At 42.4% G+C, this 57671-nt stretch carries 54 protein-coding genes (1 of these 54 running past the window's edge); 36 read left to right on the top strand and 18 right to left on the bottom strand.

The window, feature by feature from the left end; all coding sequences use genetic code 11:
* A protein-coding gene (locus tag L2W36_RS20990) for a response regulator transcription factor (protein WP_236111496.1) crosses the window boundary here: on the top strand, nucleotides 1-306 show its 3' portion. 297 nt of this gene lie to the left of the window's left edge; the window shows 306 of its 603 coding nt (coding positions 298-603); its start codon lies beyond the left edge, outside the window; the stop codon is at nucleotides 304-306.
* Between the two features lie 19 nt (nucleotides 307-325).
* Here the strand turns inward: L2W36_RS20990 and L2W36_RS20985 are convergent, their stop codons facing one another.
* Nucleotides 326-1213, bottom strand: a complete 888-nt coding sequence (locus tag L2W36_RS20985) for a LysR family transcriptional regulator (protein ID WP_236111495.1) — start codon at nucleotides 1211-1213, stop codon at nucleotides 326-328.
* Nucleotides 1214-1346: 133 nt separating this feature from the next.
* On the opposite strand from L2W36_RS20985, the gene L2W36_RS20980 reads away from it, so the two are divergent.
* Complete coding sequence (locus tag L2W36_RS20980; RefSeq protein ID WP_236111494.1) at nucleotides 1347-2417, top strand: HlyD family secretion protein; 1071 nt, start codon at nucleotides 1347-1349, stop codon at nucleotides 2415-2417.
* Nucleotides 2418-2789: 372 nt separating this feature from the next.
* Complete coding sequence (locus tag L2W36_RS20975; RefSeq protein WP_236111493.1) at nucleotides 2790-3422, top strand: hypothetical protein; 633 nt, start codon at nucleotides 2790-2792, stop codon at nucleotides 3420-3422.
* A gap of 113 nt (nucleotides 3423-3535) precedes the next feature.
* On the opposite strand, the gene L2W36_RS20970 is transcribed toward L2W36_RS20975, so the two are convergent.
* The 6 genes from L2W36_RS20970 to L2W36_RS20945 form a co-directional block, all read right to left on the bottom strand.
* Nucleotides 3536-4438, bottom strand: a complete 903-nt coding sequence (locus L2W36_RS20970; RefSeq protein ID WP_236111492.1) for a LysR family transcriptional regulator — start codon at nucleotides 4436-4438, stop codon at nucleotides 3536-3538.
* Nucleotides 4439-4581: 143 nt separating this feature from the next.
* Nucleotides 4582-4980: a hypothetical protein gene (locus L2W36_RS20965; RefSeq protein WP_088877517.1), complete on the bottom strand. Its 399-nt coding sequence runs from the start codon at nucleotides 4978-4980 to the stop codon at nucleotides 4582-4584.
* A gap of 7 nt (nucleotides 4981-4987) precedes the next feature.
* Nucleotides 4988-5977, bottom strand: coding sequence for a tetratricopeptide repeat protein (locus L2W36_RS20960; protein WP_236111491.1), 990 nt, complete (start codon nucleotides 5975-5977; stop codon nucleotides 4988-4990).
* A gap of 2 nt (nucleotides 5978-5979) precedes the next feature.
* Nucleotides 5980-7308, bottom strand: coding sequence for an anaerobic sulfatase maturase (locus L2W36_RS20955; protein ID WP_236111490.1), 1329 nt, complete (start codon nucleotides 7306-7308; stop codon nucleotides 5980-5982).
* 122 nt (nucleotides 7309-7430) lie between these two features.
* Entirely contained in the window at nucleotides 7431-7787 is a 357-nt protein-coding gene (locus L2W36_RS20950) for a hypothetical protein (RefSeq protein ID WP_236111488.1), read from the bottom strand.
* A 61-nt stretch (nucleotides 7788-7848) separates the two neighbouring features.
* Nucleotides 7849-9495: an arylsulfatase gene (locus L2W36_RS20945; protein WP_236111486.1), complete on the bottom strand. Its 1647-nt coding sequence runs from the start codon at nucleotides 9493-9495 to the stop codon at nucleotides 7849-7851.
* A gap of 279 nt (nucleotides 9496-9774) precedes the next feature.
* Between L2W36_RS20945 and L2W36_RS20940 the strand changes: the two genes are divergently transcribed.
* From L2W36_RS20940 to L2W36_RS20915, 6 genes are read left to right on the top strand one after another with little or no spacing between them, the layout of a single operon-like run.
* Nucleotides 9775-10737, top strand: a complete 963-nt coding sequence (locus tag L2W36_RS20940) for an AAA family ATPase (RefSeq protein ID WP_236111484.1) — start codon at nucleotides 9775-9777, stop codon at nucleotides 10735-10737.
* On the top strand, nucleotides 10737-11663 hold the full coding sequence (locus tag L2W36_RS20935; RefSeq protein WP_236111482.1) for a DUF58 domain-containing protein: 927 nt from the start codon (nucleotides 10737-10739) through the stop codon (nucleotides 11661-11663). The genes L2W36_RS20940 and L2W36_RS20935 overlap by 1 nt, the downstream gene beginning before the upstream one ends.
* Nucleotides 11660-12178 carry a DUF4381 domain-containing protein gene (locus L2W36_RS20930; RefSeq protein ID WP_236111480.1) on the top strand — a complete coding sequence of 173 codons (519 nt, stop codon included), beginning with the start codon at nucleotides 11660-11662 and terminating at the stop codon, nucleotides 12176-12178. Before L2W36_RS20935 ends, L2W36_RS20930 begins: the two co-directional genes overlap by 4 nt.
* Nucleotides 12175-13164, top strand: a complete 990-nt coding sequence (locus tag L2W36_RS20925; RefSeq protein ID WP_236111479.1) for a VWA domain-containing protein — start codon at nucleotides 12175-12177, stop codon at nucleotides 13162-13164. The genes L2W36_RS20930 and L2W36_RS20925 overlap by 4 nt, the downstream gene beginning before the upstream one ends.
* Complete coding sequence (locus tag L2W36_RS20920) at nucleotides 13157-14680, top strand: VWA domain-containing protein (RefSeq protein WP_236111478.1); 1524 nt, start codon at nucleotides 13157-13159, stop codon at nucleotides 14678-14680. Before L2W36_RS20925 ends, L2W36_RS20920 begins: the two co-directional genes overlap by 8 nt.
* On the top strand, nucleotides 14680-15786 hold the full coding sequence (locus tag L2W36_RS20915) for a BatD family protein (RefSeq protein WP_236111477.1): 1107 nt from the start codon (nucleotides 14680-14682) through the stop codon (nucleotides 15784-15786). Before L2W36_RS20920 ends, L2W36_RS20915 begins: the two co-directional genes overlap by 1 nt.
* Before the next feature lie 106 nt (nucleotides 15787-15892).
* Here L2W36_RS20915 and L2W36_RS20910 read toward each other — a convergent pair whose 3' ends face one another.
* Nucleotides 15893-16762 carry an HAD family hydrolase gene (locus tag L2W36_RS20910; RefSeq protein ID WP_236111476.1) on the bottom strand — a complete coding sequence of 290 codons (870 nt, stop codon included), beginning with the start codon at nucleotides 16760-16762 and terminating at the stop codon, nucleotides 15893-15895.
* Between the two features lie 351 nt (nucleotides 16763-17113).
* Between L2W36_RS20910 and L2W36_RS20905 the strand changes: the two genes are divergently transcribed.
* The 9 genes from L2W36_RS20905 to L2W36_RS20865 all read left to right on the top strand — a co-directional run bounded on the left by L2W36_RS20905 (nucleotide 17114) and on the right by L2W36_RS20865 (nucleotide 28942).
* Nucleotides 17114-18691, top strand: a complete 1578-nt coding sequence (locus L2W36_RS20905) for an arylsulfatase (protein ID WP_236111474.1) — start codon at nucleotides 17114-17116, stop codon at nucleotides 18689-18691.
* 61 nt (nucleotides 18692-18752) lie between these two features.
* The gene (locus tag L2W36_RS20900; RefSeq protein ID WP_236111472.1) at nucleotides 18753-19715 is read left to right on the top strand and encodes an AAA family ATPase; all 963 of its coding nucleotides are present in this window, start codon (nucleotides 18753-18755) and stop codon (nucleotides 19713-19715) included.
* A gap of 4 nt (nucleotides 19716-19719) precedes the next feature.
* Nucleotides 19720-20652: a DUF58 domain-containing protein gene (locus L2W36_RS20895; protein WP_236111470.1), complete on the top strand. Its 933-nt coding sequence runs from the start codon at nucleotides 19720-19722 to the stop codon at nucleotides 20650-20652.
* Nucleotides 20652-21173: a DUF4381 domain-containing protein gene (locus L2W36_RS20890; RefSeq protein ID WP_236111469.1), complete on the top strand. Its 522-nt coding sequence runs from the start codon at nucleotides 20652-20654 to the stop codon at nucleotides 21171-21173. The genes L2W36_RS20895 and L2W36_RS20890 overlap by 1 nt, the downstream gene beginning before the upstream one ends.
* Nucleotides 21170-22147: a VWA domain-containing protein gene (locus tag L2W36_RS20885; protein ID WP_236111468.1), complete on the top strand. Its 978-nt coding sequence runs from the start codon at nucleotides 21170-21172 to the stop codon at nucleotides 22145-22147. The genes L2W36_RS20890 and L2W36_RS20885 overlap by 4 nt, the downstream gene beginning before the upstream one ends.
* Nucleotides 22147-23685 carry a vWA domain-containing protein gene (locus L2W36_RS20880; protein WP_236111466.1) on the top strand — a complete coding sequence of 513 codons (1539 nt, stop codon included), beginning with the start codon at nucleotides 22147-22149 and terminating at the stop codon, nucleotides 23683-23685. The genes L2W36_RS20885 and L2W36_RS20880 overlap by 1 nt, the downstream gene beginning before the upstream one ends.
* Nucleotides 23678-24796, top strand: a complete 1119-nt coding sequence (locus L2W36_RS20875; protein ID WP_236111464.1) for a BatD family protein — start codon at nucleotides 23678-23680, stop codon at nucleotides 24794-24796. Before L2W36_RS20880 ends, L2W36_RS20875 begins: the two co-directional genes overlap by 8 nt.
* 41 nt (nucleotides 24797-24837) lie before the next feature.
* Nucleotides 24838-27285, top strand: a complete 2448-nt coding sequence (locus L2W36_RS20870) for a fused MFS/spermidine synthase (protein WP_236111462.1) — start codon at nucleotides 24838-24840, stop codon at nucleotides 27283-27285.
* A gap of 490 nt (nucleotides 27286-27775) precedes the next feature.
* On the top strand, nucleotides 27776-28942 hold the full coding sequence (locus L2W36_RS20865) for a glyceraldehyde-3-phosphate dehydrogenase (RefSeq protein ID WP_236111460.1): 1167 nt from the start codon (nucleotides 27776-27778) through the stop codon (nucleotides 28940-28942).
* 171 nt (nucleotides 28943-29113) lie between these two features.
* Here the strand turns inward: L2W36_RS20865 and L2W36_RS20860 are convergent, their stop codons facing one another.
* The gene (locus L2W36_RS20860) at nucleotides 29114-29440 is read right to left on the bottom strand and encodes a hypothetical protein (protein ID WP_236111458.1); all 327 of its coding nucleotides are present in this window, start codon (nucleotides 29438-29440) and stop codon (nucleotides 29114-29116) included.
* Nucleotides 29441-29860: 420 nt separating this feature from the next.
* Between L2W36_RS20860 and L2W36_RS20855 the strand changes: the two genes are divergently transcribed.
* From L2W36_RS20855 to L2W36_RS20840, 4 genes are read left to right on the top strand one after another with little or no spacing between them, the layout of a single operon-like run.
* Entirely contained in the window at nucleotides 29861-31039 is a 1179-nt protein-coding gene (locus tag L2W36_RS20855) for an OmpP1/FadL family transporter (RefSeq protein WP_236111457.1), read from the top strand.
* Between the two features lie 34 nt (nucleotides 31040-31073).
* Nucleotides 31074-31397 carry a DUF3302 domain-containing protein gene (locus tag L2W36_RS20850; RefSeq protein ID WP_236111534.1) on the top strand — a complete coding sequence of 108 codons (324 nt, stop codon included), beginning with the start codon at nucleotides 31074-31076 and terminating at the stop codon, nucleotides 31395-31397.
* 2 nt (nucleotides 31398-31399) lie between these two features.
* Nucleotides 31400-32518 carry an HlyD family secretion protein gene (locus L2W36_RS20845; RefSeq protein WP_236111455.1) on the top strand — a complete coding sequence of 373 codons (1119 nt, stop codon included), beginning with the start codon at nucleotides 31400-31402 and terminating at the stop codon, nucleotides 32516-32518.
* A gap of 14 nt (nucleotides 32519-32532) precedes the next feature.
* Nucleotides 32533-32832, top strand: coding sequence for a hypothetical protein (locus L2W36_RS20840; protein WP_236111454.1), 300 nt, complete (start codon nucleotides 32533-32535; stop codon nucleotides 32830-32832).
* 410 nt (nucleotides 32833-33242) lie between these two features.
* Here the strand turns inward: L2W36_RS20840 and L2W36_RS20835 are convergent, their stop codons facing one another.
* Both L2W36_RS20835 and L2W36_RS20830 read right to left on the bottom strand, forming a co-directional pair.
* Entirely contained in the window at nucleotides 33243-33518 is a 276-nt protein-coding gene (locus L2W36_RS20835; protein ID WP_063606198.1) for a hypothetical protein, read from the bottom strand.
* 980 nt (nucleotides 33519-34498) lie between these two features.
* On the bottom strand, nucleotides 34499-35407 hold the full coding sequence (locus tag L2W36_RS20830; protein WP_236111453.1) for a LysR family transcriptional regulator: 909 nt from the start codon (nucleotides 35405-35407) through the stop codon (nucleotides 34499-34501).
* Between the two features lie 133 nt (nucleotides 35408-35540).
* Here L2W36_RS20830 and L2W36_RS20825 point away from each other — a divergent pair, with 133 nt between their 5' ends.
* The 3 genes from L2W36_RS20825 to L2W36_RS20815 all read left to right on the top strand — a co-directional run bounded on the left by L2W36_RS20825 (nucleotide 35541) and on the right by L2W36_RS20815 (nucleotide 39491).
* Nucleotides 35541-36818, top strand: a complete 1278-nt coding sequence (locus L2W36_RS20825) for a serine hydrolase domain-containing protein (protein WP_236111452.1) — start codon at nucleotides 35541-35543, stop codon at nucleotides 36816-36818.
* A gap of 970 nt (nucleotides 36819-37788) precedes the next feature.
* The gene (locus tag L2W36_RS20820) at nucleotides 37789-38949 is read left to right on the top strand and encodes a hypothetical protein (protein ID WP_236111451.1); all 1161 of its coding nucleotides are present in this window, start codon (nucleotides 37789-37791) and stop codon (nucleotides 38947-38949) included.
* A 68-nt stretch (nucleotides 38950-39017) separates the two neighbouring features.
* Nucleotides 39018-39491, top strand: a complete 474-nt coding sequence (locus tag L2W36_RS20815) for a hypothetical protein (RefSeq protein WP_236111449.1) — start codon at nucleotides 39018-39020, stop codon at nucleotides 39489-39491.
* 33 nt (nucleotides 39492-39524) lie between these two features.
* On the opposite strand, the gene L2W36_RS20810 is transcribed toward L2W36_RS20815, so the two are convergent.
* Nucleotides 39525-40403: a LysR family transcriptional regulator gene (locus L2W36_RS20810; RefSeq protein ID WP_236111447.1), complete on the bottom strand. Its 879-nt coding sequence runs from the start codon at nucleotides 40401-40403 to the stop codon at nucleotides 39525-39527.
* A 257-nt stretch (nucleotides 40404-40660) separates the two neighbouring features.
* On the opposite strand from L2W36_RS20810, the gene L2W36_RS20805 reads away from it, so the two are divergent.
* On the top strand, nucleotides 40661-41875 hold the full coding sequence (locus L2W36_RS20805; RefSeq protein WP_063605275.1) for a hypothetical protein: 1215 nt from the start codon (nucleotides 40661-40663) through the stop codon (nucleotides 41873-41875).
* A gap of 33 nt (nucleotides 41876-41908) precedes the next feature.
* On the opposite strand, the gene L2W36_RS20800 is transcribed toward L2W36_RS20805, so the two are convergent.
* Nucleotides 41909-42634 carry a LysR family transcriptional regulator gene (locus L2W36_RS20800; RefSeq protein ID WP_236111446.1) on the bottom strand — a complete coding sequence of 242 codons (726 nt, stop codon included), beginning with the start codon at nucleotides 42632-42634 and terminating at the stop codon, nucleotides 41909-41911.
* Entirely contained in the window at nucleotides 42631-42789 is a 159-nt protein-coding gene (locus tag L2W36_RS20795; protein WP_236111439.1) for a helix-turn-helix domain-containing protein, read from the bottom strand. The genes L2W36_RS20800 and L2W36_RS20795 overlap by 4 nt, the downstream gene beginning before the upstream one ends.
* Nucleotides 42790-43644: 855 nt before the next feature.
* Here L2W36_RS20795 and L2W36_RS20790 point away from each other — a divergent pair.
* Together L2W36_RS20790 and L2W36_RS20785 are read left to right on the top strand one after the other, a co-directional pair.
* Nucleotides 43645-44517 carry a LysR family transcriptional regulator gene (locus L2W36_RS20790; RefSeq protein WP_236111437.1) on the top strand — a complete coding sequence of 291 codons (873 nt, stop codon included), beginning with the start codon at nucleotides 43645-43647 and terminating at the stop codon, nucleotides 44515-44517.
* A gap of 11 nt (nucleotides 44518-44528) precedes the next feature.
* Nucleotides 44529-45404: a LysR family transcriptional regulator gene (locus L2W36_RS20785; protein ID WP_236111435.1), complete on the top strand. Its 876-nt coding sequence runs from the start codon at nucleotides 44529-44531 to the stop codon at nucleotides 45402-45404.
* 2 nt (nucleotides 45405-45406) lie between these two features.
* Here the strand turns inward: L2W36_RS20785 and L2W36_RS20780 are convergent, their stop codons facing one another.
* The gene (locus L2W36_RS20780; protein WP_063605280.1) at nucleotides 45407-46282 is read right to left on the bottom strand and encodes a LysR family transcriptional regulator; all 876 of its coding nucleotides are present in this window, start codon (nucleotides 46280-46282) and stop codon (nucleotides 45407-45409) included.
* A gap of 168 nt (nucleotides 46283-46450) precedes the next feature.
* Between L2W36_RS20780 and L2W36_RS20775 the strand changes: the two genes are divergently transcribed.
* The 7 genes from L2W36_RS20775 to L2W36_RS20745 all read left to right on the top strand — a co-directional run bounded on the left by L2W36_RS20775 (nucleotide 46451) and on the right by L2W36_RS20745 (nucleotide 52596).
* Nucleotides 46451-47443 (top strand): DUF1989 domain-containing protein, encoded by a 993-nt coding sequence (locus L2W36_RS20775; RefSeq protein WP_236111433.1) that lies wholly within the window; start codon nucleotides 46451-46453, stop codon nucleotides 47441-47443.
* Nucleotides 47444-47506: 63 nt separating this feature from the next.
* The gene (locus tag L2W36_RS20770; protein ID WP_063605282.1) at nucleotides 47507-47818 is read left to right on the top strand and encodes a hypothetical protein; all 312 of its coding nucleotides are present in this window, start codon (nucleotides 47507-47509) and stop codon (nucleotides 47816-47818) included.
* Between the two features lie 59 nt (nucleotides 47819-47877).
* Nucleotides 47878-48684, top strand: a complete 807-nt coding sequence (locus L2W36_RS20765; protein ID WP_236111431.1) for a hypothetical protein — start codon at nucleotides 47878-47880, stop codon at nucleotides 48682-48684.
* A 12-nt stretch (nucleotides 48685-48696) separates the two neighbouring features.
* Entirely contained in the window at nucleotides 48697-49596 is a 900-nt protein-coding gene (locus L2W36_RS20760; protein ID WP_236111430.1) for a transporter, read from the top strand.
* 887 nt (nucleotides 49597-50483) lie between these two features.
* A complete protein-coding gene (locus tag L2W36_RS20755; protein ID WP_236111429.1) occupies nucleotides 50484-51560 on the top strand; it encodes an integrase domain-containing protein in 1077 nt (358 codons plus the stop codon).
* Nucleotides 51561-51571: 11 nt separating this feature from the next.
* Entirely contained in the window at nucleotides 51572-51859 is a 288-nt protein-coding gene (locus tag L2W36_RS20750) for a hypothetical protein (RefSeq protein ID WP_038225107.1), read from the top strand.
* Nucleotides 51860-52050: 191 nt separating this feature from the next.
* Nucleotides 52051-52596, top strand: coding sequence for a recombinase family protein (locus L2W36_RS20745; protein WP_236111427.1), 546 nt, complete (start codon nucleotides 52051-52053; stop codon nucleotides 52594-52596).
* 465 nt (nucleotides 52597-53061) lie between these two features.
* Here the strand turns inward: L2W36_RS20745 and L2W36_RS20740 are convergent, their stop codons facing one another.
* From L2W36_RS20740 to L2W36_RS20730, 3 genes are all read right to left on the bottom strand, one after another.
* A complete protein-coding gene (locus L2W36_RS20740; protein ID WP_236111425.1) occupies nucleotides 53062-53988 on the bottom strand; it encodes a LysR family transcriptional regulator in 927 nt (308 codons plus the stop codon).
* Nucleotides 53989-54133: 145 nt separating this feature from the next.
* Nucleotides 54134-54910 (bottom strand): hypothetical protein, encoded by a 777-nt coding sequence (locus tag L2W36_RS20735; protein ID WP_236111423.1) that lies wholly within the window; start codon nucleotides 54908-54910, stop codon nucleotides 54134-54136.
* Between the two features lie 10 nt (nucleotides 54911-54920).
* Nucleotides 54921-55679: a hypothetical protein gene (locus L2W36_RS20730; protein WP_236111421.1), complete on the bottom strand. Its 759-nt coding sequence runs from the start codon at nucleotides 55677-55679 to the stop codon at nucleotides 54921-54923.
* A gap of 455 nt (nucleotides 55680-56134) precedes the next feature.
* Here L2W36_RS20730 and L2W36_RS20725 point away from each other — a divergent pair, with 455 nt between their 5' ends.
* The gene (locus L2W36_RS20725; RefSeq protein WP_236111419.1) at nucleotides 56135-57619 is read left to right on the top strand and encodes a DUF1214 domain-containing protein; all 1485 of its coding nucleotides are present in this window, start codon (nucleotides 56135-56137) and stop codon (nucleotides 57617-57619) included.
* Nucleotides 57620-57671: the final 52 nt, after the last annotated feature.

The following is a 57671-nucleotide window of genomic DNA, read 5'->3' as shown; positions in this document are numbered from 1 at the left end:
GCCGTCAACTTCTTCCAAAAGCCAGTGAAAGGTTCAGAGTTAGCTCAAGCGATAGTCCTAGGGTTGGCTCAGTCATCTGCCAACCTAGATACAATGGAAGCAAAAAACGCGTATGCGTCGCTAACACCGCGAGAAAAAGATATTCTGCGCTTGATCATAGCCGGAAAGCGCAATATTCGTATTGCTGATGAATTGTGTATCGCTATGCGGACGGTGGAAGTTCATCGAGCCAGTTTACTGAGAAAATTCAAAGCAAAAACGGTGGCTGAGTTGGCGTTTATTTATGGTTTGACCAAAAACAGCTAGTCGAAGGAATTTTACCTCATTAAAGAAAGTAACTCTTCATGTGAGCTAAGAAGTATTCAACGCGCATTGGCTTTAGTTTTCGCTCTTTGTATACCATGTTAACAGACGATTGCTGATAGATTTCGTTTGGAAGGACAGGCACTAGCGTTTTATCGGTATCGTATTTTTCTACTAGGTTAGGCATGATGAAAGCTAGTCCTAGGCCTGAAGCACAAGCTTTGAAAATGGTATAGCCGCTATTGACTGCCAATGCCACTGGTAGCTGTTTAAGTACTGACTTATCTGACTCTTGATAAATGAATGGATTTTTAGATTTGAGCTGTCTATGAGGCGCTTTTAGGTCAGCAATAGAGCTAATGTCGCCATATTCTGAAAGATATGTCTTTGATGCCATAAGGTATCGTTTATATGATAGTAACTCACTTGAAATCAAGCTCTTATTACTTACTTCTCCAATACAAAACCAAATGTCGATGCCTTCTTCAAGCATATCGACTTGCCGATTAGAAAAATCAAGATCGAGCAAAACTTTAGGGTACTTTCGGGAAAAACTCACGAGGGCGTCTTGAAGTAGGAGGTTACCAAGGTCAACGGGTACGACAACTTTCAAAATGCCTGTGGGCTCCAGTTGGTGGAGCATTATTTCATCTTCTGAACGTCTTAACACATCGTCCACATTTTGACAGTAGCGGTAGAGTGCTTTTCCCTCCTCAGTTAGGTCAAGTGCTCGTGTTGAACGTATGAGGAGTTTAACGCCGTAGTATGCTTCTATTTCTGATATCTTACGGCTTACAGTAGAGGCATTGATTCCTAGCTCTTCAGCGGCTTTAGACAACGAGTTTAGGTCTACTACACGCCGAAAGATGACAAGTGTATTTAAGTCAAAGCGATTATTGTTTCTGTGCAAAACTGTTCCTGATTTCGAGCCATTTAACCATAAGTCTATATGTAGATAATATGAAATCAATACACAGTATCTGATTGTAGTTTGCTCTTTCTAGGTATTGACGTTAATAGTACCGAATGAAGGACATTCTAAGATGAATTTAACTCTCCATAATCTTTCGAAACCTCTAACTTTAGCTGCCATTGTTCTATTGGTAATATCTGCTGTCAGCATGATTCTTAGTGACTTGTATTCTCCATTTACAACGGATAGTTACGTGATAAGTGATATATCGAAAATATCTACTGATATTGACGGTGTGGTAGAGCACATATACGTAAGAAATGGTCAATTTGTTAAAAAAGGTGACCCTCTTTTTAAAATTGAAACTGATGAACTTCAATCTAAGTACGATACCGCTTATGCAAATTTGATTATTCTAGAACAGAACTTTAAGAAGATTGAACTTGAAATGGGTTTGATTGAAAGCGAAATAAAGCAAAAAACAGAAATTGCCAGTAATAAAAAACAGCACTATATGAGGATGAAAACCCTTTTACGTAATAAAGCAATTAACCAGCAACAATATGATGATGCTTACACAGCATACATTGATGAAATAAGAGAAATAGAACAACTTAAAATCAAGTTACAGATTAACCACGTTAAGCTTGGCTCAGAACAAGGTGGAAACGGTGGGCTGATGTTAGGGAAAGCTATATTAGAAAAAGCTAGGAAAAACCTTAATAAAGCTACAGTACATGCTCCATTTGACGGAGTAATTACCAATATGCAGCTCGTAAAAGGTCATTTTGTATCAAAGAACTCACCGCAAATCGTCATAACCTCTCAATCACAGAGACAGCTCGTCGCTGATTTTAACGAAAAAGGTTTAGATCTTTTACCCAATGCGAATTGCTTGGTTGTGTTTGATGCTATACCTGGCAGAATATTCAAGACACAAGTAACTAGCATAGACCAAGCGATAACTGTAACTGGGGTTGGCGATCAAAAGTTAGGAGAGACTGCTACGGTAGCTCAGGGAGATAGATGGGTACGCAAAAGCCAATATGTTCGCTCTACTCTAAATATGCCAGATGTTGATAGCAGTTTAATTTCAGGTTCTCGAGCAACAGTAATGGTAGTTCGTGACGATAGCAAATACTGGAATTCGTTTTCATATATGACGATGCATATTATTGCATTATTTCGTTACCTATACTAATGAAAGATATATCCTATGTTTAACATAAAAGCACCAATGATAAGAAGTGCACTGTTCTTTACTCTATCGATTGTTATCACTGATATGCTGCATTTAGGAATGCCAGTATTTAGTGTTTTTTTAGGTCCAGCTTTGATCTTACGAGATAAGTTTAGCTTGAATAAATCATTAGTGTTCATATCTTTAGTTAGCATCTATTTTATTTCGGGCTCCTTGGCTGCGACAATACTCGACCATAACCAGTGGGCGTTAATAGTAATCTCGGTTTTCGTCATATATAGCTATTTGCGAATTGAAAAACTTGCATCATTTTCAACGGCGCCGCTATTTTTATATTGTTATGGACTTATTAATACAACATATGGAACTTCGATGGAGTTGTATTTTTACCAACTTCTACATGTCGCGTTCATGATGCTACTACTAGCAAAAGCTATTTTTTGGATTTTGCCGACCCCAACTAACCAAATGTCATCCAGACAAAATCAAAAAGTCGCCAAGCGTTCTAAGACTCTGAATGTGATATCCACCATCATCATATCTCTATCCTTGGTTTACTTTCTATCGATTGAAGTTGGCAAGGCCATATTCTGCCTTTCAGTGATCATAAGTATTGTTTGTAGACCAGATTATGCTTCGATAATAAAAGGCCTAAAAAGTATCTTACCGCTGCAGGTATCCGGCTGTTTTATTGCGCTAGTATTACACATGCTTGTGGCCGGTCATGGCCAAAATATACTGATGCTATCGCTAGTGATATTTGGCTTCTCCATTGTTGTATTTTACTTCGCTCATAGTTCGGAGAAAATCTCCAAGAAAATACCAAATTTCGAAATTGGACTCCTAGCAGCTACGCTGACACCGTTTACACTGTACACTCATTCAAGTGGGTTCGATATTGGTCCGTTTATTCGACGAGCTACGAATATGGGTGTTATTTGGGGGTTGGGTACACTCATGATTGTGCTGCTGCCATGGTGTCTATCGTGGTTCAAGCGTATGTAAATTACTCTACGACTAGTTATTTTGTAGAAGGATAAGAGTATCAATATGATGTTTTAAGTAGGTACCAAAAGTGTGCTAGCTCAAACATTCAATGTGAGTACAGTAATAGAGTACTATCCAATGCTCTTAAATATAGTTTTAATCGTTTCACGAAGCCACTCATGACCTTTATCTTTCTTTTGTGATTGATGCCATGTCATGTATATGGGAACTTTCTTTGCAGAAAATGGTAATGGGAGTACATTCAAATCTAATCGTTCCGAAAATTTATTTGCATACCATTCACCACATACACTAAGCCACTCAGTTTCTGAAACCAATTGCATGGCTGTTAGCAGTGAACCTGTAGAATAGGCTACTTTTCTAGTTGGAAGTTGGCCTTCGATAGCAAGAGAGTCTAGTGTATGAGTACTAAGACGTTGGCTGCGCCATGTAACGTGATGCGCTTGCATAAAGTCATCGAAAGATAATGAATCTTGAATAGTAGGATGCGACTTACTCGCTACAACAACTGCTTTTTGTTCCATTATAAGTTCATTGTGGTAGCCGTGTTCAGAGAGGGGAACGGTCGCCAGAATGACATCAACGGTTCTTCGGCGAAGGTCATCTTGTCTATCTGCTTCGTTCAAGTGTTCTACGTCTGCTTGAATCGTAATATGAGGAGCGTATTTCTGCTTATATTTGGTAATCGCAGGTACCATCATCAAATCAAAATCTTTATGGCTTGATATGCGGAAAGTTCTTTGACTCTTAGAAGGAATAAATTCTTGTTTAGAACTGGTGCCATTGAGCAGAAAACTCAAGGGGCCTTGTATTTCACTGTGCAGTTGAAGAGCAAAATTGGTAGGCGTTATCCCTCTGCCTTGTCGAATAAAAAGAGGGTCTTGATACTGATCTCTAAGGCGGTTGAGAGCGTGACTCACAGCCGGAGCAGTAATATTTAAGACCTCGGCCGCCTCGCTAACGCTTTTAGATTTCATTACAACATCAAAGGTTTTTAATAAATTAAGATCCATAACCTACTCTTTAAGCAACATTACAAAATGATAATGCATTCTATATATATATGATAGTCAATTTGTGGCTTAAGCAGTAATGAGAAAGTTACTGCTGGTGGGGTGTACTACGATTAACGAGAAGTTTGTTGAAGTTTACTTATCTATGTTTTGATGTCGTCTATCATACAGATGTTGTAAGGCTTTCCTACCGACTGGCAGTGCTCCACCCATCTAGTTGGCCAAAAGATACGGCTAGACTTTCCTATTTGTATGCACGTCATTTCAACTCCTTGGTAACTAGTCTGTTTTCCCAGAGGTAACGATTTATCTTTAGACAAATAACAGTGTTGTTTCAGTTCGTTTTTTTGGGCTAATTGGTAAACCCAGTTATCCTCGTTACTTTGCTTAAAAGCACTATAATATGACGCGTTTGCATTGGTCACGGCGGAAACTTCTTGCTGTTGAGCTAACAATTGTCCTGCATCGGCTGTGAAGCTAATCGGTGCCACTATCATTGGTAAAAGGGTTAAGCATCGTTTTAACTGCGTAACTTTGTACATATCGTTATCATCTCTTTGTTTTGTGGAGAAGTTCATACTGTAAAGCATCATAATTCGCCTGAGGTACTCTAGGTTTTAGCTCATTTAGGCAAGACTTGGCAGCCGTATTGTTCGACTCTATGTAAACACTACATAGTGTGTACAGTTGCTCGGCAGAGCCTGACAGTTGATACGCATGTTCGAAAAGCGGTACAGATTTTTCGAGGTCAAAACCTTTTTGCGCTACGGCATATAAATACCAATAATAGCTATTCGTTTCAGCTAAAATGGCAGCGGATTTGAAGTCGGAAAGCGCTTCGCGTTTGTTATCATTTCGTACACGAGCAAGTGCTCTGGCGTAATACAGTTGTGAAGCATTGGGATTTAACAGAATACCTTCGTTCAGTACATCTAAAGCTTTGTCAGTATGACTGTCTGCGCGATAGGATTCTGATAATCCAACCCAAAAAGCTTGATTACTTGAGTCTTCTTCAATAAGTGATTTATAGGTCGTTATTGCTTTTTTAGTGTCACCTGATGCTTGATACACTTCAGCCAGTTTAAAGGTTGAAAAGGCGTCATGCTTTGATTTGTAATACTGCTCTAGTCTCGGGATATATAAATCAAGCTTGTGTCTCATAGATGTTGTTAACTTCGGATACATCTTTGCTAAGCTGTATGTTGCCGCATAGCTTAAGGTCGGGCTAGTACCACCTAAAAAAGGTGAAATGAGCTCCCAACGATAGTCGAGTGCTAACCCATCACTACCTACTATTGCAGCATGTTGAATGCGTTCATTATCCTCTTTGAGTGCTCGAGCGATGGCTATTAGAGCATTTTGGGAAGGCGTGATTCTTAACGATTCTAACGCGTCAATTCGTTGCTCGATTGGCTGAGACTTATCCTGAGCGACATATGCAGGATCATTTTTATTTGGATTGAAGTTTTCAGACGGTGCTCCTGAAGCAAACACAGAAAACGACAACAAACCAATAAAGATTAAAGATAACGACTTCATGCCTATGCCTTGTGTTCAGAGATTATTTGATTATCGATTAGGGCTTGGTCGCTATGCTTTCCATGAGCGACGGGTAAACCAAGTCTTCGCAAGGTAAATGCAAAGCCTGCATCTGCATGACGAAAGAACTTATTCCATCCCGCACACAGGTAGTTCAGGCCATTTTCGCCTTCTTTGGTCTTGATGAATCGATTTTTTGGACACTCTCCAAAGCATGCAAACTTATAGTCACAATCTCTGCATTGTTTAGGGAGGGATTTTGACTTCGCTGTACCGAACTGTTGTTGTTTAGCCGAGAACGCCATGTTTTCGAGTTCGGTCTCGGCAATATTACCGATTTTGTACTCTGGATAAACATAGTGATCGCACGTGTATACATCACCATTAGGTTCCATCGCTAAGCCCTTTCCGCACATTTCACCCAGAGTACAAAGAGGGTTTCTATGTCCCATCCACGCCTCAAGAAATGCTTCGAAATACTGAACAAATACGGTTCCCACATCGTTACATATCCATTCATTGAAAATAGCGATGAGAAAATTGCCCCATGCATGATCAGAAACACAGAATGGTTCCACTACGGAGTCTTTGTAGCCTGGGATAAGGCGTTTGTCACCTTGCATTAATCTCTCGTCAATCTGCCAAGTATTTGGTGCAGTTTCGCGGAAGGTTTTCATTTCAACAATTGGGATGAACTGCATCTGAGGTGACTTCACTACATCCCTTAAAAAACGATACACCTCTAATGGGTTTCGACTAGTTATATTGTTCACACAGGTAAGTGTTGCAAAGCTCACTTGGTGTTTATGTAACAGTTCAACAGCTCTCATTACTTGTTTGAAGGTACCACGGCCAGATTTGTTGGTACGATAGGTATTGTGCAGCAGTTCAGGGCCATCAATGCTTAAGCCAACAAGAAAGTTGTTCTGTTTGAGAAACTTACACCACTTGTCATTTAAAAGGGTGCCATTGGTTTGGAGGTCGTTGGAAATAATTACACCTTCAGGTTGGTATTTTTTTTGAAATTCAACGATCTTTTCAAAATAAGGAAGACCTAACATAGTAGCTTCGCCGCCCTGCCATGAAAAAGTAATCTGCGGTGTATTTTGGCCTTGAATATAATCTTTAATGAATTTCTCTAGTTTTTGGTCGTCCAGTTTTGGTGAACATCCCTTTTTATACTCAAGCAGGTCTTCTTTACTTAAATAATAACAGTAATCGCAGTCTAAATTACATGCTGCGCCAATCGGCTTTGCCATTACATGCATGCGCTTAGATGGTTTGCCATTAAATTGTGGTCCCGCTTGAATTACAGGGCTGGTATCACTCATAAATAACCTTTCTCGTGTTTCGTTGATAGGAGTACTATAAGGCGTCCAATGCCAATTAATTGAATAGCGGTGCTTATTAGTTATTTAACTAAAACTAAATCCAACTCTATGTGTATGCTCAATCAAGAACTCAAGGCACTGATTAGCTTCATCTTATCTTTCTCTGTAAGGTTCCCACTTTCAATTAAGATTTTGATGGATTGATAAACAGAAGACTCAGCACGTGTTGGTGCGGCCGTTTGTTTACTGGATGTCGCGGTAGTAGGCATGACAATTTGGGGCTGGCTTGGTGCCTTCTGGTATTGTTGTTGGCTAATTTGAACCATATCTGATTGGCCATTAGATATTTCTTTTGCCGTTTGCTCGTACTTATTAAAACGAGCGATATTTTCTAGTACTGCGCTGTTAGAGTCATCTGCAGTCGTTGCATGAGCGCAAGCTGATGTGACCAATAACAGTATTAAAGCTGCTTTATTCATGGTTTTCTCCAAAAAAGAGGGTGAACGTCAATTCACCCTTGTATCGTTAGTTGAGTTTTGTCTAGTGAGCAGTTTGAACTTTTGAGCCACCAGCACCTATACCAAAGTTTTTGTAAACCGTTTCACTTGCTCCAGACATGGTGAAAGATCCAGGGCGTTGTGATGGTGGGTAATCCTTGTATGTCATTAGGTGTTCTTTAACCAATTGGTTGGCTTTATAAAACACAAATACATTGTCAAGTTCCCAGTTCCAGTAGCCATTTGCGTTTTGATCAGCACGCTCAAATGGGTCTTGACGAAGGTTGAAGATTTTAGGCAGACGTAACCATGTGAACGGTTCTGCCCATAGAGCCATTGTTTTCGCACGTTGTTCACCGTACACAACTTTCCAATCTGTGCTGTGGTTTTTACCGCCACCGATGTAATTGTCTTGTGAGTAGCGCATAGCAACGATCTGAGCGTCCGCGTTGTACAACATAATGCTCTTACGTGGAGTTTCTTTAGTGCGACCTGCGAAGTAATCATTCATGTTATAACCATCAAGATGGATCTTGAACTCTTTGTTGTTCGCTTTAAATCCACCTTTTAGAAGGTCTTGTTTGATGTGTGAGTTACCTGCAGCAGCGACTAGTGTTGGCAGCATATCTAGACCAGAAACCATGCCGTTTAGTACTCGACCACCATCCCAGTGACCGGCAGGCCAGCGAACGAATGCAGGTACGCGCCATGCACCTTCCCAGTTAGTTTCTTTTTCTGAGCGGAATGGAGTGATTGCACCGTCAGGCCATGCATTATAGTGTGGACCGTTGTCGGTACCATACATGACTATGGTGTTGTCAGTTAAGTTGTTATCATCAAGATAATCGAGAAGTTGGCCGATGTTTCTGTCGTGAGACACCATGGCATCATTGTAGAAACCCTGACCAGAAATACCTCTGTCTTTCGGATTAAGGTGCGTTTTGAAGTGCATCTTGGATGAGTTCCACCAAACAAAGAATGGCTTGTGCGCAGCTTGTGCCTTGTCCATAAACTTAATAGCGTGTGCCGTAACGTCATCATCAATGATTTCCATGCGTTTTGTGGTCAATGGACCTGTGTCCTTGATTTGACCATCAGCCGTTGAGTGGATGACACCACGAGGACCGTATTGCTCGGCAAACTTAGGATCTTTAGGGTAGAAGTCATGCTCAGGTTCTTCCATCGCGTCTAGATGATAAAGGAAACCGTAAAACTCATCGAAGCCGTGATTTGTAGGTAAGTCTTTATCTTTGTCACCTAGGTGGTTTTTACCAAATTGACCTGTCATATAACCCATATCTTTAAGCGCTTCGGCAATCGTCATATCATCGTCAGCGATACCTTGTGGAGCACCAGGAAGACCAACCTTAGTCATTCCAGTACGCAAGCCATCTTGACCGGTAATAAACGCACTACGACCTGCAGTACAAGATTGTTCTCCGTAGTAATCAGTGAAAGCGACGCCTTCATTGGCGACCCTATCTATATTGGGAGTTTCATAGCCCATTAATCCACGGTTCCAGTAGCTGATATTCCACATACCAATATCGTCACCCCACATCACTAGAATGTTTGGTTTTTCGGTGGGTGTAGATGGAGTTGATGGGGCAGCAGTTGCATTAACAGACGTCAATGCGGATAGCGCGAGCATCGCGGACGTTAATAGTGTTTTCTTACATGGTATTTTCATTTATCTTCACCAGTATGTATTTGAATTTAAATTAGCATTCAGCATCTAAGCTTGAGGTAAATATTAATGATGCTTGGTGATTTGAATAATTATTAATGCTTAAAGTATTATTTATCCAAATTTAAATCATGGCTAACGTGCTGATTTTTAGGTTTATTGTTGCTACCTTTGTTGTGTCTTGTATGAGATTAATATTGCTAAATGCTATTTTAAATACAATTAATTTATCTCAGTTTTCTAAAGGGCTAATATTTTCTCTTCAACTTATTGGAGGTAAATATGTCAGTGACAAGTATTAGCCGAGATATACAAACGTTATCTGAATCACTAACACATAAAATAATCGGTCAACAACATGTTGTTGATTCCCTCTTAATTGCGCTCTTGACCGATGGTCATGTACTTTTAGAGGGTTTGCCGGGGACTGCTAAAACACGTTCAGTACGTTCGTTAGCACAGAGTCTCGATCTGGATCTAAACCGTATTCAATTTACCCCAGACCTTATGCCTAGCGATGTTGTGGGTTATGAATCTCTTAATGACGAAGGAATGATGTCTTTTGTCAAAGGGCCGGCGTTTACCAATATTCTGCTTGCCGATGAGATTAACCGCGCGCCTCCTAAGGTGCAATCTGCATTACTTGAAGCGATGGAAGAAAGACAAATCACTGTAGGTGGACAGAGCCATGAACTGCCTGAAATCTTCCTGGTTTTAGCGACACAAAATCCAGTTGAGCAAGAGGGTACCTACCCATTACCAGAGGCTCAGTTAGACCGTTTCTTAATGAAAATTGTTGTTGATTATCCCAAACGTGCCGATGAGCTAGCGATATTAAAGCTTGTCAAAAAAGAGCAACAATTTGTGGAAGCACTAATGCAGGTCGAGCCTTCTATAGTGCTAGATGCTAGAAAGGCTATTCTAGACGTTTATGTCTCTGATTCTATCGAAAGTTATATTGTAGATTTGGTAATGGCAACACGCTCCCCAGACTTATATCAGACCAGCCAATTGTCCAAATGGATTCGAATTGGGGCGAGCCCCAGAGCAACAATAGCCTTAGACAAAGCGGCGCGAGCTTATGCTTTTCTCAAAAATAAAGACTATGTTGACACTGATGATGTTAGAGCGGTTGCGCATAGCGTACTCTGCCATCGTATTACTTTGAGTTTTGATGCGATGTCTGATGCCATTGATAGTAAAGCGGTAGTGGATGAGCTCATTAACGTGGTGGAAATTGTCTAATGCCTATATCTGACCCCAGAATAGTTGTGGATCGTACCACGTTACTGGACCTCAAAAATAAAGCAAAGCGATTAACTCTTTATGCGAAGTTCAAGCCTGACGGTATCTTTTCGGGCCAAAATAGTTCCAAGTTTCGTGGGCAAGGGCTGAGTTTTGAAGAACTCCGAACATATCGAACTGGTGACAATATTAAGGACATTGACTGGAAAGCGAGTATGCGAGCGAATGGTCGTGTCACCAAAGTTTTTACCCAAGAGACGGATAGACCTGCTTTAGTACTTTGTGACCAACGTGCAAATATGTTCTTCGGTAGCCAACGTTACATGAAGTCGGTTGTTGCAGCGCAACTTGCTACGTTAATCGCTTGGTTACTGCACCTTCAAGGAGATCGTGTTGGTGGAATTACCATGGGTGCCAACCAAACTTTAGTTCAATATCCATCACGAACGACATCTCAAATATTGCATTACATATCTGATATAACGACACTAAATCAAGCTCTACGCGACGCACCTAAAGAGAAAGCTCCCGCGTTCGTTCTGCTTCAAGAAACGTTGACGACTTATACTCCTTTGTTAGGCAGCAGTGGTACGTTAGTACTAGTTATAGATGGATTGGCGCTGACAAATCAAGAGCTTGACCAGCTTAAACGTTTGTCAATAAAACATAACGTGATGGTCTTTCTCGTCACCGACTTGCTGGAACAGGATTACCAGTCGGCATCTGACTTGCTAATTAGTGATGGATCAAAGCAAATAAAACTTGATAACAACGCTCAAGATATACTGCGATATCAAACCGCATCTAATGAGCACTTTGCTAAAGTTCGCCGTTCAGTTCATCACGCTGGTTTACCTTTTGGTCTGTTTAATACTGTTGATGAACCCTACCTTCAGTTAAGTCAGCTTCTAAGAGAGGGCGGATGATGTTCACATATCAGATCCCTGAACCAGAAGTTTTTGGTAATTATATGTTGAAGGGTTTTAACGGCATCATCATGCCTAAGTATGTGTCGTTGACGCCAAAAACCCCAGCTGCTTGGGGCTTGATCCTATGTTTTGTAGTGATATTAGCCCTTACTATTTGGTGGCAGATTCACAAATGGCGAGCTAATGCATATCGACGAAAAGCGATATCACTGCTCCGTAGGTTGCCGTTGGAGCAGGGTATTGCGCTCATACCAAACGAATTGCGCCAGGTCGCTTCTATTGCTTATCCAAACTTACCTATAGGCACCTTAACTGGGCAAGAGTGGTACGAATTTCTAAATTCTTCCGCTAAGACGACGATATTCACTAAGGCTATTCAAAAACATATTGAAGCCATTGCGTTTCAGAATCCAAGAGTTTGGACGTCGAATGTTGAACTCAACTCACAATGCTTAAGTGCCGCTATAGATTGGATTGCACACCATAGGGCAGAAAAAGGAGTCTCTTTATGACTTTATTAACACCTTGGTGGCTTCTCTTGGGATTAGTTGCACCGCTAGTCTATTTCGTGATGCCTGCGTATCGAGAAAGCGAAAGTGCTGTGCGAGTGTCATTTTTCCAGAAAGTGCTAGACACTACGAACAAGAGTGCGCAAAAAAACAGCTGCATTCCTCTTCGATCTAAAGTACAGAAAATATCACTGTTAATTACATGGGGCTTATTGGTTTTGTGTGCGGCTCAGCCTGTGATTCTTGGGGACAAAATCACGGAACAAAAGTCTGCTAGAGACTTAATGGTTGCTTTAGATCTCTCGAAGTCTATGAATAAAATTGACTTTCCTCAGCAAGACGGGCAGCTATCATCTCGATGGGGAGCACTACAAAAACTCATGTGGAAGTTTGGGGCAGAGCGACAAGGAGACCGTCTGGGTTTGATCGTGTTTGGTAGCGGCGCTTATTTACAAGTGCCTTTTACTCAGGAACTAGAAACGTGGACACAAGTTGTTGAAGGTTTGGAAACTGAGATTGCCGGTCCTGCGACAGCAATTGGTGATGCAATTGGCTTGAGTATACGCGCTTTTGATAAATCTGATGCAAAACAAAAAGTCTTGATTTTAGTCACTGATGGTAGCGATACGTCAAGTCAGCTACCGCCGGTTGAGGCAGCAAAAGTGGCGAAAACACGTGATATTAAAATCTATACAATTGCGATGGGCAATCCTGATACGAAGGACGAAAATGCCAAAGTTGATGTGAACACTTTACGTCAAGTTGCCGCTTTAACGGGTGGAAAAAACTATTTGGCAATGAACAAAGATGCCCTTAAATCTGTGTTGCAACAAATTAACCAGATTGAGCAAAGCAAATATCAACAAAGCAGCTTTCAACCATATATCTATCTTTACCCATATCTTCTAACTAGCCTCCTTACCTATTATGCCGTGATGTGGCTTGGGTTGTCTGTTGTTGAATGGAGAACTAGGAGTTCACATGGCTGATTATTTCCGAGCATTCCACTTTTTAGCGCCAGAGTATTTATGGTTGGTTCTACCACTCATTGCTTTGATCGGGTATTTATTCAAAAAGCGCCACAATAAATTATCCATATCGACGACAGCAATCGCACCACATTTACTCTCGGAGCTAGTAGAACAACCTAATAAAAAAGAAGGATATGGGCCTATTTTGGCGGTATCAATTGTTCTATTGATTGTTATTGGCACGTTGTCTAAACCAGTTTGGCAAGTTGCAGATACCTCATCACAAGATAATCCACCACTTTACGTTGTAATGGATGAATCATCTTCAATGAATAAGGTAGATATTCCACCTAGTCGAAATCTAAAAGCACAGCTGATCGTAAAACACCTGCTACAAACTGGAATGAATCGTCCCATATCGATAATAGCAATGGCCGGTAGTAGCCATGTTTTGTTACCACCGTCATCAGATCAGGATTTATTGATGCTCTATCTATCTTACTTAGCGCCAAACGTGATGCCCTTAGATGGCGGAGACTTATCCAATCTGATAGAGCGATTGAATAACACCAAAGGACTGAAGTTAGATGAATCTCAGTTGTTGTTGGTCACTGACGGTGTTTCTTCAGGAGAGCAACAGTTAACGTCTTTTATCGAAAAACATCACATAACAGCGGCGGTGCTTTATCTCAATGAATTGGGTTTGCAAACGGCAAAGAACCTAACAGTTACTTCATTTGATGGAAGAGATATGACGATAAGTGATAACTCGCTTAGAAATTACTTTCTGAATTTCCATGAAAAGAGCTCAAAAGGCAATCACTGGCAAGATGAATCGCACTGGTTGATCGTTATATTGTCTATCTTTGTGGCGTTATGGTTTCGAAAAGGGTGGACATTGCAATGGACTCTTTGTCTGTTATTACTGCTTCCTCACAGTCAAACTGCTGAAGCTGGTGCGTTAGATTGGTTTATGACCAAGGACCAGCAGGGGATGGTACTAATGTATATGGGTAAATTTCAACTAGCAGAGCAATCATTCCAAGATCCAAACTGGAAAGGGGTCGCTTGCTACTACCAAGAAAATTTTAAATGTGCAGAGAAAGAATTTGCCAAAATAGGCAATGCCACAGCGATTTTCAATATGGCTAATGCAGCCGCACAGGATGGAAGATATAAAAAAGCCCATCAACTGTATTCAGCCCTGCTAAAAATAGACCCAAATAATGTTAAAGCTCAGCAGAACCTTGACAAGGTAGATGCAATTCTACTTGAAATGAAGCTACTTAGTGAAAATCAGCATGATCAACACCCGCCACCTAAAGATGCACCACCGCCGCCTAAAGATGTTAACGATATATCGGATGGTGCTAAGCGAAAATCGCTAGGGCAAGTCCCTCATTCGACGCTTAAAGCTTCAGATGTGTTGAGGAATGAGACAGCGACAAATAAATGGTTAAGAGATATTAGTCGTGATCCTAAAGACTTTATTCGACGGAAATTTCTGAATGAATACAACCGGGAGTTGAACTGATGTACCGATTGATGCCATTACTACTATCGTTATTAGTTTCTATGCCTGCTATTTCAGCGGCAAACGTATCCGTCTCTATAGATAAGCAAAATGTTGTACCCGGTGAGCAAGTGAACCTAGAGTTTATTGCTACAACAGATAAATATTTTGTAGACAGTCCAGAGTTCTCAGTACCTTATGTGGCAGATGCAATGGTTAAGCAAGAACAAACGTCTGTTCTATCTGGCTTTTCTTATGTAGATGGAAAGAAATATACCAGTCAACGTTGGTCCATACAGGTATACCCTAATAATGAAGGAGTGTACCTAATACCATCTATAGATGTGACGCTACTCACTGCTGGAAATGGGGGGAATTCGGTAAAAACGCACCATAAAACACAACCGATGGCAATTATGGTGAATGCTCCTGCCACTATGAAGGGCAAGTCTGGCTACTTAGTTTCACCAGCGGTTACAGTAACCGATAAATGGTCACCGAATGTAGGACAAAATGAACAGTTTAAAAAAGGGGACATAATACAACGAACCGTAACAATAAAAGCAGACGATACATCTACTTTTATGATGCCAGATTTTATACCACTGGCTCCAAACGGGATAAGTATATCGATATCTGAGCCTCAACTTTCATCCAATTACACTCGAGGAGAGCATCATTCAACCCTTACTCAGAAGGTAAGCTATAGCATTGATGAACCCGGGCACTATTCACTAGGAGGAGAAGCGTTATTTTGGTGGAACCCGAGCCAGAAAGTGAAGCAGAGTTGGACCGCGAAGCACTATTCTATTGATTCTGGTGGATTTGATTATAAACAATTGACTAAGTGGTTGATTGGTCTGTTCGGAGCATTAATCGCTAGCGTGGGCGGAGTCATTTGCGCCAAAACAAACTCGAAAAGAACACTAAGGTTAAAACGATTGTTCTTTGGACAAAATGCCACTTGGATTAATAGTTGCTATTCGAAAGCAAGTGATAAATCTTTTATGTTACTCATTGATGCTTCGAGTGATGATCAAGTTTTAAAAGATGTATTAAAAGAACAGTTTATGCGAGAAAAGCCCGTTGGGAAATGGCAAAGATTCAAAGCATACATGACGTTATAAATAGTCTGTTACTAACCCCAGTTGCTCAAAGTGACAACCGGGGTTAATGAATGCTATGTAAATATAAAATAAGTGTAATAGCTATTACAGAAGTGCTTAACCTTAATCAAAATACTACTTTCCATTCTGTACTCATATTAATCGGTTTTATAAGTCCTTTGCTTGTTAGTTTCTGCAATTCATCTGTGTGCTTGTCGTATTTATCTTCACGTTCTGGGTCGTCATGGTGTAGCCACAAAGATAAGCCGCCATGGCTAGCGGTATAATGAAGCATTTGTTGGTCTCCGTTCGAATTGCCAACAGCAATTACTGGGACTAACTCACCAAATGTACGCTGGATGAGTTCAGATTTATGTGCCCAGTTATTAATCCAAAGTGGCTGCGCAGAGCGAGTTAATACGCCAATTCCATTTTCGAAGGTTAAGTCGTGTTTAATAGAAGTCCCAAATACTCTTTCTGGTGGAATACCGTAAAGTTGTTGGCTAAGCGGCCTCAAGAAATCAACTTCATCTGCAGTGAATATAAATACTTTGAACTGGTTTTGATGTAAGTAATCTATCAGCTCCTTCATTGGTGCGTAAGTTAAATCTTGATATCCCACATCATATTTAGAGTGTTTCCATGTTTTTAGAAACTGCTCGTTGTGTTTCATGAAGGCACTGCTCGTCATCCCGGAATAGGGAACACCAAGCAATTGTTCGACGATGCTATCTAAGCCAAAACTCTCTATATCAAATAACTGACCGTAATGAGAAAGGTCTGGTTTACCACTTGCAATCGTTGCCCAGGGCTGCCTTGTCGCGAGACTCTTATCTCTTTTAAGTTGCTCGCCTAAGGTATGAAAGACTGCTTGAAAATGAATGTAAGTAGGCTTTTCGTTCCAAAGAGTACCGTCATTATCAAAGACAGCGATGCGCTCTTCCGGTGGTCTATACTGAGCACTGGATTCATCGACTGTATCAGCAACAAAATCCATAATATGTTGCTTAAGAACGGTATCATTCCAATTAGCTAAGGATTGCTCAGCTTGCGCCAAAGGAGTTGAGATTATAATCGTAAAAAGAAGGCTTAATGTTATTTTTATTAGTTTCAAAATCAATTCCTCTTAATCACTTAACCAAGTGGAAATATTGTACAGTATGACTGAATTTACAAGTTCGTATCGATATTAATGCGTATTCTCTTTAGACAAACTCGACGTCAGAATGAATGTCTTTGTCTTGAGCTTTTTTCTAGAAATTATCAACTTCATGTCCTAGGTTTCAGTTAACTGGTGATTAAGAAATTACTCTTAAACTGGTTCTATTCGCTGAAATGGAGTTTATCTATGAAGAGAGTTATGTTGGCAGGTCTCCTTGCTACTAGTATGTTGGGAGCAGCACATGCCGCTGAAAAGCCCAACATTCTTGTAATGTGGGGGGATGATATTGGTCTTTGGAATGTCAGTGCATACAGCGGTGGTCAAATGGGGTACACCACCGATGGTATTGATCGTATTGCAAATGAGGGAATAAAGTTTACGGATTACTATGGTGAGCAGTCTTGTACGGCAGGACGCTCCTCCTTTATTACAGGGCAAAGCGGTCTTCGGACGGGGATGACAAAAGTAGGTATGCCAGGCTTTCCTCAGGGCCAGACAGACGATGACATTACCATTGCGGAAGCTCTAAAAAACCACGGTTACGCAACCGGTCAATTTGGTAAAAACCACTTGGGTGACCAAGACCATATGTTGCCTAATAAGCATGGTTTTGATGAGTTTTATGGCTTTCTTTACCACTTAAATGCGATGGAAGAGCCTGAGTATCCGAACTACCCTAAATCCGCTGAATTTAAAAAGAAATTTGGGCCACGTGGGGTACTTCATGCGACCGCAGATGGTAAGGTTGTTGATACGGGGCCATTAACGGTCAAACGTATTCAAACCATCGATGATGATATTACTGAGCGTGCGATGAAGTTCATGGATAAAGCGCAAGCCGATGGTAAGCCGTTCTTCGTTTGGTGGAATGCAGCGAAAATGCACTTCCGCACACATATCAAGCCTGAGTCAAAAGGCCTTTCAGGAAGAGGCTTTTATAACGATGGTATGGTCGAACACTCAAATCATGTCGCCAAGCTTCTTGATTATCTTGATAAAAAAGGGATTGCAGATAACACCATTGTTATCTATGGCACGGACAATGGTCCTCAAACCAATACTTGGCCTGATGGCGGTATCTCACCATACCGAGCAGAAAAAGAGACACAATATGAAGGTGCATACCGTGTTCCATTTATGATCCGCTGGACTGATGGAGGCATTAAAGGCGGTAAAGTGTTAGATGGTATGGTGGCACACCTTGATTGGATGCCAACGCTTCTTGCAGCAGCAGGTGAACCAGATATTAAAGAAAAACTCTTGAAAGGGGGTTATAAGGCCAACAACAAAGAGTTCAAAGTGCACCTAGATGGCTATAACGTGCTTCCATATTTACAAGGTAAAGTGGATGAATCACCACGAAAATGGTTTATCTATCATACCTCAGAAGCAGAGCCAGTCGCGGTTCGCAATGACGTGACAGCGGGTAACCAAGAAATGTCGCTGAAATGGACATTTGCCGAGCAGAGAGGCTATAGAAATGGTCTCGAACTTTGGGCTGAACCATTCACCTGGCTTCGTACACCAATGCCAGTGGATTTGAAAATGGATCCGTTTGAACGAGCCTCATACGATTCGACCACCTATGGCGATTGGTGGGTGAATCAAATTCCATTCATGTATTCCATGATGGCCCACATGCAAGAGTATGTGATGACATTTAAGGAGTTCCCTGCCTCGCAAAAACCAGGCTCATGGTCACTTAAAGACCTGAAAGATGATGCCTATAAGCTAGAAGCTATGGGTGAGCACAAAGACAAATAGGGCCTAACTCGGTGCTCCTTGTTTCTCAAGGAGCATCATCGATTAAGTTAATTGGTAGCGTATGGACACGAAAAGTACTGCATCAGAACTACAATCCCTTTCCCACTCTCTTGGTAAGCAAATTATTGGACAACAACATGTTGTTGAGTCGATGCTTATTGGTCTTATTGCGAATGGGCACATATTACTGGAAGGCCTGCCTGGTACCGCTAAAACACGCTCCGTGCGTTCTTTAGCAAAGAGTTTATCCGTCGATTTAAATCGAATTCAGTTCACTCCCGATCTCATGCCTTCTGATGTAGTAGGTTACGAGACGCTCAGTAGTAATAACCAGATGACTTTTAATTCAGGTCCGGTGTTTACCAACATTCTTTTGGCTGATGAAATCAACAGAGCACCTCCTAAAGTGCAGTCTGCGCTTCTAGAAGCTATGGAAGAAAGGCAAGTCACCATTAATGGCACTTCTCATCCACTTCCTGATATTTTTTTGGTACTGGCCACGCAAAACCCCGTCGAGCAGGAGGGTACTTATCCACTTCCAGAGGCTCAATTAGATCGGTTTTTGATGAAAGTCGTTGTCGATTATCCCACACCTGAGAATGAGCTGAAGATTTTACAGTTGGTCAAGGGTGAAGAAAATCAAACAACAGCCCCATCAAAAGTCTCGCCAGAGCTGATATACAGTGCTCGTCATCAGTTAACCTCCATTCGGACTTCTGAGTCCATTGAGCACTATATTGTTGATTTGATCAACGCAACACGCGACTTGGCGCTGTTCCCAGATTCTTCATTATCGAAATGGATAGACATTGGTATTAGTCCTCGAGGCTCTATTGCATTAGATAAGGCCGCTCGTGTTAAAGCGCTTCTTGAAGGGCGGGATTATGTTGAGCCAGACGATGTGTTGTCGGTAATTGATTCCGTTTTAGGGCATCGACTCATACTGACCTATGATGCTATTGCTGACGGCATTACGTCCAAAGAGGTCATTAAAGAGCTAACGCAATGGGTTTCGTTACGGTGATTGAATGATGGATGAACGTTTGCACATCACTTTGGATAGTTTGCGCCACTTAAGAAACAAAAGTAAAAAATTAAGGATTGATGAGCGTTATAGAAGTGGGGGAATGTTCTCTGGACGAGCTCAATCCAAACTCAAGGGGCAAGGATATAACTTCGATGAGCTGCGACCGTTTCGTTTTGGAGATAATCCAAGAGATATTGATTGGAAAGCCTCGTCTCGCTCAGGCAAGCAAATTGTCAAAGTGTTCACACAAGAAACGGATAAACCGACCGTCATCCTCTGCAACCAGAATGAAGGCATGCTATTTGGTTCCAAGGTTTATACCAAGTCGGTTGTGGCGGCACATTTAGCTGCGCTACTCGGCTTTCATTTTTTAGAGCAGGGCGAGCGAGTCGGTGGAATTGTAGTCGATAAGCACGGACATCAAGTAGTGCCCCCTAAGCGAGGAGTGAAACCGTTTACTCGCTATCTCGATGTCATAGTCAAATCTAACCAAGCTTTGCTTGAAGTTAACAAATCCACCGCGATTGAGAAAGCTGATGCTAATCTGCGCTTCAAACAGATAGTGAGTGACGCGACTCGGCTACTGAGTAGCAATGGAACCTTGGTGGTGATCAGCGACCTAGAAAGTATCGACCTTGCTATGCTCGATACTCTAAAACTGATCACTCATAAACACAATGTCCTCTTTTTTCTCGTGTATGACCCATTGGAGGTTGACTACAGCCAAGCGACGGACTTAGCGATCAGCGATGGTATTACCCAAGTGTCCTTATCGACGTCGAAAAAAGCAATGGAGTCATTTCGCAAAGAAAACGAAGCAAAAATAGAGCAGATCCAAAAGCTATTAAGTGGGAGTGGGCTCTCGTTTGCTATGGTGGATACGATAGACGAGCCCTATAAGCAGCTTTCAAAACTCATAACAGGGAAAGCGTGATGGTGACATTGGATGTACCTCAACCAGAGAATTTTGGAAACTATCTACTCAAATCTGAAGGATTTAACACTATTGTCTTGCCCGACGTGGTGAGTTTAGCGCCGCAAACCATAGGGGCTAAGTTATTAGTGCTGGTTTTTGTGTTGATAACGGGCTTTGTGATAGTTCGATGTTACAAAACTTGGAAACGAAATGCGTATCGAAGAACCGCTCTGTTTCAGCTGAAACACATTAATGATGAATCTTTGAATGGACAGCTCAACCACATCCTGAAACAGACCGCCATCAGTGCCTTTCCTAAACGCGCCAGAGGGGCTTTATATGGTGAGGCTTGGCGGCAATTCTTAAACCAAACAATGAACTCAAATAAAGCGAAGTTCACAGTGGAAATGATCCAGTTTTTAGAGCGAGAGCAGTATGCGGGAGTATCGTTGAACCGTGGTGATATAGAAATACGGCAAGAATGTCGATTGGTGGCGATCCAGTGGGTTAAGCACCATCGTGAGGAGAAAAGCTCATGATGTTACTGCAACCTTGGTGGTTGATGCTGTTTTTTCTGCCCGTTGCGGTGTACTACCTTATCCCTCCTTATCGCCGAAGCCGCTCCGTCATAAAAGCGCCGTTCTACGAACAGGTCATCAAGATTAATGGTGGTAAAGGCTCCAGTATCGCCAAAGTTGACAAAAGAAAGCGTCTTCAAAAATGGTCATTGCTGTTAACCTGGGCGTTGCTTGTTCTTTGTGTTGCTGAGCCTGTGTTAGTGGGCAAGCCAACCACCGAGAAGAAGTCAGGGCGAGACTTAATGGTGGCGATAGACATGTCAAAGTCAATGAACAAAAAAGACTTTGAGGTAGCCCCTGGTAAACTGGTGTCTCGGTGGGAGGGATTAAAATCCTTGATGGATAGTTTTTCTAAGCAACGAGAAGGGGACCGATTAGGGCTCATTGTGTTTGGGAGTGGCGCATATCTGATGGTGCCGTTTACTGACCAGTTAGACTCTTGGCGCGAAATCCTTGACAGTATGGACGTAGAAATAGCAGGTTCGGCAACGGCGATTGGAGATGCCATAGGACTGTCTATCAAAGCATTTGAACATTCGAAAGTACAGGAAAAGGCACTGCTTTTGGTGACTGATGGCAGTGATAACGCTAGCGTACTGCCGCCAGTAGAAGCCGCTAAAGTGGCAAAAAGTAGAGGGATAAAAATCTATTCGTTGGCTATTGGCAATGTTGAACAAAAGCAAGGTCAAGATAGAGTGGATTTTAAAACGCTGCAGTCTATCGCAAACCTGACACAAGGAAGCGCATTTAAGGCCGAGGATAACGATGCACTGTCGAATGTTTTGTCTCAAATCAATAACATCGCACCAAGTCAATTTCAAATTTCTACGACACCAAACTACCTTTATTTGTATCCCTATATTTTGACCTTGGTGATGAGTTTTAACTTGTTGATGTGGGTGTATTTGATTGTAAGTGCATGGAGAAAACCATAATGGCGTTAACACTTTTGGGCACCACAATCTACTTTCTTTCACCTGCGTTCTTGTGGTTCCTTATTCCGATAGCGCTACTGGCTTGTTATTTGTTTTGGCAGGCACGCGTTGGAAGTGAAAAAAGTAGCGCTATTGCTCCGCATTTACTGAAGCTACTGACTGTTAAAGCTTCAAGGCGAACTTCAATTTTGACGCCCTCCTTTGTGGTCTTAGTAGTGATGCTTTTGTTGGCATTCGTACTTGCTCGACCTGTTTGGGCGCCAAAATCCTCAACGTATTATCCCAATTCGCCCCTGTTTATTGTTCTTGATGTGTCTAACAGTATGCGAAAAACGGACGTGCAGCCTTCACGTCTGGATAAAGCAAAATTGCTGCTTGAGCAGTTATTGCAATCAGGTGTCTCAAGACCTGTCAGTATTGTGGCATTTTCAGGATCTTCACATCAACTGGTGCCCTTCACAGACGATGCAAAGATGGATTTACTTTACCTGTCTTATTTGTCTCCATCAGTCATGCCATTAAATGGAGGGGATGTCGCATCTTTGGAAAGGCTGATGTCAACAACACTGCCTGAAGACTCTGAGTCAATCGATATGCTATTTTTGACCGATGGCGGCCTAGACGATCCACAAGCGCTGAAGACTTATTTAAGTCAGAAAAAAGTGACAAGTCATGTCATCTATTTTGGCCCTCTGGGAGAGCAGGTCGCTAAGTCGCTTTCTTCCAACAGTTATGATGGAGGTTCGTCAAACTTTGACATTCTAACGCTCAGGGCTAGCCTGTTTGAACTTATAGCGAGAGGTCATTCTTCGCCAGAAGGGTTGGCGGATGAATCACACTGGCTATTGGTGTTCATTGTTGCTTTGAGCTCATTATGGTTTCGAAAAGGGTGGGCATTAAGGTTCTCGTGGTTTGTTATGGTTCCCTTTCTTTGGACACCGTATGTTGAAGCTAACATAAAAGACGTTTTTTTAACTAAAGACCAGCAGGCCATGATTTATATGTACTTGGGGGATTACAAAAGTGCAGAATCCCTTTTTGAAAATGAAGAGTGGCGAGCGGTCAGTTGTTATTACCAAGAAAAATTCCAATGTGCTGAAAAGGGCTTTGTCAATGTGGGTTCGGTGGAGGGTACTTACAATGCGGCGAACGCTTTGGCTCAGAGAGGCATATACAAGAAAGCACAGAGTTATTATCAAGCGGTGTTAGCTATAGAGCCGAACAATAAAGAGGCTCAACATAACCTAAAAATAGTCGAGGGTATAATCAAGAAAATTGACCGCCTCAGTCAGTCTTATGATGATAGTCGCCCCCCACAACAAAATGAATCCAAGCCACCTCCTGATGAAGATGAAATTGCAAATGGCAAGAAACAGACGGTCGTAGGGGTTCGTCCTGTGTCTTCACTAAAAGCACAGGATGTGTTGGCGAATAAAGCGGCCACGGACAAATGGTTAAGAGACGTCAGCAAAGATCCTGAAGACTTTATTCGAAGAAAGTTCTTAAACGAATTTAACCGAGGAAAGTCCAGTGAATAAAGTAAAGATGCGGTTATGCCTGTTGTTGTTGTTCTTTTTTTCATCGCTGGGGCAGGCAAGTACATTGGTGTTGACTCACTTTGACAATAAAAACACGGTCGCGGTCAATCAACGGGTCGCTATGTCCGTGAGTGTACTAACGGATTCGTATTTCACGAACGGGCCTGTATATAGGCTTCCCGCAATTAACCATGCGCTTGTGTTACAGCAAGATAAAGACGTGGTGTCGTCGTTCACCGATTACCAAGGTGTTAAGTACGTTAGTCAAACGTTTACTGTTGATATCTATCCAACTCATGTTGGCGTGTTGACCATCCCATCACTGAGCATCACCACTCAAGTCGAGGGCAAGGATAGTAAACTTGAAACGCAAGCTTTTACGTTAGTGGTATCACAGCCCCCTGAAACCCAACAATTGGGGGATATTTTGGTGTCGGATAACGTGGATGTCAATGAGACTTGGGATGGTCAAAAGCCAAATTATAAGGTTGGCGATATTGTAACAAGAAAGATAGTCATACGTGCTGAAGACAGTACGAGTCTCATATTTCCCGACTTTGTCCCTAACAAGAGCGCTCACTACACCATTCAAATAGGCAGTCCACAATTGCAGGATGTGAACAGTCGTAATGATAATTTTGCAGAGCTGCAGCAGACTTTAACTTACACCATCAAAGAAAGTGGTCGCTACCACTTGGGAGGAGAAATACTGAGATGGTGGAAGCCTTCCGTGCAGGAACTGGAAAGCTATCAGTTTAAGCCATTGCAAGTGGATGCTGGTTTTAGTCTAAAACAATTTCTACTGAATCACTGGGCCATCCTCATTGCCGTCACTGCTATTCTCCTTGTGGGTTATCGTTACCACAACACTGTCATTAACATGGTAAGGAATGTCGTTCGTTATTTATTTAGCGGCGGCCTGGGATGGTTGAGTCTGTTGTATCGCCATAAAACTCGTCACACTAAGAATATTAATTTATATACAGAGGTGTGTAGTAATGATGCGCTGAGAGAGAAGGTGATGGAGCAGGCTTTCAGTGACAATCAGAGGGTTAAAATCAAAGAACGGGTGGCGTTTTTCTTTAGCCGCTCTAAACTTAAAAATAGATAACAATAACAAACAGATAATAAGTAATCAGGATGATGTTTAATATGAAGCCAATAGTAGTGGGTGGTGTGTTTGCCGCTGTATCAGGGTTTTGCTCTTTAGCTTTTCAGACCCTTTGGTATAAGCAGTTGGCTCTGGTTATTGGGATTGATGTGTATGCCACGAGTATTGTCATCGGTGGTTTCTTATTAGGAGTCGGTCTTGGGTCCTTATGTTTTTCCCGATATGTCAATCGAATTAAGAACTTAAGTCTTGGATATGCTTCTCTCGAAGTATGCGTTGCTCTGAGCGCGCTAATTGTAAGTAGTGTTTTGTATTTGGGCATCGACCCCTACCTATCTCTTGAGGACACATTGGGAGATAAGGCACTTCTGGTTTATTCATTGCTGTTGGCTGTCCCTCCTTTTTTTATGGGCGGCACTCTTTTACTGTTAATTCGTTGGCTAGAGATAGAGCTGAAGAAGACGATTGCAAGTACTTTGTATGGCATGAACATCCTAGGTGCCGTCATTGGTGCTCTTAGCGCCCCGACCATACTGATGCCATTGCTGGGAATAATTCATTCTATTTGGCTTGTTGTTGCAGTCAACTTAATGTTGGCAATGACCTCCTACTTCCTTATCACTCAGACGCATGCACCAGTCGCAGCTACTTATGCTAATAAGCAGGGGCATATTGTGTATAGAAAAACATTAATAGCACTCTATGCGACGTCAGGATTTGTTGCTATTGGAATGGAAATCATATGGATTCAAACGGTCGTTCAATATATGAACACTCGCTCGTTTGCTTATGCCACGATATTAAGTGTTTTGCTATTAGGTTTAATGGTGGGGAACTTCACTGCTAACCGCCTAAAAATGTCGCCAGAAAAAAGTTATGCCGCATTACTAGTTGTTATGTTGAGCGCTATGATAGCCACGATTCTCCCGTATTTACTTATTAACGAGGCCGTATGGCAGACACAGTTGTCAATAAAATCTCTCATTTTTGAAACTGTTGGACAGGCAATGGCATCCAATGCCATTGCCTTTATCTTCATTGCCTTTTTCTTTGTGTTTTTTGGTGCTTTTTTCTTTGGGTGTGTTTTTGTTCTAGCGCTGAAAGTTCAGAAAAATGAGCAGTCACAAGCGCGCTTTTCAGGTGAGTTACTTGGTTTCAATACTATCGCTGGGGTACTTGCGACCTTTGTGGTTGGATTTTGGTTGGTTCCCCTAATTGGAGCAATAAATACGGTTAAAGTCCTCAGTGGACTAATCTTATTGGTAGTGGTTTGTGCTGCTCGTTTTTCTCAATATCGTTTATTAATTGTGACGACATGTACACTCCTTATTGTCGCTACCGCTGTGCTTCCTAAGAATCGTTTATCCGAAATGCTTGTGGCGAAGGAAGGTGGAAATCTCCTGTGGTTTAAGGAAGGTATAGGAAACACTGTCGCTGTGATTGAGCAGGGTGAAGGAAAGCGCAAGTTTCGTCGTCTTTACATCCAAGGTGTATCGAATACAGGCGATGTTATGGCTTCACTTCGATACATGCGCCTTCAAAGTTACATCCCTGCCTTGGTCTCACCTAAGCCGCCAAGAAAAGCGTTGGTGATAGGCTTAGGGACAGGCATAACGGCTGGTGCGCTAACCAATATAGAGTCTTTGGAAGTAAGGCATGTATTTGAACTGTTGCCAGAAGTGCGAGAAGCGACTCGTTTTTTCCAAGGAAACTACTTAGCAACAAATCAGTCGTCAGACATCGATGTATTTATTGGGGATGGGCGACACCAGTTAAGTCGGAGTGGCGCTAAATACGACCTCATTACATTGGAGCCACCACCACCCACCGCATCGGGAGTGTCTAATCTGTACTCAGATGATTTTTACAAACTGGCGAAAAAGCGTCTATCCGACTCTGGAGTGTTGGCACAGTGGTGGCCTATAGCTACACAAAGTGTTGAGGCGTCAAGGTCAATTGTCGCAACTATGCTTAACAACTTTAAATATGTCACGCTGTGGAGTACTGAGGTTCATGAAATGTTGTTGGTTGGCTCCGACGAACCTCAAACCCTCTCTTTTGATCAAGCCTCAAACTTTTTCTCCTCTAACCCTAAGATTGAGGCCTCTTTGTTAGAGGTGGGCGTCAGTAGTTACGAGTCTCTTTTAGCGACCTATGTGGGAGGCCGAAAGGAACTTGAACAGTTCGCGCACACTGATACACCGCTAATTACGGATGACTACCCATTACTGGAGTTTGACGAGTGGACAAATGAGCTTGTTATTACAGAAGTTATGCCTGAATTGATTAATTTGTTTACCCTAGTGCCAACGGTTAAAGAGGAACGAGCCGCTCAGGCTAAACTGGAGCAAGATAAATTAGTGGCCTTTTATATTGCGACAATGGCGGCTTATGAAAAACAGCCCGATATCTGGTTAGAGTATATGAATTGGGTATTGAAGCAGGACCCAAATAACGAATATTTCATTTGGTTTAAACCAGATAGCTAGGAGCGCCAACGTTTGAACATTTATTACACGATAGTGGTGGCGTTAGTGACCCTTTGGTCATGTCTATCTTCCGCAGTGCCTGATGAACAAAAGGCGACGGAACTAGAGAAAAAGACGACGCTTGAGGCGAATCGGGGCTTTTTTGAAGCATTTAATCTACCTAGAGAAAAGAATTGGGTTTATCAGCTAGCCGAGTCAGGTCAATTGCAACAAAGATGCTATTTAAATAGTCAAGACTCGTTTGAGGTTGGAGCTAGCTTAGTTTTTCAAAACATCTCAATGGAGTGTATTGAGATTAATCAAACGACTCGTGTGTTTTGGCCACAGAGGTGGGTGGAGCTCTGCAAGCATGAAAATAGTCCTTATCATGATTGCATTCTTAGGCATTTAAATTAATCCACCACTTGATGTAAAGACCTGTAACGATGGTGCAGTAGTTAGCTATCTCACTTCGTTTCTAAACACAATCGTAACGAAAGGATTCTCGACAATGCGATATCGTTTTTACCGACTGATAGTGGTAATGGTGTGTACTTTTTCATCCTATACATGGGCCACCTCTTTCGTCGATCCTATTGATGGGAAATTTGATGTCGGTGATTATCTTGCAGAAAACGCGTATGGGTTTCTTCCTGTTCCCGTTTTGATCACTGAGCCTGCAGTTGGTTATGGCGGTGGTGTCGTAGGATTGTTTCTTCATGAATCAGAAGAGGCCAAAGAAAAACGTAAAGCGTTAGCGCTAAAATCGGTTGATGGTGGAGCTAAACTTTTGACCCCTGCAATAACCTTGGTGGGCGCTATCGCTACCGATAATGGAACAAAAGCGGGCATGCTGGCTCACCGTCATACTTGGGGAAAAGACTCTATTCGTTACCAGGGCGCGTTGTTTTATGGAGATGTTTATATGAACTTTTATGCTCCTTTTTCTCAAAGTAACGCACAAGGCGTTGAATTGGAGATGCAGGGGTATGGTGTGATGCAAAAATTGCAGTTTAGAGTCAGTGACTCTCCCTTATTCATTGGTGCTGCACAGCGGATTTTCAGCCCCACATTCAAAGTGAGTGAGCCAAACCGCGCTTCAGATATTCTTAAACGATGGGTCAATACATCTCCTTTTGTGTCGGGGCTCGGATTGAATTTAGAGTACGATACAAAGAATGCTTTTCTTTATCCAACAGAAGGGGGAGACTATACTCTTGAATATACGATGTTTAATAGCGTAGTCGGTAGTGATTATGACTTCAACCTTCTAGCCGCTAGTGGAATACACTACTTCCCTTTAGGAGATTCTTTTAATTTAGGGTTTAAAGGTTTGTTTAATGAAGTATTCACTGATGAGCGTTTCTTACCGCCTCCAGCATACCCATTCATTGATTTAAGAGGGATCCCTCGTAATCGATATCAAGGCAATGTCACGGCAAGCGTCGAGGCTCAGTTAACTTGGAAAATGACACCTCGTTGGTCGTTACTTACCTTTGGAGGAGGGGGGGCGGCATCGTCATCAACCAGTAGGCTCTTTTCTGATGATATTCAATATGCTTACGGGGTTGGTTTTCGGTACCTGATAGCAAGGCGATATGGCTTGCATTCAGGAGTTGATATTGCTACCAGTAGAGATGACAATGCAATCTATTTTCAAGTAGGGACTGGGTTTTAGATGTTGAATTAAGGTCAACAATCCAAAATTGAACAGCACTCAACGATATCCGTTATTTACATGATAATAGCGGGGGTGAATATATCTAAGAGGGGTTATAGGTATCTTCAATGTTGGTTAAAAGAAATACCTATAACTGATGTTGAATAAATTCTAGCAATAATAACTGTTCTAATAAAACGTCACTTTTGCGTTATATTCTGTATGGTCATCATCACCGACAACATTTTTATAGTAGTTAACCGTAAAATAAATGGGTTTGTCTTTTTTTACTTTGTCAGCGATTTTTTTGTCTAACTTATCAATGGATTGAAAATCATATACATGAAATGTATAGCCTGGTTTTAGATTCATTTTTTTTGCTTGTTCTGAAGTAATATATGTTTCTCTATATACAGGCGTTAGGTAGGCATCAAATTGCGTTCTAATGTCATCACCTGTTTGAATCTCATAACCAAAGTCGTTGACGACTAGTGTTTCCTGTTGTAATGAACTCATCGATGAGCCCATTGTTTTCTCGTCTGTAGACTGCCCTGTTGTGCATGCTGTTGATAATAAGGATAGTGATAAACAAGTTAAGTACATAAGATTAGATTTATACATGTAAAACCTCTCATTGCTAGTTGTTTGCTGCGTTTTGACTGAAATAGAATCAAAGACAAATTTAGTATAGGTGTTAGTGAAAATCTGGCTACTTAATTTTTATTGTTATTTGAAAAGCCAAATTGAATTGATTTACCACCATCTCTTTTGAGGTGTAGCCAAGTGAGTAAAACCACTGCTAGGGTGTTAATAATATTATTCCCAAGACATGGACAGTGCCCAAGGAGAGCAAATATCTACGATATTGAAGTTATGAGTTGAGATCGTGAAGATCTCTACTAGTTTAGAATTACAAAGATTCATATGGGTGTGCTTATGAAGGTGAAGCAAATTAGCTTGGCTCAGACAGGACTAGTTTTAACTGCGACGTCTAAATCAGCAGTAATCCTCGTTCCTGCATTAAGTGATGGAAATTTGGCGCTCTCAGGAGCAGGGAGTGCTGCGATTGCGGATAATGCGACAATTGCTTATACCAACCCTGCAGGAATGAGTGTTTTAGGCAAAGATGCGTTGAGCGCCTCTCTTGGTGTAATGGCTTACGATGTGGACTATTATTCTCAATCTGGGATTGGCAATGCTCCCGATTCAGGGTCAGTAATGCCCTATGGTAATTTCTTCATTGTTAAGCAACTGCAACAAGGCACAGCCATCGGGTTTTCTCTTACCGCCCCAGGTGGTGCATCGTTGGACTATGGAACAAATTGGGAAGGGAGTGCTCAGCTTAACGACGTGAGCCTCACGTCTGTTCAACTGAATCCTTCATTTTCCTATCGAATTTCATCTCAATGGGCGGTAGGTCTTGGTATAGCTGTGGAATATATGACGGTAGAAGAGCACGTGTTAAACAAGCGTATCAATATTTCCGCCGATGATTGGAATGCAGGATTTAATGCTGGGCTTTTATTTAAACCTACTGAGAAAGATCAATTCGGATTTGCTTATCGCTCAGAGATTAAACACGATTTAGCTGGAGATTACACTCGTATTAATGGGTCTTCGGGAAGCGTGGGCTTGAACATTCCCAATGCCGCGCAGCTTGATTTGTCAGGGTTTCATCAGTTAACCGCCAAGTTCGATTTAGCTTGGAGTGTGGGAATGGAGTTTTGGGGTGACTATAACGTTACTTATGTGGAAGTAGACTCTGGCATACCAAAGGGCGTCTATAATCGAGAGTTTGACAATGTTTACACGTTTGCTCTAGGTGGAAGGTACCACATAAACGAACGTTATCGCCTAGACTTTGGGACGAGCTACGCGACTAACCCTCAGTCGGACGATACTAAGCTGTACCCTGACTTACCTGTTAACGATATCTTCAATGTTGGCGTTGGTTTGAACTATCAAATTAATGCAGCTCTTGCCGTTAATGTGGCTTATCAATATAACGATTATGGTTCGAGAAACATCGAACAAAGTAAAAACTTAATTGGTGTTCAGGGCAGGTATGAGCAAAATAATCAGTTTTTTTCTGTGCAGTTAGATTACGACTATTAGCGATGAAAACCAATAATAACCTACTGAGGTAATGATGAATTTGATTTTAGATTATGCGTCACTTGCGATTTTGTTTATAGTCATTTTGATTTTTATCTATGGCTTAATAGTCGTTCATGACATCCCCTATGAAATAGCGGTTAAGCGTCAACATCCGCATCAAGATGCTATTCATGTGGCGGGGTGGATAAGTTTGTTTTTCCTCCATGTGCTTTGGCCTATTTTATGGGTATGGGCCATGATGTATGACCCTGTGAAACAAAACTGGGCAGGACAGCGGGAACAAGAAGGATATGACGCGTTGTTGGCTCGCCTTAACCAACTAGAAAAGCAAATGCAGGATAGAGACAGGGAGTAGCTATGGAAACGCTTATTACGCTCAGTTATGTTGCACTATGTGTCATTGTGTTTCGCGTGTTTAAAGTACCTAAAAACAAATGGACTATCACCACAGCCGGTGTTATCGGGATGTTTTTGGTTGGGTGGATTTTCTTATATATGGCTATGTATCAACCTGTCGCCCGTGTCGCAGGTGTTTACAGCATAACAACTCCTATAACTTCTCAAGTGTCAGGTATAGTGAAAGAAGTATATATAAAGGGCAACACTCCGCTAAAAAAAGGGGAACCGCTCTATAAAATTGATCCGGTTCCATTCCAAGCAGAAGTGGATAAGGTTAAGGCTCAGTTGCTCGGAGTGAGTGCTAAGATTACGCAACTGTCTTTGTCAAAATCGAATGTTGAACAAGCTATCGCTAAAACACAGGCAAGTATTGACTTCAATAAAAAGGAATTAGCACGTTTCAATAAGCTTGCTAAGAAAGATTTCAGTGCTCAGCAACAGGTAGATAAATTTACCGATACAGTGAATGAACTTACGGCCGTTCAAAACCAAAACCACATTCAGCTTGATGTCATAGACGCGCAAGTTGATGAGCAAAATGCCAACAACTCTCTTTATCAAGCAGCCTTGGATAAAGCTCAGTTCAATCTTGATAGCACTGTGGTAAGAGCGCCAACAGATGGGTTTGTCACTCAAGTGGCCTTGAGGCCCGGTATGAAAAGCCGTGTTGTGCCTTTTCAAGGTAACTTAACGTTTGTTCACAAAGAAAACAAAGTAATCTTCGCTGCATTTAAGCAGAATCCTGCTCGCTATATAAAAAAAGGTTATGAAGCAGAAGTGACATTCAAAACCATTCCTGGTCACGCGTATAAGGCTAAGGTAATGAGTGTCTTGGATATTACTAAGGAAGGTGCTGTCGCTCCTTCAGGAGTATTGAATGACCCGCTAGCCAGAGTCGGAGGTCGCGTATTAGTGCGTGTCGAACTTAACGAGCCCGAGTTGTTAAAAGGCCAACCTATACCTGCAGGGACAGATGCACATGTTGCGGTATATTCACCAGAATGGGAAATGTTTTCAGTTGTGAGAAAGGTTATTTTGAGAATGCAGAGCTGGCAAAATTGGTTGTTTGAAGGGTAACAGGAAGATAAATTATGAAATCTATAATGATAATAGTGGCTTCGCTCGTGTTGGTAGCCTGTGAGTCTACGCAAGACTATCTAGCTGAATATCAAGCCGAAGCAGAGGCAGCATCCAAGCGCAAAGCCGAGTTCGAATTCGACTGCAAAGATGTATCTACAACCTTGATTTCAGAGAAGCGTATCGAAGCTTATCGCTTTGAAAGGCCGCAATATCAAATAGGTGTTAAAGGTTGTGGCAAGAAAAAAGTCTATCTAGTCAATTGTAACGAAGGTGATGGGTGCACGGTACTTGATAGTACGGTCAGACTATGAGTTTAACTCCTTAGAAAAACGAAAGAATATATTAGAAGTTAAACGACTTATGTTGACCAAGCCGATATAATCACTTCGCAATATCTAGCGATGGTCAAAAACATATGGCATCTGGCTATTAAATGTATAATTTAACAATGTTATTAAGGAGTGTCAGAAAGTACATTTGATTTTTCTGGCGATTGAAAATTATAGTAAGATGAATGCTCTTCCAGTGACTTATACTGATTTTTACTAAAAATAAAACTGCTAAAATTTAAATATTAATAATAAATAGTCCATTGAAGCCAGAAGAAAAGCAATCTACTAAATACTAATTTGATTAGGCAGTATAATAAGTGACTATTCGAACAGTTTTCTATCCTATCTATGTTCAAATGTTACTATCTTACTGTTTGAAAATCATGATATTATTCTTCACTTCCAGTCTTGTGGTGGTTTCTGGAGGAGTGTTTGTGGTCATGTTTTTTGTCATGATGATGTTTGTCGTGGTGTCCATCAGGGTGGTGGTTTACAGAGTGCTTATGGCCATCATTACTACCACCATGTTTGTTATGAGGATGGCTCTTCTCTTTATCGTGAAACTCTAAATGATCTTTGTTATGTTTGTGTTCCGTTTCAGTGCCATATTTATGTTGCATTTTTTCTTCGGTAGAGTGTTTGGTTTTTTGCATTTTATCTGACATGATTTTCACCTCTCAATAATCTAATTATCTTATATAAGATAGTCTATAAATAATGAGGTACCAAACTTATTGAATGACATAGTTAGATAAAAGCTGCAATTAAGTGCTAAAGAATTTTCTAGAGTATAATGTACTGATCTAAATGTAATAATCTGATCTCAATGTTCTTGTTGATGTTTATTGTACGTAAATATGAAACCCATTTTAAAGGTGGGAGAAGAAGGTTGCGACCGATTGTCTCCAAGAACACTAAATAGTTTACGTAAGTAGAGTTACAAAAAGCACTGAAAGGTATGGTTAATTTGATTGCTGAGCATCTAACAGCTTTGATATGAGTCTGTTTAAACTCTCAAAAACGGTGAAACCCCTATGTTGGTAGGAAGAAAATAATCTAAGGTATAACCAATTGATATATAGGGTGTGGAGGCTGAGAATGGTCGGGGTAGTGGCTGTGATTTTGAGGAAAATCGATCTAATTCATACACTTAAGATCATAGGGTTATGCTTAGCACAGCACTGGTTTTTGATAGATCTATAAATCATAGCGGTGATGATGGTTTTAGGTGCTATAAGTAGTCAGGTTCAGATTTTAATGAGCGTATCGTTTAATACGCCCTCATTAAATTTTACTTATCAAAGCTCGACTTAATCGCAGACCATTCTATTGCGTTTGTCGGTGCAACTCATATTCGGACAAAACGTGTTTGCCGAGATCGGTTTCAGCACATACATGGACAAGGTGAGTAATTGCTGAAGGGCAGCTAAGCTCCATAACCGGTCATGACAGTTACTTGCAATTTTACTCGCAAATTCTAGAGAGTAGTCGTTCGTAGGCAGGCAGATGACGCATATGCAAAACAGATCATCACCACATACTAGGTACACAAGCCATAGTCTTGGAGTCATCGACAAAAACACGTCAAAAGTTCGGGTAACGTAATTGACGGTAAAACGAGGCTGGGCATTTAGCCTTCGCATACTTATTGTGAGCTGTAACCAAACCAATCTCGGAGCTGTTGCACCACCAGATCAACCACCGCTGGGTAAGGGTAGTCCAATTGATAGTAAAGCATCAGCCGGATGCTGGAGTCGAACTCACGCCAGTTCATATTCAATGCCACTACGCGCCCCTTTTTGATGTAATCCCGTGCGGCAGACTCGGGTATCACCGCGATGCCCAGTCCCTCGGCAACCAAGGCTAGGGTGGTTTGAAGATCAGTGCTGTACAACACATCCATGTGGGTGAATACATTACCCACTAAGTCTCTCGCATTCTCTCGGCTGCCAGGGATTATCGCCGTTTGGGTCAGCAACTGCTCGCTGCTTATATCCTGTTTTTCAACCAAAGGGTTGCCAGGGTGAGCGACATAGAGTATGTCTTCTTCACCTACTATGGCTCCACCCATACCGGCGTATATGGTGTCGGTGTGATGCCCAAGCGCGATATCGGTTGCTCCGCTATCCAGTGCTTGCTGAACATCCAGCGCACCGGAGTTGGTTAGGCTTAATTGTAGGTGTGGCCATTGCTCCTTTAGTTCAGCCAGCATCTCAGCAGCCCCGGCAGGTGCCACATACTCATTTAGACTGATTGTTAGTTGCATCGGCGCTTCGTCATCAGCCATCGAATGAGCAAATAACTGCAGCTTCGATTGATACTCAACCGCTAGTTTTGCCTTAGGTAGCAGTGTTGTGCCCCTTTCATTGAGTAGCACAACCAGGCCATTGCTTTGACGATCAAAAACTTCATAGCCTAGAACATCTTCCAGCTCTCCGATCCACCGTGTCACCGTTGAAGGTGATTTGCCTAAGCGTTTAGCTGCTTTATTGAAAGTGCCTGTTTCGGCAGCGGCCACCAGGCATTCGAGCCACCTGTTCTGAATATCTAGCATCACCTGTCTTTACTCTCTATGACTAACTTTAATCCATTCCATATATGGAATATTTCATGCTTATTGCATTTCTTATTATGAATGATAATGACTCCCGTACCAAATATCACCTTCGCTAAAGAGGATACTTATTATGAAAACTTCAGCCATTGCTATGATATTAACTACAGCTCTCTCACTGCCTGTTGCAGCTGTGACTCCAAGCTCAGTTGAGGCCAACGGTGTTGTGAGTGAGCTGACTGGAGATATTCGTAGCAGCTGGGACTACCCTCCTCACAACATGTACAGCTTTACCAAGACCGAACATATTTTCCCGACACTTCATATCGCCAAAGGCAGCGGGCCGGTTGCACCGCTTCGAAAAGCTGAAGAGCAGTTGAACTTAGAAACTCTGCAGGTTGTAGATCCTGCACTGGGCAACACCATCTCAGCCGATGAACTGCTGGAACGTCGCATACAAAACAACGGTTTTCTGGTCCTGCACAAGGGCGAAGTTGTTCACGAGTCATACCGGAACCAACTCGACAAAGACACTCGACATATGAACTTCTCTACTACGAAGTCAATCATCGGTATGTTGGCGCAAATCGCCAAACAAAAGGGCCTGTTCGATGAAACTGATTTGGCATCTAAATATGTCCCTGAACTGTTAGGTAACCCGGCGTGGAGCGATGTCACCGTGCGTGACGTGTGGGACATGCGCGACGGCACCAAGTTTGATGAAAACTACGATGATAACGACTCTGATGTTCGAGTTCAGGACCGAGCCATCAACTGGCGTCCACGTTTGGAAGGTGATCCTAAAGGTGTGCGCGATTTTGTTAGTAAGAACGTGGATGAAAAAGTAGCGCCGACAGGTTCAAAGTTCACCTACTCATCTGTACAAACAGAGATTCTCGGCATGATCATCGAAGGTGCCTCGGGCCAATCGCTGGAAAATTTTTTTCAAAATGAATTCTGGAGTAAGATCGGCGCCGAGCACGATGCTGCCTTCAACACTGATGGATTCGGGCAACCGCTGGCGCAGGGAGGTTTGAACATGACCTTACGTGATTTCGGCAGAGTGGCTCAACTGGTAATGAATAAGGGTAAGACGCACCAGGGCGAGCAGCTAATTGATGCCGCTTTCTTCTCAGACCTGGTAACCCCGAAGAAGCACCTCAACGACGCGTTTGCCAATTACAAGAGTTTCTTCGGTGATACCGGTCAGTACCGCAGCCAGTTTTGGGTAGTAAAGCCAGAGGCAAAGCAATTTATGCAAGTGGGTACCCATGGTCAGATTGCCTACTACGACTATCAAAATGACATCGCCTACGTGGGCTTCAGCGCCTACCCGGTAGCGAAAGATGCGGTATTGATGGGGAGCTTCTTTGAACTGTTCGAGCAAATAAAAACTGAGCTGACTCAGTAGTCATCTCATCTCCCATACAGGATAAACTGCACTCAAGTGCGGTTTATCTTAAAGCGCTGGCAAACGCACTACTTTAATTTCTTAGTCTTATGGAGGGATGGGTAGAACCACATCACCGATACATCACAAAGGGGCTATAACGTTGTGAAAGATCACATGTGACACGAAGCTGCATTTAGGTGTTGGTACTAACGCTAAATGGGAGATAACCTCTATAAGTAGGCTCATGTAACTGACCACTGCATTATCTAATTAGCACCTAATAATGCGTGCTATACATTCACGGGGCTCAAAGCCCAACCATAGATCTGCTTCGCACCTACCCGTATTACTAGGATATGTAGACAAATCTTACTCAATTACTGCTCGAAGTTTCCATTAGTTAGCGGAAAATCGATCTAATTCAGATGCTTAAGATCATAGAGTTAGCTAGTTGGCTTCACTGGTTTTTGATAAAGGCACCGGCGCCTTTAACTTTTCTTGCGCTTTTAGTTATAGCCATAATCCTGAGTTGAACATGCCTAAATAGAAAGTGGGGTTTAAGCAGTATTATGATGGTTGTTACCTAACGTATTTCTTCGAAGTGCCGTTTCGATATAAAGAGCACGGATCTCATATGTCTATGGTTGTGGTGTTTCCGAAGTTCTAGTTGGTAACTAGCAAATGGCTCTCTTTTGTATCAACCCACCTTCCTATACAACCATTCTTACGGAAAATTTGTAGTTTATAGTCGTTGAATATCTGCTTGATTGAATTACTTTCAAATTATGTAGTTGATAATTAGCTAATTTCCTGTGTTCGTTTCTCGTTACCAGGTTCAGTGACAACCAACCCTCCATGTTTACTGTAGTAAACCTATTTAGAGATCCTTCGATCGAGTTGTAAATTACACCACATGGAACGGACAGGAGGTCTTCGAAAGTTTCCATGAATATCACTTAATTCGTAATACTTAATCGAGGTAATCATTATGTCAAAAGCATTCCGTCAAGAGTCATCATCAGCAGAAGTTCGTGAAGCGGTCATGAAAGCAATGGGTATCGATACTAGCCCTATGATGTATCAACGCGACGAGCACAGTACACTAAGAGAAGTCATTATCGGTCACACCATTGGTGCAGCTTATCCACCAAAAGGTAAATCGACAGATAACTTTGCAGACCATATTCCATATTTGTCGGGTGACTTCTATGACCAATTCGAAGAAGGTCAGCGTATTCCATTTGAAGCTTTTGCCCCAGAAATTGTGGAAGCATACAACAAACTACACGCCGATATGAAAGCAGCATATGAGGAAGAAGGTGTGATTGTTAATGTGCTGGAGGCTCCAACTGAGCGTCAATTGGATTACTTTGGTTGGGCGGAAGGTACAGGGTACTGGCCAGTGACTCTTGCAAGTAACTATCAGGTGTTCGGTGACGTGCTTGTGGAGATGATGAGCTCAGATAACATTCTAGAATCAGCTCTTGCAGGCTTCCAGTCACGCGAAGTTTATAGAAAGAAATACCAAGAGAACTCTAATGCGGTGTGGGCAGCAATGTCGGCTAGTGCTCCATATGATCAAGCTGCAGATGACAGTGATACGCTCTTTGTCCAAGGTGGTGATATTCGCATGCTTGATGACAAAAACATTATTGTTGGAGTTGGTGAGGCTACAGGTCAAGAGAAGGCGACATCGACCAACTTGGAGGGTGCAGAGCATTTCAAGCGTATGATGGAACGATTTGGTTTCACTGTTCATATTGTTCGCTTCAACGGAGACTTAGCTTTCCACTTAGATTACTTGTTTGGCAATATTGCACCAAATACGTTTGCGGTGATTGAAGGCACTTTTCTAGATGGTTTGCCAGAGATTTTGAAAGATGCAGATATTATTTGGCTACCAGCTGAAGACGCTGATAGAGCGGGCGCAAATGTTGTATCCCTTGGACCTGATGCAACTGGTCAGTATCGAGTGATGGTGCCTAGCCGTCGAACAGGTCCAACTTTGGTTGAAGGTCTAGAGAAGCGTGGTATTCGCCCTGTAGAAATTGAATGTGAAGTAGTTGCGTCAACTGGCGGTTCGATTCGCTGTGCGACGTTAACAGTGGCTCGAGAGAACAATCCAATCCCTGAGTCGTTTAAAAGCTAAACGTCTATTTAAAACTAAGCCCCTTCCTAGGGGCTTAGTTGTTTTAAAAACTCAATTGGGAGCCTATTGTGAATAAATATCGGTTTTATCTAGGGGTGGTACTAGTCTTTTTGGGCGTAGCTCTACCTTTTATTGTAAGTCCACTTGTACTAAGTACGTCTTTATCATCGGCATGGAAAACGTCGATCATTGGTGTTGCCGTCGTTGGGGGACCGGAAATATTTATGGTTTTCGCAGCGATTGTAGCTGGTAAAGAAAACGTCAAACTTATTGTATCGAAAGTGTCTGCTCTGTTTAGTCACATGGTCGGTTGGCATGTAGACAGCAAGCTAAAGTATTACTCAGGTCTTATACTTATCGGCTTTGGATTATTAGTGACAACCATTGAGCTGTACGCTTTTCCAGAACAAGTATTGTTATCAAACGGCCAAATCGGTACTAGTTATATTAATTCCTTGGTCGGTGATTTTTGTGTGTTGATAGGCTTTGTTATTGCGGGGCAACGATTTTTCCATCGAATGCTAGCAATACTGCGCTACTAGTATACTTAGCGTATGAGCAAGGGAATGCGCCTCTTAGACCATTTGAGTTAGTTTGGAAATGAGAAAACTCAAAGCAGGTCTGCGGACTAAGTTAGATGGAAACCTAACTTCGGCAGAAAGTACATTACTAGTTCGACTAATTTCTGATGTTTCGAGCAGGTTGATAGTCCCTTGAGCTACATACTTCTCTGCGACTACTTTAGGTATTAATGCCCAACCCAAATCAAGCTCAACCAGCCTCACAACCCCTTCAAAATCATCTACATCCCATGTTTCAAATCCAATAAGAAATTGTTGGTAACCCGGATTCTCGAACATTGCCTTACAGCAGATTTGTCGATGAGATGCGAGGGTGGACATGCTCACTATTTTGGTGCCGGAGAGAGAGCTTTCAGGTGAACAGATGCCTACGATTTCAAAGTTAGTAAAATGAACAAACTCATAATTATCTCCAGCAGTACCTTCGGATAGGACAACAATACACTGAACTTTTTCCTCTGATAATGCTACACGTAAGTCTGACAAGCTCCCCCTCATAATAGACAGATTGATGTTTGGATATTCGTTGGCAAGCAGTATTAATCCATGTTCAACCAACTCAATGGGAACCACCTGATCGACACCGATGGTGATACTGTCCTCAATACCACTGAGAAAGCTATTGGCAATCGAGATTATTTTGTCATTTTGAAAGAGAAGGTTACAGGCGACGGGGTAGATAGCTCGGCCATGCTCATTGAGTACCGGGTACTTACTCGTACGATCGAACAGTTCTAACCCAAGTTTATCCTCTAGGCCTGAAATCGCGGAGCTCACGGTACTCAGGCTTTTTCCATGCTCTTTTGCAGCAGCTGTAAATGATCCTTTTTCAACTGAAGATATGAAAAGCGCGAGATGTTCGATATTAAGCATAGGATGTCATTCCTTGGATCATTATTCGCATAGTTAACTGATGTTTTAACTATTCTGTGCTGATGTCATTAGTGTAGCCTGAGGTAAGTTTATCTGCTTAGGAGTAAAAATCCCTACTGCTATCTTCCATGTTGTTTCGAAAAATCGGTAAGGAGCTTACTCATGCCTTTCCTGTTAGTTGGTCATAATGTGCACATCAAATGAACGAAGCGAGCGCTTCATTAATTACACATTAACTAACAGAGTTGGAGATTAACATGTCTACTACAAACAATGACCGCAGAGAATTCTCGAAGAACGCTGGAATAGCTGGCGAGATTAGCAACAGCGTATCGACGAAGGCGAAGTTACACCTAACAGCAAAGGATTTTAAAAACGTTATCCCTAAGGAGGGAGAAGTGATCCCTGGCATGGCAGAGCAAGGGAAAGGTATTCGTCACTATGTAGAAAGTGAATATGCAAAGGCGCGTGCCGTGTTGGTTGGAAATGCCAGTGAACTTTGGATCCCGGATGTTGATATGTGGGAGTACAACAATCTATTAAAGGGTGCACCTGAGGAACTTAAGGACTTTATGGTCAAATATGGCGGCACTAACTTGTGGGAATCGAATCCAGAAATTGCGCAGCAGATGAAAAGTGAATCTGATGCATTGGCGGCTGCATTTCGCAAACATGGCGTGCATGTAATTCGAAATGAAACTGGTTCAACGCCAAAAGAGCTGGTTGACTATAACTACGCATGGTCTGGTCAGCGTCAGTGGACTCTATTCGGACAGTCTGCGAGTGAATCATTTGGTCATGCATTTGTGTCATTTTGGGAAGTATCGAACTCATGCATCTCAGAGTTAGCGCACCGCGAAGCTATTAACGAAATAATGAAGAACGATAAAGAAGCAATTTGGATGTCGATGCCAGCGCATTTTCCGGCAGCAGACCGCAAGAACTTAGGGCCATTCCTAGCGCCGGGGGACCCAATTGTTTTGAATAAAAAAGTCATTATTGGTATTGGTGTAGAAGATCCATCACATATTAATGACCCTAGCAAGCCTCGCTCAAGCGGTGATGAATATGGCGCAGAAATCCTAACGCGTATGCTCAAGCCGCTGGGCTGGGAAACTGAGATTGTGTACTTCAACAGCAATTATACTTATCACATTGATTGTATGATGGCTCCACTAGAGGAGGGACTAGTCGCCGTCTATGAAGAGGCATTGATTACACCTCTTGAAGAAATTGAAGCGCTTAAAGGATGGGAAGTGATTAAGGTATCTTACGAAGATTTTAAGCAAGGTGCTTGTAACAATGAGCCTCTTGGTGACCAGAAACTGATTCTTCCATCAGGATGCGATAATCTTGTATCAGAGTTGGAAGGGAGAGGTTGGTTGTGTGAGCAAGTACCATATAACACAATCTATTCATTGACTGGTTCAGGTATTCACTGTTCTACAGCGGGTATATGGCGTCAATCATAATATTAGTAAAACGGCCCTATGCGGCCGTTTTTTCTATGAGTTTGGAATCCCTTTTAGTTGTTCCACCATGTAGGATAGAGCTGGGCCGTGGCTCAAGCTTGGGTTGACTTTAAAATCGAGCATAAACGTGGTCTTTGCAAAGTTATTCTCTAGATTCATGACTTTTAACGTCCCTAGTTGAGCGCGTTCATCCGCAATGGACTTGGGTACGATTGCCCAACCCAGATCATTCTCCACAACCCTTATTACGTCATCTGTAGATGCAAACTCCCACACCTCGTTTGAAACAATAAAGTCATTCAACATTTCATTGTTCATTAGGCCAGAGCTACAAATTTGCCTGGTCTCTACGAGCTGCTCACCATTAACTGCGTCAGAGTCCGACAGATGCGAATCGGGAGAGCAAACAGCGACCATCTCTATATTGGCAATGTGATAGTAGTCAGCGGATACATTCTTGAAGCTATTAGCAAAATGAATGGCGAGATCTATTTCTTCCGTGTCGAGCATTCGATAGAGTTGATTTACGGTACTGCGAGTTTGCCTCAGTTTGGTATTTGGGAATTTGGCTTCAAACTTAGCAATGATAGGTTCGATTAGCGAGAAAGGGACGAGCTCATCCATGCCGATCACAAGTTGCTCCTCAATATCGTTTATGATGCTGTGAGCCATAACCTCCATTCTCTCGGCTTGTCGGAGCAATTGGACACCAATCTCATACATTCTCTGTCCTTCTGGAGTCAATTCCGGATATTTCATGGTCTATCGAGCAGTTTGACTCCAAGCTGATCTTCTAAATTTGCAATAGCCGCACTAACGGTCGTGAGGGCTTTCTTCTTTTTTCTTGCTGCAGCGGAGAAGGAGCCCAATTCAGCCGCACTAATGAAATAGTTAACGTATTCAAGATTAATCATAAGGGCTCCGATTCATGATGCTCCATAAATTATAGGCGGGCTCAGGTGACGATCAAAAAAGGAAATCGTGCTCGATATCTTTCTTTGTTTGTGTAAGTGGGTACAAAGATGATAAATGAGCGTTTTCTAGTGACTTTACTTCTTAACTAATTGAAATGTAAAGATTCTATCCTTCGGGATTCTCGTAGGAACCCTATTTGAGACGACAAGGTAAGCGACTTAGTATAGTGATGAACTGCTAGTAACTAGCCTTCATAGAGTAAGGATAGATATTTTCTGCTCACTCACTTGCTTGTTAATAAGTGTATAGAAAGTTGTAGGGTATAAACATGAAGACCGTTGTGCGATATCACTCGGATTTGGATACTAAAAAGTGCATCCATGTACTAAGAGAGTTAATTCCTGCCATTCAACGGCATTTTGAGGGTTTTCATCTCGATAGATCTCTGATTGGCCAGTTGTCCAAGCAGAACTTGGACGAGATAAACGACAAGATTAGTAACCCAAACCCTGACTTCTCAATCTACGTGAATTATGAATCATATATTGGGCATTGTTGTAGGAAGCGTGAGTTCGTTTTCTATCTCGATAAGTGCATGAAAAAGTTCACTGGTGCGCAGAACAGCATCATAAACTTAGCTTTTGTGGTTATGTTAGACCTGCTCGTTGAAGCTAGAGTGATCAGCTATAAGCACAGAAGTGAACTGTTATATAAAACAATGATATGTTCTGGTGCTCTCTGTACAAATTAAAATTTTTGGTCTTGTTAACAGGTGTGAATGGCGGAATTTGAGAAGATAGTGCCCTATGTTTGTATTAGCTTTTCTCAGATCATTTAATTTGTGTGTATCACCAATGAACTTAGAGCATCTTAAAATATTTATTACCGCTGCCGACCTCGGCTCTTTTTCAGCTGCAGCACGTCATCTCTCCAAAGGAACAACCACAGTTGCGGTTACTGTTGGCAAGTTGGAGGATGACCTGGGGTGTGCTTTATTTGATCGCTCTGGTGGTAAAGCAAACCTGACAGAAGAAGGTAAAATACTCTACGACATGGCACAACAAGTTTGTTGGCAAGCGACGCGCTTGGAAAACAGTATTGTAAGAATGACGGCTCAACAGGAGACTCAAATAAAGATCGGCTTAGATGGAATAGTGCCAATCTCTTTTATCCAACCTTTCCTCGACAATATTGAAGCAGAGAGTCTTACATATATTTCATTGATTCGTGCGCCAGCGAAACGCTTGTTACATCAGCTTGAGATTGGTTATATTGATGCAGCGATCATTGTTGCCGATGCGTTTAATACCTCTGGAACCGAGTTCTATCACATCGCCAATCTTGACTTAACGACAGTCTGTTCTCCTGATTCCGCGCTTAACGATGAGGATTTGGTGTCACTCGAAACCTTAACTCTATACCGTCAAGTCATGACTGAAGACCAAGTCACAAACGTATCTCTGTCTTCTCAGCATACAGTCTCGAGCGATGTTTGGGTGGTGGAAAGGTGTGATGAACAAATCCGATTGGTTGAACAAGATATCGGGTGGGCAATGCTTCCAAAAGAAAGCGCAAAAGCGTACTTAGACGCTGGGTCAATAGTAGAATTCCTCAGTGAGGTTGAATGTGTCCCTACCAGCATTCCATTGGAGCTCAGACTTCTGCCTAGCTTCAAAAGAGGCCCCGTTATGCAAAGCTTAATGAACAGTTTGCGTGACAAAGCTTAAGGGGCAGTTCAATGATTAATCTGGAGCAATTGTCGTTATTCATTGATATTGTTGATAAGGGATCCTTTTCAGCAGTAGCTCGATTACGAAACAAAAGTATCAGTACAGTGAGCTATTCAATCGGTCAGTTGGAGTCTTACCTAGATGTCGTATTACTCGATAGAACAACTAAACGTACGACATTGACAGTCGATGGAAGAATCATCTACGACTCAGCCAAGTTACTATTAAGTCAGACGCAAAAGCTTGATTCAGCTGCTCGTGACCTCGTAAATGGTGTGGAAGAAAAGTTAGCCGTTGGTATCGAAGAGCTATTGCCGTTGAATCTTGTTGAAGCGGAATTGGCGAAAGTAGCCAATGCGTACCCAAATACTAAGTTAACGGTAAAAAGAGCTAATAAGGATGATCTTTGTCGAGCCTTACAATCGGGTAATCTCAACCTCGCTTTGATACCTGGTTCTCATGGTGGTGATAGCATAACCAAATGTAGTATAAACCTCGTCGCGATTCGAGCACCCGAACACATCATTAAAAAGCGAAACCAATACCCACCTGAAACAGGAGCGTTTGTACTTTGCCAAAGTATTACATCGCTGCTAGAAACCTGTATGGGAGGGCTAAGTGAGATGCCTTCACCTCGCATAAAATGTACGACTTTAGAGGACGCTGTCAGCCTTGTGAGTCAAGGGTATGGATGGTCTCTGGTGCCAGTTGAATTGACGGAAGAGTTTCATCAAGCGCAAAAAGTTGTTACTTTCGATAGCGGCTTAACGGGACTAGACTATGCATTTCCAGTCTACATGCTGTCCTCTGAATCTACTATTAAAGGCCCTGTACACCGATACGTTGAGGCGCTTTTTTCAAAAACATCTAGTCATCAAAAATAAAGCTAGCCGGCTGACAATTGCTCAATGAGATACCTGAGAGCGACCCCTTGGCTCGCCGTCACGTTGTATCTAAGATCAACGGCCAGAATATCACTCGCTCTGGTTAATTTTGTGGTATCGAATCGAGTGACTGTTCCCAGCGAAATATACCGTTCAGCGATTGGCTTTGGTACCGCAGCCCAGCCCAAATCTAACTCTACTAAGCGAATTAAATCTTCAAAATCGCTTACTTCCCAAGTATCTGTACCAACAATATATTGTTGAAAGCCGGGGTTACTTTTCATAGTGTCGCAGCAGATTTGGCGTTGAGAAGCTAGGTACTCAGCATCAATATGCGGGGTTTCTGAAAGAGGGGATTCGGGAGAGCAAATTGCGACAACATCAAAGTTGGCGAAATGAATAAACTCACAACCATCATCAGATGTCCCTTCTGACAACACGATAAGAAGTTGTATCCTTCCTTCTTTGTGTAGTTGTTTAAGTTCAGACACTGAATGCCTAATTATGTTAATTCTGACATTAGGGTATTTATTTTGAAGCTTTATGATGCCACTTTCGATCACTTCAAATGGAACAACATCGTCAATACCTATTGTTAATGTGTCTTCAACTTCGTTTAACAATCCATTGGCCAGTGAAACCAGACGTTCACTTTGACTAAGTAGGTTTCGTGATACTCGATATAGCGCCTCGCCTTCCTTTGTAAGGGTAGGGTATTTACTTTTACGATCAAATAGCGAAAGCCCCAGCCTATCCTCCAGACTAGATATAGCAAAGCTAACAGTACTTAGACTTTTCCCTTTAGCTCTTGCTGCACCTGAGAATGAACCACATTCAACAGACGCTACAAACAAGGACACATGATCCACGTTTACCATTTTCTAGACCTCTACTCTTTACACCCTACAGAAATATCGTAGGGACCCTTTTTTGGAAATTTCGAATCAAATTATAAAGTACAACCCATGGAAACGACAGGACGTCAAACAGGTAAGTTCATGAATACATCATAAAACTTAATGAGCTAAATAGTCGAGGTAAACACAATGTCTAAATCAAATACTAAATCAATGATCGATGCAGCGACACTTGAAGCAGTAAAAGAAGCTGGCTATCACGTTTTTTCAAAAGGTAATGTGCAGGATACGGGTGACGACAAAGTAGGACAACATAAAAAAGTGCTGAAAGCACAGTACGATGACGTCACTAACGCAGCTATGGCTAATGCAGCAAGAGGTTTACGTGTCGTTGAAGAGCGAATTTGTCAACCATATCAAGGCCACAGCTTTGAGCTAAAGAAAGGTCAAGTTATTCGCTATGAGCTGATTGATGGTCCCCAAATTCTCGACACTGTGTATCTAATGAAAGATAACCCAACAGGTGAGTATGCAGACAGCTATTGTACGGCTTCATTTAGTGATTTGGTGTTTACGAAAGGCAAGCACTACTACTCAAACACGCCTCATGCGCGCCCGATTGCAACGATTATCGAGGACACGGTAGACCACGACAACCTCAAAGAAATGTATGGCGACCTCGCGTCACATAGCTTTGTTTATCCATCGGGTCGTTGCAACGCTGCTTTGATGGAAACCTACCTAGGTGAACCAAATATCAACAACTGTGATTCGAATCTTGCACAGGCATTCGTTGAGCTTTTGGGAGAGGAGAAAGCGCGTGAACTCCATACCCCTCATGTATTCATGCACTTTCAACCTATGGCCTATGACCGATTCCCAACGAACTATTCGTTGTTCCCGTCAAAAGGTGTTTTCAAGAAAGGGGACCATGTCGATGTATTAGTTCATCACGACATGTACGTGGCGTTCAGCCCTTGTCCTTTAGGTGATCAGAACAACACGACCTCACTGGAGGAATTCACGTGCTATCCAGTGAAGGTTCAGATTCTAGAAGGATTAGATGGGCCACTCGAAACCATTGAGACAACACCATTGAAATCAATCAATGCAGTGGATTGGGTCATGCAAGGTCGACCTGGAATGAAGCACGGAAAAGTTGGTGCTGGAAACGGTTTTTAGTCACCTACCCAAGCGGAGGAAGCCCTAGACATCGGGGCTTTTTTAAACCTAAGTGAGGTAAATATGAAATCGATTAATAGTCCGTTGGCATCTGCGCCAACACTAAAAGATCTAGTTAATACACCGACAAAGAAAATAGCCTTAGCAGTAATGATCCTGGGTAATGTGCTCATGCTTTCTAGCCCAGTAATGATTTCTGCTATAAGTGTTCACTTCAGCCTGTCCGCGATGGAGATAACGGAGCTCACTGCAGGTTATCTGATATCAGCAGAGGCAATGGCGGCACTACCAATATTCATTTTGGGGAAGCCTGTTCTAGCACTCGTCAAAACAAAGTTTCTTTCGAAGTTCAAACGAAAGAATCGAAACAAGTAATAGTCAAAGGCAAGGAAGCCCTGCATTTGCAGGGCTTTTTATTGAAATAGGTGTTTCTCATGAAAATATTTTCACGTGCTGTGGATCAGCGTCGCAGCAAATACATTGCAATAGGAACTCGTGTGTTGCTCATTGCCATAGGGTTAGTGGTAATGCCGAGGGGTTTCGCTTCTGAAGAAAACAATGGGGTTAACTATGGTGACCCAACGGCAGTATTTAAAAACTTTGGTGTCTCTCATAACGGTGACGGAGCCATTCAAACCAATCTCGTATACGGACAAGGCAAAAACGTGTTTCAGTTAGATTTAACGGCGCAATATAGAGACCGTGCAGGTGCTGAAAATTTAGGTACCAAAGGGATGGGATATCGAGCACGTTATTTTCGAGTCAACGATGGATTGGGCTTTAGTATGGACGTTATTGGATCCCACAATCAAAATGCGGACTCGACGACCGCGGTTGGCGGTGTGATTTACAAGATCAATCTTACCGATCGCTTTTCAGTTTTCCCAATGCTTTCGGTGGGTGGAATGACATCTAAAGCTAAAGCTGACAGTCAATCTTACACATCAGGGATTATTCAGCCTGCGCTGTATGCCCTCTATGCATTTGATGAAGGACACTGGCTTTACGCGAACCCCCGTTACACGCATTACACAGATACGCCTTCCAACGCTAATGACTACTACAAATATGACCAAGATATGCTCGATATCGAGCTAGGTGGAGGGTACATGCTTAATGAGTGGTCAGCAGCAGAGTTTAAAATTGAGCACAAAGTTCGAAATGACACTCAAAAACAGCATGGGCATTACCTAAATCGTGATGACACGATAAGTTGGCTCAAGTACTCCATTTTTTGGTAATGGAGTGATGTTATGAAGAAACTATCGTTAATAGGATTATTATTCTTATCAGTTAGTGCATTCGCAACTGTTGATTTTGGAAGTCCTGAGCTTACGACGACGCAGCCAGGTAGTGGGGCAGGTGCAAATGCATCGAAAGACCCAGGCAAAGGTTGGCTCGGTGCTATTACACTCGGTCATTACAATATCCGCGGTGTTAATGCAAACGGTCAAGACCATTCCTCAGATAAGTACACATCTTTGGACTTAGTTTTGCCACATTTGAGTTATTACACCGATACCAGAATTCTCGGGGGCCGATATAGCTTTGGTATTACGGGGGTCATTGGAGGAGTTCATAAGGGGAACGAAGAAGTCGGTGTAGGCGTGAGTGGAAGCCCGTGGCTACATCCTATCCGACTTAATTGGATGGTTGGAAATGATTTACATGTCGTGGCTGGCTACTCGATGCGATTAGGATTGAAGTCCTCCCGTATGTCCATCGACAAAGCTTATGACATGCACACGCTCAACGCCGGTGTCACTTACGATATTAATGAACGGTGGCAAGTAAACGGCGCTTTACAGTATGAACATCGCACCGCGACAACTCGCAATGGACATCGTTGGCAAGCAGGTGATATTGGCTACGTTGAAGGTTCACTGATACGCAAGTTTGATAATGGTATGACACTCGGTGGTTACGCCTATCATATTGGTCACTTAAATCGTGATAGCGGTGTGCAATATGATGGAGCTAATTACTTGCTTATGGGTCGCTATGGTTCTCATGTATCTGCATTAGGGATGGAGTTCACCACCCCAATCGAAGCAATCAACAGTTCACTTTCACTACGAGTTCATGAAGAAGTAGGACCGAAAAATCATTCATACGGAACCCGTGGTTTCTTAACACTTTCACACAAGTTTTAGGAGGTGCTATGTTTACCATTGTTACTGTAGTGGGCCTTAGCGCTATGACGATATCTTTTATTGCGGACGGCGTATTTGTTCGCTTTTTCTAAAATATAGTGTGCCTTAGCAAGATGCTGGGGCACCTCTTCGAGAGTTTTGTAAACCTCTAGTCAAATTAAGCAGCCAAAAACGAGTGCTCAAACCAAACTACCTTGCATTTCCTCCATTCTCTGCTGAACTCTAACTATTCTAATGGCGATTTGGTTCACATTGTTATGTTGTTCCAATCTCCAGCACAGCTGGGTCGCTGCCAACGACTCTGATGTACAAATACATCACAACCCACTCAGTCCCAGGGCAAAATGGGATATAACCTTTATATGAGCAGACTCATGTCACTGACCACTGCTTCATCTAATTAGCACTCAATAGTAATGCGTGCTACACACCCTCGGGGCTCAAAGCCCGACCATAGATGTGCTTCGCATCTGCCCGTATCGCCAGATACGTAGACAAATCTTACCCAATTGCTGCTCGAGGTTTCCTCGTAGAGAGGTGTGTTTCGAATATAGGAAAAAACATAGAGGCAAATTAAATCGGTTCCTCGCGTACGTAGTTTTTAACGTCTATTCAATAACTAAGCAGCTAAACAACCCCCATGTATCTAGGACGAAAAACGACGAATGTCGCTCTTCACAGGTACAGTAGGCAGCTAAATGACTCGCTTATCATGGTAAGTAAGTCCGCGATAGGGCGCTAAGCTGTGGGGTCAATATCAAACCTCGAAAAACATAAAAGGAGACAGCGCTGCGCGACGTATTCGCGCGTGTAGGTGTTTCACCTACCACTAACACTCACTATTACTGTTCCCTAGTCTCCATTCCGCAACCACTCAGGAGATTGGTATGTCCAAAAGAAATGAAATTCGGTCTAGGCATCGGTTTGAGCGCGCTAATCCCAATGCTCGTAACTTTGGGCTCAGGGCGCGCTGTATGCTGAAAGCTGCGGAACACGCAATGGAGGAGCGACGCCTTGCCAGCGCGTGCGGTTTTAGCTCGCGTCATCAGCAAGTAAAAAGGTTCGCGTTCTTTGTGCACTACATGCAAGAACGCTATCAGATTAAGGACATGCGCAGAGTAAGACGTGAGCATGTCGAAGGTTATGCAAAGCATTTGCGTACTGTAGCGAATAGCACTCAAAAGAGCGCGTCTTGGGCACAGAACTACTTGTCTGCCGTGAACACGATACTTTCGCAGGCGAGAGGCGACAGTGAATGTCGAGTCACTGGAACGCAAGCTCAGCTATCGGAGCGTGAGTTTCAATATGGCGTAGCTAAAGGCAGTTCTGATGAGGAATTTCAAAGCTTACAGAGGCTTTTGGGAGGAAGAGAGTTCAGCATAGCTTCGCTACAGCGCGCGTTTGGGCTGAGATTTGAGGAGGCTGCGAAGCTCAATGCTCACCGAGCACTGCGAGAAGCGCAGCGGAATGAATACATTTCCATCACCGCCGGTACGAAAGGAGGTAAACCCAGGAGAGTTGACGTGTTTTGTGACTCTCAATGTCGAGCCTTGGAATATGCGACTAAATATCAAGGCGACCACAAAGCGATGATCCCAAAAAATAGCAGCTACAAAAAGTATCGAAGCTTCTATTACCGACAAATAGGGAAAATCGGATATCGCACCCATACTCAGCGCCGCGAGTTTGCTAGGACGCTATATGAACTGTTCTTTGCTAGACAGGGGCTCTCAGTGATTGCGCCAATCGACAATCATTATGATAGAAAACAACAAGTTCGCATTATTGCCAATGAACTCTATTGCGCCTACCAGGATACATTCAGTCTTTACCGTGATGTTTGTTTGAGAAGCGTGCATGACTTCCTTACAGAGGCATCGGAGCTAAATTTCCAAGCTCTCAGTTATATCTCAAAGCAACTAGGCCACGAGAGGGCAAGCATTTCGAAAGTGTACGTATATTAGGGGGAAACGCGATGAACAAAGCCATAGCTCAACTTGAAAAACATCTTCACCTCTATATGCGCAGCGGAGGCAAAACAAGCCGAAAACGACAGGCACAAAAAATGCGCATCGTAATAGGGTATATGGTCGAAAAAGAGAAGGTTAAAGGGCTCGAGCAGATAGGGCGAAAACAAGTAAGCAGGTTCTATCGCGACAATCGTCATCTGGCACCTTCTACTCGTCGAGATTACTACTATGCAATTAACGTGATTTGGCGTCAGTTTCTGCAACGCGCATCGGAGCCTCCCATATTTAAGTGACCTTTAGATGCTTATCGGAGATTTACCAAAGGCCTAATACTCTCGATTGGCGTGTCCAAAAAGGTGTACCTTTTCGGACTCCGTTGGTTTGGCCGAATGGTACCCTAAATAGTGTGCATTAAGTCTGCAAATTGCTAACTGCACATGTACACGCAATAAAAGGGACTTTTCAGACACTAAAAGGGGCTCCCATGTTAATAGGTTATGCGCGCGTCAGCAGTGACGAACAAAATCTTGATGTTCAAATTGAACAACTATCCAAAATAGGCTGCGAAAAGATTTTTCAGGACAAAGCCAGCGGTAAGAGCGCTGAGCGCAATGGACTAAAACAACTTCTCGAATTTGCGAGGGAAGGGGATGTCGTTCACGTGACAAAAGTGGATCGGATCGCTAGAAACACCATCGATGCGCTTGGCGTCGCAGATCAATTAAGCGCGCGTGGCGCAGGGCTTGTATGTCATGACCTTGGCGATTTAGATATCAACAGTGACGTAGGCCGGGTGATTTACACCACCATTGGTGCTTTTGCGGAAATGGAGCGGTCTCGGATTCTGCAACGTTGTAATGAAGGGCGAGAAAGAGCGCGCGCGTTAGGTAAGCATCTTGGGCGTTATCCTAACTTGGAGCTTCATCAGTGTATTAAAGACCTGGCTGCTGGTGGTCGTAGTAAGAATGCTATTAGCTGTGAGTTGGGGTGCAGTCGGTCTACGGTTTATAAGGTGTTGCGTGAGGGTTGATATAGGTTTGGGAGGAGAAGCTGTCATATACACGAAGAAGCACCTTGTTCGGATGATAGACTGCCTATTACATATGAGGGAATCAAACGCATTTATGCCCCATTCGGTGCTTCAAGCCATACCAAAAATCACCGTCATCCCCTTGAAAAAGGGGATCTCATTTAGCGCGTTGAAAAGTTGAATTACGTGACTTAATCGAATATTTTCAGTTGCCTACACGTGGTGGGAGATCCTCACTTTCGTGAGGATGACGGCTACGTGGGGCATGTTAAAAACGAGCGGACGTAGACTATTTTTGTCCATAAACATCGTAACCTACATATTTAATGCGACTAATGATGTGCGAACCCTGTTGACATCATTTTAAATGAGCTCGGTTTGTGCTCTAAGTCCATGAAGGTCTTTCTGGAAAAATACGTGTGCTTTGTCCTTCCTTCACCGAAGGAGGGGCATGTTGTACGGTCGTTAGCTTAGGTGCTTTATCGTGTCGAAAACAAGCCCTTTTAACCAAGTTAGATACGGTGAATGTCGGGAGCGATGAGCAAAAAAACCACCAATGGAGAATTCTGGTCCATCTTCAAAATGCTCTATATCAAGTAGCGTCATATTTTCTGGAATAGAGTGTCTAACAATATGGCTGACAGGAAAAAGACAGTGGTGTTTACGCACTGCTTGATAGCATAGACCTATTTTGTCTGTTCGTAATAATACTCTAGGCTCAATGTCCCGCGCTCTCAAATAGGTTTCTGCAAATGCTTCCCCTTGGTGGTAATCAGGCATTAACATTAATGCTAACGGCATGCTTCCGACATCTTGTGGGGTTATGCTTCCTTTTCTACTCATTGGATGTTCGGTAGAGCAACAAAGCTTAAACTGAGCGGCAACAACATGTTGCTGCACGATCTCTTTAGTAATACCTAAAGGCATAAAATTAATACCTAGGTCTACTTGGTTGGTTTTGATTTTAACTTCGGTATCGTGAGACCAGTTTTGGATGACGATCGTTGCATTGGGTGCGGTTTTAGTGAGAGCTTTGAATAAGGGCTCCATTAGTGGGTAGCAGAGTACAGTGTTGATGTGAATATTGATTTCACCAGAGTAGTCCTCCGGGTTGAAACTACTACCTTGTTCAAATATTGCTTCCAGTCTTGATAAGACATCGGGAAGCTGCCGAAGCAGCTGATCACATTTGGGGGTCGGCTCTAACCCATGCTTTTGTCTCAAAAACAGTTGATCGTTGAACTGCTCTCTAAGCTTTCTTAGTGACTTGCTTACTGCAGGTTGGCTGATAAAAAGTCGCTCGCCGGCTCGTTTGGTATTCTTCTCTTCGCCCAGTATTTTGAGCAACTTTAGAGAATTAAAGTCGAGTTTTAACATCTCCGACTCTTTCATAGGCAATCCTTGCTTCATGATAACTATGTCAGGTTATCATGAAGTCAAACGTATTGCACAGAGTCCAATAAAGTAGCGATTGGTTGGATAGAGGAGAGTAACCTTTGTGTGTACCATAGAGCGATAGAGTATAGAGGTTGACTAACTAATTGAACTCGTATCGATAGTTAATTGACAGGGTGCTTTTTGAACCAAATTGTGAGCTATTACTGACAATGCCAAAGCTGTTTATTGATTGGTTATCATCGATTCGATAGCTCACGCCACCACCAAGATAACCATTATTCGTGTTATTACTACCTGCGCTTCCTCCGCCACCTAACATCAGTGTTAAGCCATTACTTATTGGCTTAAGAGCGAGCATTCCTAAATACGCACCATGACTTTCTATTGGTACCATTAATAACTGACTTTGGTATGAGTGAGTAGTAGGAACTGCCGTGCGTCCCTCTGTGTAGTTATACCCAAAGGCCGGAAAAAGTTGCCAGCCAGCTGGCTTCACACCGAAAACGCTGAGAGGCACGAATGTACCTAAGTTGTAGCTCGTACTATCACCGCCGCTATCATACTGATTTTTCTTGAAGTTGAAGTTCACGATCCCCTTGCTAAACAGCCAAGATCCGCCTATGCGCCATTCACTAGCATCGGAATTAATATTACCGCTGATCATTCTGGCTTCATCCAGCCCCAACGAACCACTAAGTGTTAACTCTCCGTTATAGCCAGCGCCAACTCTTGTCACTATTTTAGTAGGGTCTTCTTGGTTTTTCTCTTCATCAACTAGTTCATAGGCCGTTACCTGCAGCGCTATGATGGAAAATAAGAGAGAAGCAAGTTTCTTTTTAAATATCATATTTAGTTTTCCAATATATTTATAATCGGTTTTTTTAGGATTGATACTTCTGATATGTTCGCCGTCCATGGCGATAACCCTAAAATTGATAGTTATATTCGACTCTGAAATCAGTGCCGTTTATTGCTTCACCAAAATTCCAAAATGCTCGGATATTGCTTTGAGTGTCTATTTGATAGCTTGCGGCAACTTCATGCTGCCAACCATATAAACTGCTTAATGCTTCAACACCACCCAATTGAGTTGTGTACATAGGGTTGTAGTTCAACCAGACTTGGTCGGATATCTCTATTTTCGAATAGAAGCCTAGCAAACCAAAACTAGACGGGATAGCATAACCTATTGATCCGAAAGGTTCTCTTTCATCGACTAATAGAGCCGAATCAACGTCCGCAATATTCACTCCGATGCCTGCTAAGGGGTAGACCTGAATCGCTCCCATAGCAGGGAGTGCTTGAATCATGGAGTATGAGGCTGAGCCTAGCTTTTGATTGAAGTCCCAGTTTATGTCCACTTGAGAGCCAATGCCGTTTTGCATATTGACATTAAAGTGGCGATAACGAAGAGAATCGAAGCTATCATTTCCTTTTAATCCAAGGGTATCAGCAGCAAACCCTTTTGCTTCAAGGACATGCATTGCCATTGTGGATTCGTTGTTGGTGTCATAAGCCTGGCCGAACTTGAAGTTTAGGCCTTTGTTTGTGACCCCAACTCCTGCTTGTGAATAGACTGCAAGTGGGTCTGACATATCTTGATATTCTTCAGCGACCGCAGTATTAAATGCTAGAGATAGAATGGATGCGATAGTTGCTACTTTAACTGAATTGATTGTTTTCATAATAACTCTTACTTTTTATATACCCTCCCTGGTGAGTGTTTAAGGCCAGTTCCAATTAGGCCGTCATGCGATATTACAGAGACATAAAAACAGATGTCTTTGCTATGTCGTAAATTTTATATTCAGTTTTTTTATGTAAGAAATGAATGTCGTTACTTCATGCTATTACAATTGGTTATATCTAAAAAATCCTACGTAAATATTAATGCGATGATATGATTTTAAGTTATTTGTTAATGTAATAATTGTTATTTCTTGTTGAGTAGATTAATCGCTAATATTAAAGTTGATTGATGAGGTGGGAGTAATCATCTTATATTGAAGAAATGCTGACGATGGAATGTCTTGGTTTCTATTTTAGAGTAAGCGCGATAGCTATATTGCAAAGTTGACTGAATTTTTGCGATTGCATTGCGTTATACCTGAAAACTAACTCCATGAGTGAGCTTAATATTATGAAAAAATCAGTAATTTCTCTCGCATTATGTGTTGCGACTGTATTAACACCCGTATCATCTTCTTTTGCTAGCAGTGATACCAGTGTACATATTGCTTCCATTGCTGAGCAAAGGTTTGAACGTAGAGCGCTGGAAGCAGGTATTTGGTTCATTCCACAAGTTCTTTATGAAACGATTGCGTCTGAAACAATTGCTAAATTTGGCGGTGACCGCAATAGCACAGTGTACTTTTTTGAACGACCTGTGACTTGGCATGCTCAGATGATGACTGGAAACAATAATACGCCGTATGTTCACACCTATCATAGTATTGAAGATGGTCCAGTGGTCATCGAGATACCTGCGGCGACAGAAGAGAATGCCTTCTTTGGTACATTGCTGGACTCTTGGCATAAGCCTTTAATTGACGTTGGCCCTGATGGTGCTGACCAAGGTAAAGGTGGTAAGTATCTTATAGTGCCTAAAGGTTACAAGGGCGACACAGATGGCTACATTGTCGTGGAACAAGATACTTTCCAAGGTTATACGACGATACGTTCGATGACGAAAACTACTTCCGAAGAGGACATGAAGGGTCATGTCGATTACGTTACAAAAGGCGTAAGAATGTATCCATTGGGTTCAAGCAATATCCATACAACATTTAAAGCCATGGATAATGTTGTGATTGATACACATCTCCAGTGGCAAGATCACTTTTCAACTTCGTTTTGGGAACGAGCGCATCAAGCTTTGCAAAATGAAGTTATTAAGAGTGATGAGAAAGCAATGTACGGTATGCTGCGTTATCTAGGTTTGGAAAAAGGGGAAGCATTCGCACCTAGCCAACACCAGCAAGTGATGTTGAATGAAGCATCAGTGAAACTTCATGCAGAAATGAAAGATAGCTTCACACATTATGCCCCTAAGTTGTGGGGTGAACAATCGCAGTGGACGATTCCTGTCAACCCAGAAATGATGCTAACCAACGCAACCTACACTGCTGATTACTGGCACGATTATGCTGGGCGTGGAACCACATTTTCTTACTACATAGCACCACCTAAATCTTTGGCGGAATCACGCTCGACGACATACATCAAAGGTATTCTCGATGCAGACGGAAATCCAATGTTTGGCGACTATGATTATACCATTCACGTCCCTGCTAATGTGCCAGCGGAGCGTTTTTGGTCATTTCTAACTTACTCTATGGAAACGGGTAGTTTTATCTATGAGGCTGACCGTTTAGGTTGGGCATCCAATGAGCCAGAGATGGCATTTAACCAAGATGGAAGCACTGACATTTACTGGTCTTCAGACTGTGAAAGTAGAGGTTACACCAATTGTATGCCAATTACTAAAGGCGAACAGTTCTTTACTTTATTTAGGCTTTACGGTCCCCAAGCTGATTTTTTTAATGGCAACTTTGTGTTAGATGATATTCAACGTATTGATACCGGCGTTTTTCAAGGTAGTTGTCATCATTTGCTTGCTTATTAAGCAGCTTCTCTTTCTGGATTTAGGTGGACTTCGCCAACAGGCTCACAGTTCC

The sequence above is a fragment of the Vibrio sp. McD22-P3 genome (assembly GCF_021568915.1).
GTDB lineage: Bacteria > Pseudomonadota > Gammaproteobacteria > Enterobacterales > Vibrionaceae > Vibrio > Vibrio mediterranei.
Note: the sequence above shows the minus strand (reverse complement) of the source record. Positions and strands in the feature narration are given on the sequence as shown.

What these genes read in the sequence shown, in the direction of transcription:
- L2W36_RS20980 (WP_236111494.1), top strand. Translation starts at nt 1,347, where the DNA reads ATGAATTTAACTCTCCATAATCTTTCGAAACCTCTAACTTTAGCTGCC.
- L2W36_RS20975 (WP_236111493.1), top strand. Translation starts at nt 2,790, where the DNA reads ATGGAGTTGTATTTTTACCAACTTCTACATGTCGCGTTCATGATGCTA.
- L2W36_RS20970 (WP_236111492.1), bottom strand. Translation starts at nt 4,438, where the DNA reads ATGGATCTTAATTTATTAAAAACCTTTGATGTTGTAATGAAATCTAAA.
- L2W36_RS20965 (WP_088877517.1), bottom strand. Translation starts at nt 4,980, where the DNA reads ATGTACAAAGTTACGCAGTTAAAACGATGCTTAACCCTTTTACCAATG.
- L2W36_RS20960 (WP_236111491.1), bottom strand. Translation starts at nt 5,977, where the DNA reads ATGAAGTCGTTATCTTTAATCTTTATTGGTTTGTTGTCGTTTTCTGTG.
- L2W36_RS20955 (WP_236111490.1), bottom strand. Translation starts at nt 7,308, where the DNA reads ATGAGTGATACCAGCCCTGTAATTCAAGCGGGACCACAATTTAATGGC.
- L2W36_RS20950 (WP_236111488.1), bottom strand. Translation starts at nt 7,787, where the DNA reads ATGAATAAAGCAGCTTTAATACTGTTATTGGTCACATCAGCTTGCGCT.
- L2W36_RS20945 (WP_236111486.1), bottom strand. Translation starts at nt 9,495, where the DNA reads ATGAAAATACCATGTAAGAAAACACTATTAACGTCCGCGATGCTCGCG.
- L2W36_RS20940 (WP_236111484.1), top strand. Translation starts at nt 9,775, where the DNA reads ATGTCAGTGACAAGTATTAGCCGAGATATACAAACGTTATCTGAATCA.
- L2W36_RS20935 (WP_236111482.1), top strand. Translation starts at nt 10,737, where the DNA reads ATGCCTATATCTGACCCCAGAATAGTTGTGGATCGTACCACGTTACTG.
- L2W36_RS20930 (WP_236111480.1), top strand. Translation starts at nt 11,660, where the DNA reads ATGATGTTCACATATCAGATCCCTGAACCAGAAGTTTTTGGTAATTAT.
- L2W36_RS20925 (WP_236111479.1), top strand. Translation starts at nt 12,175, where the DNA reads ATGACTTTATTAACACCTTGGTGGCTTCTCTTGGGATTAGTTGCACCG.
- L2W36_RS20920 (WP_236111478.1), top strand. Translation starts at nt 13,157, where the DNA reads ATGGCTGATTATTTCCGAGCATTCCACTTTTTAGCGCCAGAGTATTTA.
- L2W36_RS20915 (WP_236111477.1), top strand. Translation starts at nt 14,680, where the DNA reads ATGTACCGATTGATGCCATTACTACTATCGTTATTAGTTTCTATGCCT.
- L2W36_RS20910 (WP_236111476.1), bottom strand. Translation starts at nt 16,762, where the DNA reads ATGGATTTTGTTGCTGATACAGTCGATGAATCCAGTGCTCAGTATAGA.
- L2W36_RS20905 (WP_236111474.1), top strand. Translation starts at nt 17,114, where the DNA reads ATGAAGAGAGTTATGTTGGCAGGTCTCCTTGCTACTAGTATGTTGGGA.
- L2W36_RS20900 (WP_236111472.1), top strand. Translation starts at nt 18,753, where the DNA reads ATGGACACGAAAAGTACTGCATCAGAACTACAATCCCTTTCCCACTCT.
- L2W36_RS20895 (WP_236111470.1), top strand. Translation starts at nt 19,720, where the DNA reads ATGATGGATGAACGTTTGCACATCACTTTGGATAGTTTGCGCCACTTA.
- L2W36_RS20890 (WP_236111469.1), top strand. Translation starts at nt 20,652, where the DNA reads ATGGTGACATTGGATGTACCTCAACCAGAGAATTTTGGAAACTATCTA.
- L2W36_RS20885 (WP_236111468.1), top strand. Translation starts at nt 21,170, where the DNA reads ATGATGTTACTGCAACCTTGGTGGTTGATGCTGTTTTTTCTGCCCGTT.
- L2W36_RS20880 (WP_236111466.1), top strand. Translation starts at nt 22,147, where the DNA reads ATGGCGTTAACACTTTTGGGCACCACAATCTACTTTCTTTCACCTGCG.
- L2W36_RS20870 (WP_236111462.1), top strand. Translation starts at nt 24,838, where the DNA reads ATGAAGCCAATAGTAGTGGGTGGTGTGTTTGCCGCTGTATCAGGGTTT.
- L2W36_RS20865 (WP_236111460.1), top strand. Translation starts at nt 27,776, where the DNA reads ATGCGATATCGTTTTTACCGACTGATAGTGGTAATGGTGTGTACTTTT.
- L2W36_RS20860 (WP_236111458.1), bottom strand. Translation starts at nt 29,440, where the DNA reads ATGAGTTCATTACAACAGGAAACACTAGTCGTCAACGACTTTGGTTAT.
- L2W36_RS20855 (WP_236111457.1), top strand. Translation starts at nt 29,861, where the DNA reads ATGAAGGTGAAGCAAATTAGCTTGGCTCAGACAGGACTAGTTTTAACT.
- L2W36_RS20850 (WP_236111534.1), top strand. Translation starts at nt 31,074, where the DNA reads ATGAATTTGATTTTAGATTATGCGTCACTTGCGATTTTGTTTATAGTC.
- L2W36_RS20845 (WP_236111455.1), top strand. Translation starts at nt 31,400, where the DNA reads ATGGAAACGCTTATTACGCTCAGTTATGTTGCACTATGTGTCATTGTG.
- L2W36_RS20840 (WP_236111454.1), top strand. Translation starts at nt 32,533, where the DNA reads ATGAAATCTATAATGATAATAGTGGCTTCGCTCGTGTTGGTAGCCTGT.
- L2W36_RS20835 (WP_063606198.1), bottom strand. Translation starts at nt 33,518, where the DNA reads ATGTCAGATAAAATGCAAAAAACCAAACACTCTACCGAAGAAAAAATG.
- L2W36_RS20830 (WP_236111453.1), bottom strand. Translation starts at nt 35,407, where the DNA reads ATGCTAGATATTCAGAACAGGTGGCTCGAATGCCTGGTGGCCGCTGCC.
- L2W36_RS20825 (WP_236111452.1), top strand. Translation starts at nt 35,541, where the DNA reads ATGAAAACTTCAGCCATTGCTATGATATTAACTACAGCTCTCTCACTG.
- L2W36_RS20820 (WP_236111451.1), top strand. Translation starts at nt 37,789, where the DNA reads ATGTCAAAAGCATTCCGTCAAGAGTCATCATCAGCAGAAGTTCGTGAA.
- L2W36_RS20810 (WP_236111447.1), bottom strand. Translation starts at nt 40,403, where the DNA reads ATGCTTAATATCGAACATCTCGCGCTTTTCATATCTTCAGTTGAAAAA.
- L2W36_RS20805 (WP_063605275.1), top strand. Translation starts at nt 40,661, where the DNA reads ATGTCTACTACAAACAATGACCGCAGAGAATTCTCGAAGAACGCTGGA.
- L2W36_RS20800 (WP_236111446.1), bottom strand. Translation starts at nt 42,634, where the DNA reads ATGAAATATCCGGAATTGACTCCAGAAGGACAGAGAATGTATGAGATT.
- L2W36_RS20795 (WP_236111439.1), bottom strand. Translation starts at nt 42,789, where the DNA reads ATGATTAATCTTGAATACGTTAACTATTTCATTAGTGCGGCTGAATTG.
- L2W36_RS20790 (WP_236111437.1), top strand. Translation starts at nt 43,645, where the DNA reads ATGAACTTAGAGCATCTTAAAATATTTATTACCGCTGCCGACCTCGGC.
- L2W36_RS20785 (WP_236111435.1), top strand. Translation starts at nt 44,529, where the DNA reads ATGATTAATCTGGAGCAATTGTCGTTATTCATTGATATTGTTGATAAG.
- L2W36_RS20780 (WP_063605280.1), bottom strand. Translation starts at nt 46,282, where the DNA reads ATGGTAAACGTGGATCATGTGTCCTTGTTTGTAGCGTCTGTTGAATGT.
- L2W36_RS20775 (WP_236111433.1), top strand. Translation starts at nt 46,451, where the DNA reads ATGTCTAAATCAAATACTAAATCAATGATCGATGCAGCGACACTTGAA.
- L2W36_RS20770 (WP_063605282.1), top strand. Translation starts at nt 47,507, where the DNA reads ATGAAATCGATTAATAGTCCGTTGGCATCTGCGCCAACACTAAAAGAT.
- L2W36_RS20765 (WP_236111431.1), top strand. Translation starts at nt 47,878, where the DNA reads ATGAAAATATTTTCACGTGCTGTGGATCAGCGTCGCAGCAAATACATT.
- L2W36_RS20760 (WP_236111430.1), top strand. Translation starts at nt 48,697, where the DNA reads ATGAAGAAACTATCGTTAATAGGATTATTATTCTTATCAGTTAGTGCA.
- L2W36_RS20755 (WP_236111429.1), top strand. Translation starts at nt 50,484, where the DNA reads ATGTCCAAAAGAAATGAAATTCGGTCTAGGCATCGGTTTGAGCGCGCT.
- L2W36_RS20750 (WP_038225107.1), top strand. Translation starts at nt 51,572, where the DNA reads ATGAACAAAGCCATAGCTCAACTTGAAAAACATCTTCACCTCTATATG.
- L2W36_RS20745 (WP_236111427.1), top strand. Translation starts at nt 52,051, where the DNA reads ATGTTAATAGGTTATGCGCGCGTCAGCAGTGACGAACAAAATCTTGAT.
- L2W36_RS20740 (WP_236111425.1), bottom strand. Translation starts at nt 53,988, where the DNA reads ATGAAAGAGTCGGAGATGTTAAAACTCGACTTTAATTCTCTAAAGTTG.
- L2W36_RS20735 (WP_236111423.1), bottom strand. Translation starts at nt 54,910, where the DNA reads ATGGACGGCGAACATATCAGAAGTATCAATCCTAAAAAAACCGATTAT.
- L2W36_RS20730 (WP_236111421.1), bottom strand. Translation starts at nt 55,679, where the DNA reads ATGAAAACAATCAATTCAGTTAAAGTAGCAACTATCGCATCCATTCTA.
- L2W36_RS20725 (WP_236111419.1), top strand. Translation starts at nt 56,135, where the DNA reads ATGAAAAAATCAGTAATTTCTCTCGCATTATGTGTTGCGACTGTATTA.